The following is a 57,671-nucleotide window of genomic DNA, read 5'->3' as shown; positions in this document are numbered from 1 at the left end:
GGCTCCTTTGATGGCTAAGCTAAGGATTTCTAGACTATCGTTGAAATACTGGGAAACCTGTGAGACAAAAAATTCTAGTTTTTCAATCTTATCATTCAAATCCTGAATACCCGACTCGATTTGAAACTTGGTATTGTAGAGGATGGTCTTCTCAGAGAAGGCTTTCCCCCAATTGAGACTAAAGAGGTCTGTGATTTGATTTAGCCAGTTCTCCCTCACTTGAATCTGAGCTTCTACGATAGCTAACTGCTCTTCTCTCAGCTTTTTCAATTCCTTAAGCTGGTCTAGGTCCAAATCTCCATATCCAGAGATCTGAGCATCCGCATCTTTGTAGGAGGTCAACTCTAGTTGGATATCATCTATCGCTGCTTGTAACTTCTTGATGCTGGGGATGATAATCTCTGTAAAGAGACCTTTACCAGCTGTGTAGGCTGCTCCTGTCAACTCACCTGAGTCTAAAGAGGAAATCAGGTGATCACATCCACTAGATAAGCGGTCTGTGACTTCATTTGCGACTCGGAGGTTGTTCGTCATGGCCTGAATCAATTCTTGTGATTCTTGTGCGCTGTATTTTACTCCCATGGTAGCCGATTCCTTTCCACTATCAGTTCTTCTCTGGCCTCATCGAAAGAGCGACAAGCCTTTTTAGTTTGTTTTTCCAACGTATCCAGTTCCTCCTCTACATAAGAGTTGACCTGTCGCTGAATGGTTCTATTATCACTTTCGATTTGCTCTATTAGCTGACGAGAACTGGGTGAGAGAGATAATAGATTTATCATGCGATGGTGAATGCTCTGAATATCCGAGTAAAAGTTTGTCAACTGCTGTTCATATTGCTTTTTAGTTGCTCGGAGTCTGTCTTCCTTATCTTCTATCTTAACAATCTTACGCCAAATCTCTGTGCGCTTTTCTTCATTTCTATCTGCCATTCCTTAGTGACTCCATCTCTTAGCTTGCTCTATATCACGTTTTTCAATCCTCTGAGCAATTTCTGGAAACTTATTTGCTTGTGTCAAAACAGCTGAACTAAAATCACTGACCGCTTGAAGCATTTGATTGCAGGCCTGACGTCCCGCTTCCATTCCAGTGATTCCAGATGTATATGAAAATTCTACCTGCTGATTTTGCTTGTCGCTCGTTTCATACCCGACCAACTCATTAATAGCCGCCTCTGCTGCTATCGTGCTAGATTTTATCTTTCCACCCATACTTCAAACTCCCCTTATTAAGTATATATTGACCATATCATAACATAAAAATAGTACGATTTCAAAATAAATTATAACGAACTAAAGGGCAATCTTATCCTTAAAAAAACTTGATCCTTAAGTAAAATATATTGATAGAGATGCTACTAGGAATTTTGAAAATCCGTTTTCTGATACCTTATAATTTGTGTTTACTGGGAAGTATTCTTATTATCAAGATTTGTCCTTCTCTCATTATAAAACGAAAAAGACAAACCCTAGAAAAATTCCTAGGGCTTGTCTTATACGTCAAAATGAGCTAAATTTTTGCTGACTTTTACAACTCTGTCCGATTTTCAATAGCTCGTAAGAGTGTGACTTCGTCCGCATACTCGATATCTGCTCCCACAGCGAGGCCTCGTGCCAGACGTGTGACTTTGATACCAGCTGGTTTGAGCAAACGTGAAAGATACATGGAAGTTGCTTCTCCATCTGCTGTGGCATTGGTTGCTACGATTACCTCTGAAACTTCACTCTCCATAAGACGAGTCATAAGGCTCTTGAGATTGATATCATCTGGACTGATACCATTCATGGGAGAAATGAGTCCATGTAAGACATGATAAAGTCCATGATATTCTTGAATGTTCTCCATAGCCGCCACATCGCGACTATCCTCGAGAACTAAAATGGTTGTCTGGTCACGACTTGGATCGGTACAGATAGAGCAAGGATCGTCATCAGTCAAACGACCACAGATGGAGCAATAGGTCAGCTCTCTCTTAGCAGAAAGGAGGTTTTTAGCAAATTCATTGACATCATCATCAGACATTCCAATCGTATAAAAGGCCAGACGTGTAGCCGTCTTAATCCCGATACCCGGCAACTTGGAATAACTGTCAATTAGTTTAGCTATAGGTGTTGGATAAAGCATAAGTTCCTTTCTAATTCATTGGATGATGTTGGTTATAGAGGTTGATAATGTCGCGCGCAATGGAAGGTCCGACACCATTTGACAAATTTGTGTTATGCGGGAAGACTACTGCAACAGCGATTTGAGGATTATCTGATGGGGCATAGGCCACGGCATTGGTATTGGTTGCTTGCTGACCATCTGCTACATAACTTTCGGCTGTACCCGTTTTTCCGCTAATAGATACAGCTGCACCATTTGAAAAGGCACGGCCAGTTGTCAATCCACTAGTCCCATGGGCAACCTGATAAAAACCTTGTTGCAAAATACTCATATCGGAGTCGGATATATTGACCTTATTCATCTCTGTCGGTTGCAGTTGCTGAATCAAGTCACCCAGTCCTCCCTTATCATTATTACCATAAATGCCTTCAACAATACGAGGAGCCACACGAACACCATCATTTGCAATAGTTGCTACATACTGAGCCAACTGCATGGGCGTATAGTTATCAAACTGCCCAAAGGCATTGGTGATGTAATTAGCAAAGCTATACTCTTTGGGAACAAATCCAGTAGATTCATCTGGTAGGTCAATTCCGGTCGCAGCCCCCAAGCCATATTCGCCAAAGGTCGCACGAAGTTTTCCCATAGCTGTTTCCAAATTGCTGGTTCCAACAAACATATTTGGTTGATAGGTCTGGCCCATGATTCCAAGAGCGGTTTGAACCATGTAAGCATTGGATGAATACTCCAAGGCTTCCACAGCTGTAATAGGAAAAGATCCATATGCCAATTTATACCAAGAATAAATTGGAGCTGAACCTTGGAAAACAATAGGCTGATCTGTTAAGGTTTGGTTTCCTGATAAAACACCATTTTCCCAACCTGAGCTGATGGTAGCGGCCTTAACAACCGAACCTGGGATAAAGACATTGGTTACCGTTCCCAAGGAATCAGGAGTCAACTCTCCCGTTTTCAGGTCATGTTTGAGTCCTGACATAGACAAAACAGCACCTGTTTTGGGGTTAAGGGCGACTGCATACACACCCTCAGAATACTTGGCTCCACCATTTCCTAGCTCGGAATTGAAATAACTTTTCAGCAAAGCATCCACGCTATCTTGGAAGGCCAAATCAATGGTCAGTTTGATATTGTTTCCCTTACTACCTTCCTCAATTGTGTCCACGCTTTCCATATTGCCATATTTATCCAGATGGATTTCTTTTACCGAGCGTTTTCCTTGTAAGGTCTCTTCATATTGCTTTTCCAAATAGGAGGTTCCAACACGGTCATTTAGAGAATAGCCCTTTTTAAGATAGGCTTCTGCTTCTTCCGCTGGGAGACCGGCTTTTTCACTGGATACACTCCCTACTATAGAAGAAAGGGAAGTTTCCAAAATCTTTCGATCCCAAGAAGTAGAAATACTGATACCAGGTAAATTCTTAGAGGCCGAAGCAATCAAGGCAATCTGAGTATCTGTTAAGGAGTCTGTCGCAATGGTCCCTGTCGCAAAATTTCCAACTGCATTGAGTTGGCTAAAAAGATAAATTTCTTTCTTATCATCCTCTGTATAGTTTAATTGACTCGTTTGGACACTATCGACCGCATTGTTATAGAGTTCTGATTCGGATAGACGATTGCCATCTGAATCAAGACGTTTCTCACGTGGTAAGCTTTCCACTACTTTCTTATAGACATCTTGATCTGCTAGATAATAGTCCGCCAACTGTCGGTCAGTCAATGTTGGAGAAGTAACTCCTACATAGGCTAACAGCTTCTTGGCTGTTTCTTTTAAATCTGCAGCCGTCATTTTGTTGTTACGAGTAAATGAAACAACTTGTTTCACAGTATTTTCAACCAAGGGCTTGCCACTGGCATCATAAATTTCACCCCGAGCTGAACTAGTAGTCACCTTTGTTTTACTAGCCGATGCTAGTTTTGTCTCATAAAAACCCTTGTTCAAAACCTGCATATAAAGCAGGCGACCAATAATGGTCATAAAGAGTAAAATGATGATTGAAAACAATAAATTAAGCCGAATCGGAATCGAATGGCTGTTAAATTTCCTCATACAAATCAGTCTCATTTCTATTTAAAATCTTACTCTTCATTGTACCATAATTTAAGAAGAAATTTTGGAAAAGAAGGGAGCTTTTCCCATTTTACAGGAAAATACGATTTTATTTATCCATCCCTACATTATATGATATAATAAATGTAAAAGTTCGATGACTCAGTCTTTTTCCAATATGACTCATTTAAAGGAGCCTTCCCTATGGACAAACCAGATATAGCAACCCTCATTGATTCTCACTTCGAAGAAATGACAGACCTAGAGCAAGAAATCGCTCGCTATTTTTTGCAAGCTGAAACCATTGCAGATGATTTATCTTCTCAGCAGGTCACTCAAAAATTACATATCTCTCAAGCTGCTCTGACCCGCTTTTCTAAAAAATGTGGTTTTACAGGCTATCGAGAATTTATTTTCCAATACCTGCACCAAGCAAAGAAACAGGGCACTCATTCTCACAAACATAGTCCTTTAACCAACCGAGTTCTTAGAAGCTATAGTAATATGCGGGAACAAACACAGGACTTGATTGACGAAGAACAACTGGAACGAATCGCCCAGTTAATCGAAGATGCTGATCGTGTCTACTTCTTCGGAACAGGGAGTTCTGGCCTCGTAGCTCGTGAAATGAAATTACGCTTTATGCGTCTAGGTGTGGTCTGCGAGGCTTTGACCGATCAAGACGGTTTTGCTTGGACAACCAGTATTATGGATGAGAATTGTCTCGTACTCGGTTTTTCACTTTCTGGCTCAACTCCTTCTATTTTAGATAGTCTATTAGACGCGAAAGAGATGGGGGCACAGACTGTACTTTTTACAAGTGTTCCCAATAAAGATAGTCAGGCCTATACAGAGACTGTTCTTGTAGCTAGTCACAGCCAGTCTTCTTATATCCAACGTATATCCGCTCAACTTCCTATGCTCTTCTTTATCGATTTGATTTATGCCTACTTTTTGGAAATCAATCGAGAAAGCAAGGAAAAAATCTTTAATAGCTATTGGGAAAATAAAAAACTCAACGGCTATCGTAGACAAAAACGTGTAAGAAAATCCTAGTTTGGTCTAGCCAAACTAGGATTGTTTTGTCTTAATACTCTTCGAAAATCAAATTCAAACCACGTCAGCTTCGCCTTGTCGTACTCAAGTACTGCCTACGGCTAACTTCCTAGTTTGCTCTTTGATTTTCATTGAGTATAAAATGATAGTAGGCACCCAACATACCTCTTCTAAACTATGAATTAGTCGTATCTTGACTTAGTCTTAAATAATTTCATATAATCACTTTTTGAAGGGAGTAAATAAGCAAGTCTGACAGTATCCTCCACAATTGTATATAATACGATGTAATCCTTACTCAAGGTCAATCCTCGCGTTTGATAGTGAGGATCTAATTTCTTACCAAATTTTTCATCGGCATCAAATCCAGCTTGGGGGAAAATTTCTAGACGATTAATATCTTTTCTAATATTGGCTACTTTTCGTCTCGCAGCCTCTACAGAACCAATTTCCTCCGCTATATACTGATATATTTTATCCAGACTATCAATCACTCTAGGAGAATACAAAATCCTATATTTTTTATAATCCATAGCGTGTCACGATATCCTCATCTGTCAAGTAATTTCCAGCCTCAATCTTAGCATAACTTTCTTGAACTTCTGCTTGTAATTGCCTAAATAAATACTCCTTCTCCAATTCCTCTTCACTCAGTAAATCTACTTCATTTGTTACGGCAACATTCTTTAAAAATAATCTTAGTGCTGAAGAAAGAGAGAGATTTTTTTCTTTTAACACTTCCATGGCATCATTTACTAATTCTCTATTAGCTTGGAAGGTCACAACTTTACTTGAATTCGCTATAGCCATTTTATATAATTCCTTTATATATTTTCTTTATTATCTCACAATTATAAAGAAAGTCAAGGGAACTTGATTAGAAAATCCTAGTTTGGTTAAACCAAACTAGGATTGTTTTGTTTTAAAGTGATAATAAGCTCCCAACATTCCTGCTGTGTTTTGGTGATGGGCAAATTCTAATCGTGTTTTTTCTGCTAGGCTTGGTACCAAGGCATCTTTTAAGGCTGTGCGAATTTTTGGTTTGAGGATAGCCTCTTGTCCCATGATACCGCCACCGAGAATAACCACTTCAGGATTAGCAACGTAGCAAATATTTGCCAGACCTTTTCCAAGGTAATCTACCATGCGGTCAATGCCAGCCATACAGATTTTGTTTCCTTCGGTAGCTTCCTTAAAGATGCGTCGGCCATTCCACTGATCAACTGAATCTCCATGAGCTGCTGCTACATACTCCACCAAGGCTGTCGTAGAAGCCAAATCTTGGAAAGTTCCATCCTGCATATGCATATAACCAACTTCGCAGGCTGAATTGCTAAAACCATGGAAGACTTTCCCATCCATAATCAAGCAACCACCGATACCTGTTCCAATGGTCAAGCAAAGGGTCACACTCGCTCCCTTGCCTGAACCAGATACCGCTTCAGCAAGACCTGCACAGTTGACATCATTTTCAATTTCACAAGGAATATTAAAGCTAGACTCGATTTCCTTCTTGAACTGGGTACCTGCATAGTTAGGGATTTGAGGACCAGCGTAGAAAATCTCACCCTTATCTGGATCCACCATTCCTGCAGAAGAAATAGCAACACCTACTACTGGGCCTTTTTCTAGATAGCTGGCTACGATATCTTTAGTCTTTTGTAAGATATGGGGTCCACCTTTATACGCCTCAGTTGGCATTTCATGCGATTCAACAAGTTGTCCTTCTTGGTCGATCAAACCATATTTGATGTTGGTTCCACCGATATCAATTGCAACGTAGTGTGTCATAAATACCTCCTTATGGGTTAGAGGAAGCGCTCCTTGGTTTCACGAATCAATTGAGCAGCTGCTTCTACAACTGGGCGATCTTCTTCAGTCACTGGTGTCAATGGTGAACGAACAGAACCAATATTCAAGCCTTCATTGATCTTCAAGACTTCTTTAATCACACCGTACATATTTCCATGAGCTGCTGTGAGTTTACCAATGATTGCGTTGATAGCATACTGTAATTCACGCGCTGTTTCCAAGTCTTTATCCGCAATCAACTGATTGAGCTTCAAGAAGAGTTCTGGCATCGCACCATAAGTACCACCGATACCAGCCTTAGCACCCATGAGACGGCCACCTAGGAACTGTTCATCTGGACCGTTAAAGACGATGTGGTCTTCTCCACCAAGACTGACAAAGGTTTGGATATCTTGAACTGGCATTGAAGAGTTCTTAACACCGATGACACGTGGGTTTTTCAACATTTCTGTGTAGAGACTTGGAGTCAAAGCAACTCCTGCCAATTGAGGAATGTTATAAATCACGTAGTCTGTATTTGGAGCTGCAGAACTGATATCGTTCCAGTATTTAGCAACTGAGTATTCTGGCAGGCGGAAGTAAATTGGTGGAATCGTTGCAATGGCATCTACACCCAAGCTTTCTGCGTGGCGAGCAAGTTCCATACTATCCTTGGTATTGTTGCAAGCAACATGAGCAATGATGGTCAATTTACCTTTGGCAACTGCCATGACTTCTTCCAAAATCAACTTACGGTCTTCAACACTTTGGTAGATACATTCACCAGAAGAACCATTGACATAAAGACCTTGAACACCTTTATCAATGAAGTATTGAACCAAGGCACGCGTACGCTCTGGACTTACTTCTCCTTGATCATCATAGCATGCGTAGAAGGCTGGAATGACACCTTCGTATTTTTTTAAATCTGACATAGATTTTCTCCTAAGTTTTCTTTTTCTGCTAAAAGCAGGATTTATTCTTTATGTGTTTAGTATACACCTTGTGAAAAACGCTTTCAACATCTGGTGTACACTTAGATTTTAGTTTCGATATGAATTTTGAAATGTTTATGGTTTGAAAGTAGTTTCAGAAACAAGCCATCCTATTGATATTTTGCAAAAATTTTCTCCATCAATCCAGTCTGGATAAAGACCAATAGCCCAAATCCAAAAAGCAGGAAGGCTGAACCACCTAAAAGTAGACTGAAGGCTGACAGATAAAGAACCATCACAATGAGGATAAGAATGGCTAACATAAGAAAGAACCAAGGAAAGTTAAAACTTGCCAAGATCAGCCCTTTTTGTAGCACTTCTTTCCAAGTTAAATCATAGCGCGCAGCGATCGGATAGCTAGCAAGCATCACGATAGTGAGGAAGATAAGAATGCCTAGACAAATAGCTTTCACCATTTGGAAAGGCATAGCTGTCTGCCCCCAAAAGATATAAAGGTCTAAAAGACTCAACAAAACAATACCCAACTCAAGCAGACCTAACTGAAGACCTAGTTTCAGATTTTGCTTGAAAGCTCTTAGATAGATTTTAAAGACAGGCACACGTCTACTCTTCTTAATCTCAAACATGGTCTCGTAGAGGCTGATTTTAGCCACTCCAATCGTCACGATGGGCAAACAAGAAACGACAAAAAGAAGATTGGCTGTGACGATATCCAAAACCTTTTCACTAAAACGCATGAGAAAGTTATCTGTATCAAATGCTGCCTTAATAAGGCTTACTCCTTTTTGTGCCATATTTGCTCCTCCTGATTTTTTAATCAATCAAAATTTTAAAGAGATATTTACGAACCTTCTCTTCCATACCTGCATAGCCATTCGGCTGGTGTGGTTCTCCTGGGAAGAAAATTGCAAAATTGTGAAACCCCAACAAGAGTGGGTATTTTTCATGACAATGGACAAAACCAATGTCACTCGCTTCGTCGAATGCTACTGCTTCATCTTTGATACGTGATCCGTAGCTCGAATATTCATGTCCTTCAACCAGCAAATGCAAATCTGCATAGTTTTTATGATGCTCAAATTGATCATTTTTAGCTTGATTGAGGACATTTTCCTGAACAACTAGAAAGACCTTGTCCCCGTCAATCTCATACTTTCCTAACTCGAAAGAATCTTTACGATGTTGATAGAGATAGTCGATAGCCTTGTCTAGATTGGGATGAATCCCTTTGTAAAAGGTAATATTTTTCAAATCGTCAAAAATCATACTGTTTCCTTCGTTTCTGATAGTTAACTAAAATCATTCTTAAGTTGATAAGTGTCTAACAAAACTTCATAAAGTAACTGCATACCCTCCATTTTGTAGACACTTATAACTCTATATTTCCATGGTATGACAAGACTACTTCCGCCATCTTGACACACCAGTTTACTTTTCTTAACCTTTGACAGCTCCCATAGTAATACCTTGAGTGAAGGATTTTTGGAAGACTAAGAAGACTGTTACGATTGGAACTGCTGCAAGAGCAGCACCCGCCATAATCAAACCATAGTTGGTTGCCATTTCAGCCTGCATAGTCGCAACACCGAGTGAGATAGTCAAGTTGTTACGTGAAGTCAACATAACCAACTGCATGAAGTAGTCGTTCCAAGTGTTGATGAAGGTAAAGATTGCAAGGGCTGCAAATCCTGGTTTCACAATTGGGAAGGCTACGCTCCAGAAAGTACGAATCTCACCACAACCATCGATTTTAGCTGATTCAAGCAACTCTGTTGGGATATTTTCACTAAATTGTTTCATGAGGAAGACCCCGAATGGCCATCCAATCAAAGGCAGGATAACTGCCCAAAGAGTATCATGGATTCCCATGAAGTTGACGATACGTACCAATGGTACAAGGACAACTTGTTTTGGAAGTGCCATGGCTGCAATGAAGATTGCAAATAGAATACGTTGACCATAGAAACGTTTTTTAGCCAATACATAACCTGCTAGAGATGAGGTCGCACAGACTAAGAACATGGTTACCAATGAGATAAACACAGAGTTCCACATCCACTGCATAGCAGGGTTTTGCACCATGAGTTGTTGGAAGTTTTCCATGGTTGGCATTTTAGGGAACCATTGTGGCGGAATCATAATGGTGTCAGGCTGTGATTTGAAGGCACCTGTCAAAATCCAGTAGAATGGAAAGATGAACAGCACGGTCAACAAGAGCAAGATAATAGTTGAAATAACAGTGAAGGCTGTTAAAGGTTTCTTTTGTGTAGATTGCATAGCTGTCTCCTTTCTTTAGTATTCTACGTCATTTCCAAGTACTTTAAATTGAACAAAGCTTACGATAGCAATCATAACTGCCAAGAAGACGCCGATAGTGTTTGCATAACCGTATTCTGTCAATTGGAAGGCTTTTTCGTAAAGGTAGTACATCAGTGTACTTGTTGAGTAGTTTGGACCACCAGATGTTAACAACTGAATCAAGGCGAAACATTGGAATGAGTTAATTGTTGTAATGATTGCGATATAAAGTGTTGTTGGAAGGAGGCTAGGCCATTTAATCTTCCAGAACACTTGCAATTCAGTCGCACCATCAACACGCGCTGCTTCCACCAATGAATTGTCAATATTCCCCATGGCAGCGATATAAAGGATAATCGGCTGACCAACTGAAGTTGTCAAAAGGATAATCATAATCGCCATCAAAGCCCAGTTTTTATCTCCCAACCAAGAAATGTTTTGGCTGATGATGTGGCTTGACTTAAGGACAAAGTTTAAAATTCCTGATAGTGGGTCATAGATCCATTTCCATACAACTGTTACGGCAACACTACCTGTTACAACAGGAAGGAAGAAGACGAAACGGTAGAAGGATCTGGCAATGGCATTTTGATGATATGTCTGAGATGCTACAAAGAGTGAGAATAGAACAACAACTGGTACAGATCCAATGACCAGAATCACGGTATTGATCAAAGACTTCATAAAGACAGGGTCTTTAAACATACGAATGTAGTTGTCCAAGCCCACAAACTCAAATTTAGTCATTGAGTAGTTAAAGAAACTTGTAATGAATCCCATAATCATAGGAGCCAATACAAAGATGACAAAGAAGAATAATACTGGTGCTAGGAAAGCGTAGGAAATCACTGTTTCCCGCATACGAATTTTATTGACTTTCACAGTCGGCACCTCTCTTTCACTAATAGAATATTTTGGATTTTATTGAACTGTTTTAAAATCAAAATGAAATTTTTTAAGATTCGCTTATGTAAGAACTTCATTTTAATTTCGTGACAGTTCCTACCATTTCAAACAAAATCCTCCCTTTTCTTACATAGACTATGCACAGGGAAAAGGGAGGGATCAATCTGATTTAGTGCTTATTGTTTTGTAGCTTTTTTAATTGTTTCGTTAGCTTTTTCAGTGAAGGCTTTCAAAGCGTCCGCTGGTTTTTCGTCACCATTTGATACAGATTGCAACATTGGGAACCAAAGTGTTCTCATTTCAGCAAAACCATTGATAGTGTTGTAGTATGGTGAGTAGTATTTAGTCCAACCACTGATTGTTTCCATACGTTTGTCTTCATAAAGTTTGCCAAATGAAGTACGAACTGGGAAGGCACCTGTACGAACAACGTCTTTTGGACCCCATTCTTTGTCATCCGCGATGAATTGAACGAATTTCTTAGATGCTGCAACTTTCTTGTCGTCTTTGTTGTTGAATACCGCAAATCCGTTTACAAGGTATTCAAGAGCTGGTTTACCTGAATCTGATGGGAATGGTACTTCTACCACCTCCACTTTACTTGCCTCCAAGAGTTTAGCTTGGATACCATTTTGAGCTGGTGCCCAAAGGATTGTGTAAGATGTTTGACCGTTGGCAAAGTTTTGGATATCTGCTCCACCGTCAAATTGTGAACCGTTGTTCAACAAACCGTCTTTAATCCAGCTAGCTGCTTTTTCAAGACCTTTGACAAATTTCGGATCATCAGTTGTATATTTTGTTACATCTTTATCTGTTACAGAAGCTCCATAAAGGTTTGCAATGAAGGCACGTGTTCCTTGGTCTCCCCCTTGACCAGAACTGAACAATGAACCTGGTGTGTAGCCTTTATCTTTAAGTGCTTTCAAAACCTTTTCAAAGTCATCAGTTGTCCAACCTTCTTTAACAAGGTTTGCAACTCCAGCTTCTTCCAACATTTTCTTGTTCATAGCCATGTAGAATGGTGCTGAACTGATTGGATACATGTAAGCTTTGTCTCCAGCTTTACTTGCTTGTACGATATTTTCGTTGTTAACATCTTTGACGAATTCGTCTGTGAAGAGGTCGTTCAACTCAGCCAATTTACCGTTTTTACCGTATTGGATGATACGTCCTGGTGCGTCAAACAGTACATCTGGAGCTGTTCCTGCTTCGATAGCTGTTGTGATTTTTTCAGGACCTGACTTGAAGTCGATGGTTTCCAATTTCACTTTTACATCTGGATTTGCTTTTTCAAATGCTTCGATGATTGATTTTTCATATGTTCCAACACCGTCACCAGTTTTTTCTTGAGTGAAGACTGGAAATGCCCACCAAGTGATTTCTGTTTTTCCGCTATCGCTACCAGATTTTCCAGCATCTTTACTTCCACCAGAATTACCACAAGCAGCAAGGCCAAGAATCGCAGCACCCGCAAGTACTGTACAAGCTAGTTTTCTAAATTTCATTTGTATTCTCCTAATTGATAAGCGTATCCATATTGGATAATGAGTAAGATTGAACTTGTATACGTTTTCATTTTATCCGACGCATCCACCACTCTCCTCTTTTTTGAGATTGTGTTATTTAAGACCAGCAACGAAGCGTTCTGTAATCTCTTTTGGTCTAGTAATAGCGCCACCAACAACGATGCCTCGCACTCCATATCCAAGGATTTGTTTGGCTTGTTCTGGTGTATGAATTTTCCCTTCTGCAATGACATCTACACCGGCATCACAGAGTTTTTTAATTAATTCAAAATCGGGACCATCCACTTTTGGACTGTAAGATGTGTATCCTGATAAAGTTGTTCCGACAAAGTCAATTCCTGCTTCAACAGCTGCCAATCCTTCTTCGAAAGTACTTGTATCAGCCATCAAGAGCTGGTTAGGATATTTCTCCTTAACCTGACGAATGAAGTCTTGAATCTCTAAACCATCATAGCGTTCACGCTTGGTACAATCCAGAGCAATCACCTCTATATCAAGTTCTGCCAATTCATCAACTTCTTTCATAGTAGCAGTGATGAAGGGTTCTTGTGGTGGATAATCTCGTTTAATTATCCCAATGATTGGAAGGTTTGTGACCTCCTTGATTTCCTTGATATCGCGAACACTGTTTGCTCGGATACCGACTGCTCCACCTTGCTCAGCCGCTTTGACCAGCAAGGGAATGACTCCTCCCGCTTCTGTATAGAGCGGTTCGTGAGGAAGGGCCTGACAAGAAACGATGATTCCATCTTTGATTTGTGCAATCAAGGCTTCTTTAGTAATCTGTGGCATCCTCTTTCCTCCTTTTCTTTGTTCTTATGGGTTCATTATATATTATTTTTAAAGCGCTTTCAATAGTTTGTGGTAGAATAGATTTCAGTTTCAAAAGTATTTTATAGAACAGCAGTTTCTGAAAGTAGTTTCAGCACTGTCTTATTTTCAATTCGCTCAGTATATAAAATGATAAAAAGAGATAGCCATCTTTCAAATGGGCCATCTCTTTTATCATTAACGATGAGCAAAATTCATTTTATTCAAGACCTAGTCTTCTTTTCGTTTCTTCCCAAATGTCAAAACAGATAAGAGACCTGCCACTAATCCTAGAGAAATAAAAGTTGTATTTTCTTTGCTTCCAGTATTTGGAAGCTCATTTTGTTTAGCCGCTGGTGCTTGATAAGTAGCACCTTGTCCAAGAGATAACTTCTTAGCTGGACGTTCGTTTGCAGCTGCTAAGACTGGTTTGGTTTCTCCCTTGTACTCTGGCACTTCATGGATTGCTGCCTCAGCTCCATTGACACCTCCTTTATACTCAGGAAGAGCATTTGAAGCTGCCAAGACAAAGTTAGCACCGCCTCTATATTCCGGAACCTCATTTGAAGCTGCTAGAACTGAATTTACGCCCCCTTTGAATTCCGGTTTTTCTACTGTTGGTGCTGGCTCTTCTCCCACTGTTGCTAAGGGACCTGTGTATTCAGGAATTTCTGTTACAAGAGCTTCTACTCCATTCACTCCACCTGTAAACTCCGGGTTTTCTACTGTTGGTGCTGGTTCTTCTCCCACTGTTGCCAATGGACCTGTATATTCAGGAGCTTCTTCAGTTACTGCAGCCTCAACGCCATTAACTCCACCTGTAAATTCTGGTTTTTCTACTGTTGGTGCTTCTTCTTCTCCCACTGTTGCCAATGGACCTGTATATTCAGGAGCTTCTTCAGTTACTGCAGCCTCAACGCCATTAACTCCACCTGTAAATTCTGGAACTTCATTTATCGCAGCTTCGCTTCCATTTACACCATGAGTAATTTTAGAACCAACTACTGAAACAGGCAAATTATGCATACTTTCGATAGCTCCTTCTGCTAAGCCTGTAACTTTTTGACCAATATCCTCTGGATCTACTGTAAACAATAGAGTCTTCGTATCATACTGCGTCATAAAAGTAGCTGTTTTACCATTGGCAAGTTGTAAAGTTGGTGCTTGATTGACCAATACTTCTGAATCAAATTCCATGGCAATAATGCCTTGCCCCATATGAACTGCATGTGTAACTTTTGCTTCGGTTGGAGAAACCATATCCTTGCTTAAGAAATCCCAATTAAATTTCTTATAAGACAAGGTATATTCGTTTTGGTTGTTATCTGCATGCTCATAAAGCAATCCATATTCGCCATTCCCGAGATCTTGAATAGAATTGTAGGCAAACTTACCACTTTGAATAGGATTATGCTTAAGCCAAGTCAGCTCTCCATTTTCTTCGACACGGGCTAAGTGTACCAAACCGTTGAAACGTCCTGGTCCACCTGCATTACTAAGAACAATATACTCTTTTCCATCATGCATCGTATGAATAGCAGCCAATTGAACATAAACATCCTTGACATCCGCATAACGTTTTATATCATTTTCCCAAGTTTCTCCACCATCTTTACTAGTAGCAACTTGAAGGTCCCCTGTTAATCCACGCATGAAGAGCTTAAGATCTCCATTATTTAATTGTACAACAGAGGACTCAGTATTTTGAGCATAATAATTACTCATGGTACTTGAGTCAATCACAGTGCCATCAGTCAGCGTACGATGGTCATTCACACCACCTCCCATATGCCAAGTCTTACCATGGTCATCTGAGTAGATAATCCGAGATGATTGAGAACCGTTTAAGTGGTTGGTCTGATTAGTTGTATAAGTAGGTACAATGATTCGACCTTTATGAGGTCCGGTATGAAGAGTAATTCCTGTTCCAGGCCCAACCCCTAAGAATTTCATCCAATCAGCTTTTACCATTGGGGTAATATCCTGAGGTGCTGACCAAGTCTTACCATCATCATCACTGTAAGACATCCATAGATAAGAATCCTTAGCAACTCTAAATGGAGATGTTTTATTGCTTGTGAAATAAATATTTCCTAATAGTTGATTCCCTTGATACAAATCACCCTTATCGCTATAAGCTGGTTTAACTGGGTTTACAACAACACGATAATCGGTTGCTTTCCCATCTGGAGTATAAACTGTACCATTTTTGCGTATTGTATAGGAACCTTCTTCGCCTTCTTTATAGAGAATTTGATAAGTTTTGCCATCGATTTGTTTATAGGCTTCTTCTCTTTGAGCAGCCATTCCAAAGATTCCTTTCCCTTCTGGGAACATATCATAGATAGAAAAAATTCGTTTTGTTGCAGGATCTTGAACCAAAGCCATATCGATGTTCACTGGTGAACCGATTGATGGGTCAGAGGCTTTTGGATTGTCTCGTAAATTTGTAATCGTTACTCGATCACTCCATGTCTTCCCCTTATCCTCACTTCGTCTAACGACCATGCCGATATCACCCCAGTCACTTGAATGAAGACGGCGTTCATCTGCACCAGCAATCAGAGTGCCTTTATCTGTCTTAAGAAGAGCAGGAATACGATAACTCTTGATGCCATCTTTATTTGGTTGGTTATGCATACCACTTTCAAAGACATCTTGTTTTTCAGTAAGTTTAGCTCCCTCAGGTAGCTTTTGCTCCAAATCAGATCTTTCAAATAATTGGCTACGTTTTTGAACTTCATCAGGAGTCAGTACTCGGTCATAGACACTTAAATTACGAACCTGTAGATTTGCTCCCCAAACTGAATTTCCTGCCCGATTTGTTGCACCAATTTGAGCATGTGTAATATCTGGCATATCCTTGATAAATTTACCAGACTTCAAGCTAGTACGCGATAAAACACCGTTCACATAAAGTCTAACTTTTCCTTCTGGATTGTCTGCATTTGGTCTTTCTACAGTAAAGGTAACCGAATTCCACTGCCCAGGCTTAATTTTCAATGGAGCATCCGTATATTTATCATAAAATTGTGCTCCATTAGCATCACGCCCCTCGATTAAGGCTGTATTATTGAGAACAGCCATTGTGAAGTACTCATCTTTTTTCTTATCACTAGACACTGAGAATAGATTATAGAATGATGGAGCTTTTGCATCTGGCTTGAATTCCATATGAATGGTCGCATTTTGAAGTTTCTTCAATGTATTTAATTCACTGGCTAAGTCTACACGCTGACCATTTTTAGAATTCGTTTCAACATCTTCTTTTTCTACTACTGGAGTTGCATTTTCAATGTCTCTAGCATAATAATCTCGAGGAATCACACCCTCATCTTCTTTATCTTGCTCCTTGTTATTAGTTCCTGCCGATGCAGAATCTGCTTCTGGTTTATCCGCAGGAGCTGGTGTATTTTCAGCTGCAGGTGTATTGGTTGGAGTTGTTGTCTCTGCTTCAGCAGTCTCATTTTTCTTCAACTTATCCTGATCAACTTCCACACCATTGTCTTTTGCTGTTGCCAATTTTCCAGCTAATTCACTATCTAAATGAGCAAGACTTCCTGAAGAAGCTTCTTTTGGTAATTCTGATAAGCCTTGATTATTATTTTCAGTAGCAGTTACAGTTGAGTTTCCTTGTTCATTTGCCAATACAGGATTTACTCCAAACACTACTGCACCAATTGTTACAGATGCTACACCAACTGCAAATTTACGAATACCATATCTTTGTTTTCTGTCATAATTCTTCTGATTCATCTTTCTACCTTTCAATATCACCAAAAATAAAGCGCTTTCTTTTTGTTTTAAAATTTTTACTCCCCATCAAAGGAAAACATAAGAAAGTAATTAATAAACGAGAGTCCCTATCCTTCTCTCTTTCAAAATTTAGCTAGCTGCAATCCAAACAGTAGCTATTTCACTCCTTTCCTAGAGACTTTTTCTTTATTATACAATAAAGTCATAGGTTTATCTCGAGCTTGTCATAGAATAGATTTTACTTTCAGCAATATTTTAATATTTTAATATTTTTAAAAGTACTTTCAACATTTATAATAAAAAAGAGAGCTACTGGGCCCTCTCATCCATCATTTTACATACTTAAAAGGAATCTCACTACCACATAGCCAGTTGTAGACTTGGTCATTGACAAATACATTCATGGCTTCGTGAGCATACTCAGGCATGATACGATAGGCCTTATCGCAGATCAGACGGTTGTAAATCGCAAACTGGGTAATAGGGTAGCAAACATCGTCGTCCAAGCCCGTAATCATCTTGACCTCACCCTTGATACGATGGGCAAGATTTTTCACATCGATATAGGCAAGGGTCGCCATGATTTCCTCCTCAGTTTCGTGGAAGGGGTCGTGAAACTTGAAATAACGGAAAAGTTCGTCATAGGCTTCACTTGTATTACCAATCTCAAGCACTCGTCTGAAGTCTGACAAGAAAGGATAGATGGCTACTGTTTTCTGAATCCGAGGATTGAGCGCTGCCGCAACCAAGGCTAGAGCCCCTCCTTGTGAGGCACCATAGCTAGAAAGACGCTTCTCATCCACCTCAGGCAGACTAGCAATAATGTCAACCAACTGGTAAATGTCCAAATAAACATCCTTATAAAAGAGATGCTCCCGACCTTCCACAGCACCACGGATAATATGTCCCTTAACCGTATTTCCTAGTGGAGAACGCAAGCCGTCCTGTGAATAACCTGACTGTCCCCGCACATCCATGGAAACAACACCATAACCAGCCACGGTGAAGGCCAGCATGTCGGACCAGTCCCAGCCACGTCCCATATAACCATGGAAATGGAAGATTATCGGAACCTTCTCATCACTCTTTGGAAGAACGACTCGTGCATAGACCTTGCCTTCATTGGTTCCTTCAAACGTTAACTCATAGCACTTGACTTGAGGAATGTGGAAATTTCTTTCCTCCAACTGATAAGCTGGAAGAGTTGAAACTTTTTTCACTTCCCCATCCCAGAAAGCATCAAAGTCTTCTGGAACCTCATCTCGTCCTAGGTAGGTCTTAATTTCCTCTAACAATGCTGGATTTTTCATAGTAGCTCCTTTTATTTGTAATCGCTACCACAACTGTAGCATAACTAAGAAAGCAATGCAAGAAATAAAAGTAAATAGATCGTGATTTTTAATTTTTCTCCTTAATTCCTAACGCTTCAAAGTGATTTTAAGCAAGAAAAAAGAGCTATTTAGCTCTTTTTATTCTATTCACAATTTAGTTTTTATCTTCTTTCTTTTGGAAAGTGGTTTGGTAATTTACTTTAATCGTTACGGTCATGTGAGAGTCCTCGTTTCTTTTTGATGACTCTAGTATAAGGGCCAAACCTGAAAGCTAGCTTAAGTTTTCCTTAGAGAAAGCTTAATCTAGATGTTCTTTCTTCTCCAGATGAAGAGCAATCATGCGCCATTCTGGATCCTCTTGCCAGCCTTCAATAGAACTAATATAGCTAGCAACCTTTCTGGCTTCTTCTAAAATCGGAAAATCTTCGATAATATCAGCCACTTGGAATTCTGGAAGTCCTGACTGTCTGGTTCCAAAAATCTCACCCGAACCCCGCATTTTCAAATCTTCCTCCGCAAGGACAAATCCATTGGTCGTTTCTGTCATGATGCGCATGCGGTCTTTCCCAGAATCCGTCTTAGGATTGGCAACGAGAACTGCATAAGACTGCTTATCTCCCCGACCCACACGACCTCTAAGCTGGTGAAGCTGGCTGAGACCGAAGCGATCGGCATCCATGATGATCATAACTGTCGCATTGGGAACATTAACTCCAACCTCGATAACCGTCGTCGACACCAGAATATCCGTTTTTCTCTCTTTGAACTCCTGCATAATCTGGTCTTTTTCGTCACTCTTCATCTTACCATGTAGAAGAGCCACTTCTGCCTTACCTGCAAAATGAGCCGTCAATTCTTCTGATAAGGCAATGGCATTTTTCAAATCCAGAGCTTCTGATTCTTCAATCAAGGGAGAGATGACATAGGTTTGAGAACCTTTTTGAATTTCCCCCTCTAACCAAGTCAAGACCTGAGGCAGTTGCTCATGTTTGATCCAGCGTGTCACAATAGGCTTTCGTCCTGCTGGCATCTGGTCAATAATGGAAACATCCATATCTCCAAAGGCTGTGATAGCCAAGGTTCGTGGTATGGGAGTCGCCGTCATCATGAGGACATCTGGGTTGTCGCCTTTTTCTCTCAGAACACGCCTTTGCCCTACACCAAAGCGGTGCTGCTCATCGATGATAATCAAGCCCAGACGAGCATAATCCACCCCATCCTGTATTAGAGCGTGAGTTCCGATAATCAAATCAGCCTCACCCTTGGCAATAGTCTCCAAGACTTCTCTCTTTTCTGCAGCTTTCAAGGAACCTGTCAAAAGAGCCAGTTTCAAGTCTGGGAAGAGACTCTGTAGACTCTCAAAATGTTGCTCTGCAAGGATTTCTGTTGGTACCATGAGGGCTGATTGGTAGCCAGCTGTCACCGCCGCAAACATGGCCAAGCCAGCAACCACCGTTTTTCCGCTCCCCACATCCCCTTGTAGGAGACGATTCATGTGGTGATCCGACTTCATATCGGTTAAAATTTCCTGCAAACTCTTTTCCTGAGCTTGTGTCAGGGCAAAAGGTAGACCTTCTTTAACCGCCGACACTTTTTCCTGAGACCAATCCAGAACCAGGCCACTTCCCTGAACTCTATTTTCAGACTTGAGCGTCTGCAATTGCATTTGGAAATAAAAGAGTTCCTCAAACTTGATACGGCGAAGGGCCTGCTTGTATTCTGCCAAATCCTTAGGAAAATGCATAGCTCGGACTGCCTGACAACGGGACATGAGTTTGTATTTGTCCAACAAAGACTGGGGCAGATTCTCCTCAATCAAGAGGTCCAATCCCTGATCAAAGGCCGTCTTAATGACCTTGACCAGACTGGCCTGACTGATTCCTTGAGCCAGACGATAAACAGGCTGGAGGTCATCTTCCACCTGAGCCAAGACCTTCATCCCTGTCAAACTTGCCTTGGCGCGGTCCCATTTTCCAAAAACAGCAAGGGTTGCTCCCAACTCTATCTTATCAGCCAGATAGGGCTGGTTAAAGAAATTAACCGCAAAAACGACTTCTCCCTGCTTGAGGCTAAAGCGCAGACGATTGCGCTTGAAACCATAATACTGGACACTGGCTGGAGTCACGACTTGACCAGATAGGACTGCCTTCTCCCCGTCCTCTAGTTCCAATACTTGCTTGGTTTTGAAGTCTTCATAACGAAAAGGAAAGTAGAGCAAGAGGTCTTGCAAGTTTTCAATTCCTAGTTTGGCGTACTTCTCTGCTGACTTTGGTCCCACACCAGGTAAGACATGTAAGGGTTGGTGTAGATTCATGCTCCACTCCTTTCTTTTTTAATAATATTCTCTCGGAATGCGATCACTGAGGAGACAAACCACCTCATAATTAATGGTCCCGCGGTAGGTCGCTACCTGAGTAGCCGTGATTTCCTTGTCCCCGTTGCTACCGATCAAGGTTACTTTTGTTCCTAGCGGATAAAGTTTAGGCAGACGAATGGTAATTTGGTCCATAGAAACCCGTCCAACAATTTGGCAAGCTTGCCCATCTACCAAGACGGAGAAATTCTGCATGTCACGTGTCCAACCATCCGCATAGCCTATTGGCACAGTCGCGATGACTTGCTCGCTATCCGCCTGATAGGTCGCTCCATAGCCCATGCAAGCTCCAGCTGAAACTGTCTTGACATGAACCAGAGCAGATTCCAAGGTCAAGACTGGTTTCAAGTCATAGGGTAAGTCCAAGACCTCTCCGCTAGGATTAAGACCATACATGGCATCTCCCATACGAACCGCATTGAAAATAGTCTCTGCATGCCAAAGAGTCGTTGCAGAATTGCTGGCATGAACCAGCTCTGGAAGACCTTTCATACTGGCCAAAATAGTTTTAAACCGTTCTAACTGGACATTAAAGTAGGCATCTGATTCCTCGTCTGCAGTAGCAAAGTGGGTAAAAATCCCTTCAACACGAGCACCATGTTGTTGAAGCAAAGCTTGAGCCTGCTCAGCTTCGCTAGCCTCTATAAAACCAATACGTCCCATTCCTGAATCAATCTTGAGGTGGACTGTCAATCCAGTTAGGTTCGCTTCCTTATCTAAGAGCGCTTGAATCCACTCCAGCCCAGCCACTGTCAAGGTGATGTCGTATTCTTTAGCAAGAGAAACAGCTTCGATTTCAGAAACTCCTAAAATGAGGATTTTCTTGCTGAGTCCAGCCTGTCTGAGTTCAATAGCCTCATCAATATTGGAAACGCAAAAACCATCTACATCATCTTGAATAGCCGTCGCAACGGCAACAGCTCCATGACCATAGGCATTGGCCTTGACCACAGCCCACTTGAGCGTTCCTTCAGGGATATGAGCCCCCATTTGCTGAATATTTTGTCGAATAGCTCCCAGATGAATCAGAGCCTTGGTTGGTCTATGTGGACTAGCTTTCATGATTTTCCTCCAAAATGACACTGGCTGTCACAAACTGATCTGTGTGGCTGATAGACAGCCAAATCTTTCCTGAAAATGGTGACCGACTAAAATAAGGCGCCCCGCGTTCATTGTTCAAGACTTCCAAATCATGAAAAGCGAGTTTCCCAATACCAGTTCCCATAGCCTTGGAAAAGGCCTCCTTAGCCGACCAGCGACCTGCCAAATATTCGATTTGTCTGCGCCTTTTAAGACTGTTAAACCGTTCCATTTCCTTAGCGGTCAGCACGCGCTTAGCAAATCCTTCATGTCGTGTAACTGCGCTTTCTATCGAAGCTAATTCTTCGATGTCAATTCCGTGTCCAACTATCATTCTCATCAAAAGGAGTTGAGATCCCCCAACTCCATCCTTTTCACTTATTTTGTCAAGGTAGCGTAAATCTCTTCTACCAAGGCCTCTGTATTCTCCCAACCTAGGCAAGGATCGGTAATAGAGCAACCAAAGACCTCTGGTTGGTTTTGACGACCATCTGCTAGGTAAGATTCAATCATAAAGCCTCGAACTATCTTTTTAATCTTCTCATTCCAATCACGATTTTGCAAAGTCTGGCGAACAATTCGAATCTGTTCCATATATTGCTTGCCAGAATTATCATGGTTGGTGTCAATGAGGATAAAGGGATTTTCAAGTCCCATGGCTTCATAGCGCTCAATGGCATTTAGCAAAGTTTCATAGTAAAAGTTAGGCTCATTTTTCCCATATTCATTAACTGCGCCACGAAGGATGACGTGGGCCAAGGGATTTCCTGAAGTTTCAACTTCTTGACCATGGAAAAGGAAGGTCTGTTTATTTTGAGCAGCATAAATGCCATTAAACATGACACCAAGATTTCCAGAGGTTGGATTTTTCATCCCCACTGGTGCATCAATCCCTGAGGCCACAAAACGGTGCTCTTGGTCTTCCACAGAACGAGCCCCCACAGCATGGTAGCTGACCAAATCATCTACCAAAACCAGATTTGATGGATAAAGCATCTCATCTGCCGTTGTCAAACCTGTCTCTGTAATCACGCGGTAGTGCAACTGGCGCACAGCCTGCAAACCGTTAATCAGGCTTGGAGCCTTAGAAGTATCTGGTTGGTGAACCAAACCTTTATAGCCGTCTCCGTTGGTACGAGGTTTCGCAGTATAAACACGCATAACCATGAAAATCTTGTCCGCCACCTTCTTCTGCAAGGCGGATAAACGGTGGGCATATTCCAAGACAGCCTCTTCATTATCAGAAGAGCAGGGACCAATCACCAAAAGAATTCTGTCATCTTCTCCTGAAATAATGTCTGCCAATTCTCTATCACGACGCTCCTTTAGTCGCAAGGCTTCCGCAGACAATTGGGTTTCTGCCTTGATTGCTTCAATATCGATTTCTTGACCTTTTTCAATAAATGCCATCTTATTCTCCTAGCGTTTGGTAGATTTCTCTGACAAGGGCTTCCGTATTTTCCCAGCCAAGGCAAGGGTCTGTGATTGACTTGCCAAATACTTCCGGTTCGTTTTGACGGCCGTCTTCCAGATAAGACTCAATCATAAAGCCACGAACGTACTGCTTGATTTTTTCATTCCAATCACGATTAATCAAGGTCTGGCGGACAATTCGAATCTGATCCATGTATTGCTTACCAGAGTTGTCATGATTGGTGTCCACAATGATAAATGGATTTTCCAAGCCCATTTTCTCATATTGGGCAATGGTATCCATCAAATTATCATAGTAGTAGTTAGGAATATTCTTACCATACTCATTGATCGCTCCACGAAGAATGGCATGCGAAAGCGGGTTCCCAGTTGTTTCCACTTCTTTTCCTAGGAAGAGGAAACTTTGTTTGTTTTGAGCAGCATAAATTCCATTAAACATAACATTGAGATTTCCAGAGGTTGGATTTTTAAACCCAGTCGCAAAATCTGCCCCACTTGCCACAAAGCGGTGTTGCTGGTCTTCAACTGAACGGGCACCAACAGCCATGTAAGAAATCAAATCATCCACAAGAGGAAGATTTTCAGGATAAAGCATTTCATCAGCTGTCGTCATACCTGTTTCCGTGATGACACGATAGTGAAGATGGCGCACGGCTTTAATTCCGTTGATAAGGCTAGGCGCTTCTGTCGCATTAGGCTGGTGAATCAAGCCCTTATAGCCATCTCCGTTGGTACGAGGTTTGGCAGTATAAACACGCATAACCATAAAGATACGGTCTACCACTTCTGCTTGCAGGACTGCCAAACGCCTAGCGTACTCAAGGACAGCTTCTTCATTATCAGATGAGCATGGCCCAATTACCAAGAGAATCCTCTGGTCTTCTCCACGTATAATGGCTTCTAGCTCTTGATCACGCTGAGATTTTCTCTCCAAAGCTTGGCCTTCCAATTTTGATAAGGCACGAACTTCTTCAATATTAATTTTAGGACTTTTTGCTGTAAATACCATAACTCATCTCCTTATAAAGTAAACGGATACCAAGTAAAAATTTACTTTTCACAAGGTATCCGCCTCTAAACTATCTCATTTTATTGTCTTTTACCGTGACAGTTTTTAAACTTCTTACCAGAACCACATGGGCAAAGTTCATTCCGTCCAATCTGGCTTAAATCCAGATTTTCAGGCATATTTGCTTGGTGGGCAGCGATATTGCGAGTCGCCGTTGTACTGATATGGTGTTCTGCTTGTGGTCTTTCTTGTTCATGAATTTGTGCTTTCATCATCAAACGTGTCACATCAAACTCAATCGAACCAATCATGTCATTAAACATACGGAAACCTTCTGCCTGATACTCAACAACAGGGTTGTTCTGAGCATAGCCACGAAGTCCAACCGCGTTACGCAATTGATCAAGGGCATCGATATGATCTGTCCACTTGTTATCCACCACTCGTAGAATCAAGACTTTTTGGAATTCTTTAACTGCTTCTTCATCGCGTAGTTTTGAAACCTGACTATCGTAAACTTGCAAGGCACGTTGGAAGAGCTCTTCCTTAATTGCCTTATCAGACAAGCCTGACAAGTCTTCCATCGTAATAGAATCTTCTGGAAGCAAGTTGTACTTAGCAAAGTTCAAAATTGCTTCTAGTTTTTCATCTTGTTTTGCACGCGCATGACCATCAACGACACGACCAATCGTGCGTTTGATCATTGCCTGAATTTCAGGTGCCAAGTCACGGTCTGCAGTGATAACATCGTAACGTTGAGCGTAGATAATCTCACGTTGTTCACGCATGACATCATCGTATTGAAGGACTTGTTTACGGGTATCGTAGTTATTTCCTTCGACACGTTTTTGAGCCGCTTCAACCTGACGTGTCAACATACGAGACTCAATGGCTTCATCAGACATATTGAGACGTTCGAAGACACCTTTCAGACGTTCAGAACCAAAACGTTTCATCAAATCATCTTCAAGAGAGAGGTAGAATTGTGACTCACCTGGGTCTCCTTGACGACCTGAACGTCCACGAAGCTGGTTATCGATACGACGGCTTTCATGACGTTCTGTACCAATCACACAAAGTCCACCTAATTCGCGAACCCCTTCACCAAGCTTGATATCGGTACCACGACCGGCCATGTTGGTTGCGATGGTAACAGCACCACGTTGACCAGCATTCATAATGATTTGGGCTTCGTTATAGTGGTTTTTGGCATTCAAGACTTCGTGAGGTACGCCAGCTGCAACCAATTTCTTAGAAATGTAGTCACTGGTTTCAACTGCTACTGTACCAACCAAGACAGGTTGACCTTTTTGGTAACGAGCCTTAACGTCTTCGACAACCGCCTTAAACTTAGCTTCAATACTAGCAAAAAGTAAGTCTGGATGGTCAATACGCTGAACAGGACGGTTTGTTGGGATTGGAATAACACGAATGTTGTAAATTTCACGGAATTCTTCTTCCTCAGTCTTACCTGTACCCGTCATTCCAGACAATTTTTTGTACATACGGAAGAGGTTTTGATAAGTGATTGAGGCAGATGTCTTGGTTTCATCCTGAATTGGCACACCTTCTTTAGCTTCAATAGCTTGGTGCAAGCCATCAGAATAACGACGACCTTCCATAGTACGACCCGTAAATTGGTCAACGATCAGAATTTCTTGCTCTTCGCTCACCACATAGTCAATATCTAGAAGCATGATGTAGTTGGCACGAAGGGCGTTATCGATAAAGTGAGTCAGAGCTACGTTTTCGATGTCATAGAGATTTTCAAGTTTGAAGTAGCTTTCAGCCTTGTCAATCCCTGAATCAGACAAACCAATAGTCTTAGACTGCACATCGATGATGTAGTCGTCTTTGTCCAAAGATTTTACATAGTGGTCTGCCATGTGATACAACTGACTGGTTTCAACAGCGTTAGCACCTGATACGATCAAAGGTGTACGGGCCTCGTCAATCAAGATAGAGTCAACCTCATCGACCAAGGCATAGTTAAGCGGACGTTGTACCATGTTTTCAGCACGAACGACCATGTTATCACGTAGGTAATCAAATCCGATTTCTGAGTTAGTTGAATAAGTAATATCACACTCATAGGCTTCTTTTTTCTCCATTGGAGATTTGGCGGCCAAGTTAATCCCTACTGACAAACCAAGCCATGAGTACAATTCACCCATCTCAGTCGCGTCACGTTCTGACAGGTATTCATTGACCGTAACTACGTGAACCCCTTTGCCTGAAAGGGCATTGAGGTATACCGGCATGGTCGCAGTCAAGGTTTTTCCTTCCCCTGTACGCATCTCTGGCACGTCACCATGGTGAAGAACGATTCCACCCATGACCTGAACCTTATATGGGAAGAGACCTAGGACACGTTTGGCCCCCTCACGGACAACCGCAAATGCTTCATAAAGCAATGAATCCAGTGATTCTCCATTTTGATAACGTTCTTTAAATTCAACTGTTTTTGCTTTTAGTTGGTCATCTGTCAAAGCAGCCATTTGGTCTTCGTATTTGAAAACCTTGTCGGCCATCTTTTCCAGACGACGGATTTCTCCTTTATCATTTTCGATAATTGTTTTTAAAATATTAGCCATGTTTTTCCTTACTTTAAATTCCGAATATTTTAGAATGTTCTTTTAATTTTAGCACAATTACTGATTATTTTCAAGGAAGAATCCCCATTTCAAAATGGAAAAAGAGGCTAGTTTCCAAGCTAACCTCTCTCTATTTTTTAAGTGTTTAATTTCCAAAAATCGGCAAAAGAGCAAATAGGATAAATAGATTAATCCAAAGAGAAAGACAACAGATAAGTCCAAAAACAAAGAGACTGACTTTCTTGGACAGCAAGGCCATCAAAATGGACAGAATTCCAAAAACTAGCAAGACTTTCTGCATAATGAAGATGTCAATCGTTATCCCCAGAACCGGACTACCCTAAGGAATAAAGAAGAAAGAAAGCAAGCCAGATCAGCAGAACCAAACCAATATAGACCTTGAAATAGCGTGTAATAAATGATTTTAGACGTACCATAAGCTACCTCCTATTAAAAAACCATATAAATCAATGCCTTCCACCTTTAGACTTCCCTAATTCCCGTCTCAGGCGAAACATTTTTTTGAAACAGGAATAAGTTAACCAATTCAGACCAATAGCTAGCAGAATAAAAAGAAACCAAATGCCCCAAAACTTGATATCTGTCACATTTCTCAAGACGATATTGAAAAACAGAACTGAAACAACTGTCCAAGCAAGGCTAAAAAGAGAATAGAGGGGGATGTAAACCCAGTAAAAATAGTAAAAAATCGGGAAAAATTTACTATTTCTGTTGGCCTTTTCAATCCAGTTATCAAAATAAAAGTAAGGTGCTAAAAGTAAGAATTTAAACAAATGTTCCATCATCGACACCTCTTTTTGATAGCGCTTTCTCCAACTTCATTCTATCAAAAAATCTGGAAATGTCATTCCAGATTCTACTTTTTTATTTACGTTTTCTTGCGATGAGATGGATTGGTGTTCCTTCAAAGACAAAGGCCTTGCGGATTTGATTTTCCAAGAAACGCAGGTAAGAAAAGTGCATGAGTTCTTCTTCGTTGACAAAGATGACAAAGGTTGGTGGTTTGGTTGCCACTTGGGTCGCATAGAAAATCTTAAGACGTTTCCCTTTGTCTGTCGGTGTTGGGTTGATGGCAATGGCATCCATAATCACATCGTTCAAGACAGCTGATGGAATACGTGTATTTTGACTTTCACTGATTTGCTTGATCATCTCAGGAAGTTTGTGGAGACGTTGCTTAGTCAAGGCTGATACAAAGATAATCGGTGCGTAAGGCAGGTATTGGAACTGCTCACGAATATCTTCTTCCCAGTTTTTCATGGTGTGGTTGTCTTTTTCAAGTGTATCCCACTTGTTGACCACGATAATCATCCCTTTACCAGCTTCATGGGCAAATCCTGCGATACGCTTATCGTATTCACGAATGCCTTCTTCCGCATTGATGACCATTAAGACCACATCTGAACGGTCAATAGCACGCATGGCACGCATGACAGAATATTTCTCAGTATTTTCATAAACCTTACCAGACTTACGCATACCAGCCGTATCAATCATGGTAAACTCTTGACCATCTGTATCTGTAAAGTGGGTATCAATGGCGTCACGCGTTGTTCCAGCAACAGGACTAGCAATGACACGGTCTTCTCCCAAAATAGCATTGATTAAGCTTGATTTTCCAACATTGGGACGACCAATCAAGCTAAACTTAATGACATCTGGGTTTTCTTCTTCATATTCATTTGGAAGATTTTCTACAATAGCATCTAACACATCCCCTGTACCGATACCATGGACAGATGAGATAGGCAGCGGTTCACCCAAACCGAGAGCATAGAAATCATAGATATCATTTCTCATTTCAGGGTTGTCCACCTTGTTAACCGCAAGGATAACTGGTTTATGGGTCTTATAAAGCTTACGGGCTACGTATTCGTCTGCATCGGTAATTCCTTCCTTACCAGACACGACAAAGACGATAACATCGGCTTCTTCCATGGCAATTTCTGCCTGGTGCTTGATTTGTTCCATGAAAGGAGCATCGACATCATCGATTCCTCCTGTATCAATCATGCTAAAGGAACGATTGAGCCACTCACCCGTCGCATAGATACGGTCACGTGTCACTCCTTCGACATCTTCTACAATGGAGATTCGCTCACCAGCGATCCGATTAAATAGGGTTGATTTCCCAACATTGGGACGTCCTACAATGGCAATAGTTGGTAGGGCCATAATTTCTCACTTTCTACAATAGCTTCTTCTGTTCAAGATTTTTTCTAGTTGAGCTTGGTTCTGCTTGACCAAACTGTTCTGCTAGGCGCTGACTCCAGCTTGTGGTCGCACGCACTCCAGCATAGTCCGCCTGTACCCGGTCATAAGCCTCAATCACATCAACTGTTTGTTCCTGATATTCTTCCTCAAATACCACTTGATTCAATGGCAAGCGAGGTTTGACTTCATGTTCTTCATTTGGAAGACCCAGTGCCATCCCAAAGACAGGATAGGTATAGTCAGGCAGGTTAAAAAGCTCTGCCACCTCTTCTGACTTGTAACGCACCAAGCCAATAATAACACCACCATAGCCCAAGCTTTCAGCTGCCAGCAGGGCATTTTGACCAGCAAGAGCCGCATCGACTGAACTAATCAAGAGACCTTCTACACCTTGAGGTTGGAAGTTGTCAGTATGAAGCTGGGCTCCCTTTTCCGCTCGGTTCAAATCTCCGACAAAGAGAAGGAAAACAGCAGACTGGCGAATGGCTTCTTGAGGTACCAATTCATACAAGGCATCTTTCTTTTCTTGACTTCGTACTACAATCACAGAGTAGGATTGGAAATTCTTCCAAGACGAGGCCATCTGGGCTGCTGTCAGGATTTCGGTCAAGTCTTCCTGAGGAAGGGCTTGCTCCTTAAATCTTCGAACAGACTTATGAGCTTTCATCAGTTTAATCGTTTCTGTCATCGACGGTTTACTCCTTCTAAACGAGTCTCCTCAGCCAAATAACGGATGCGTTCCATGACCCGTCTAGCTTCCCAGGTTTCGTCATTTCCATGTTTCCCTTTAGCGAAATGCAGCTCCAATTCTTCAAAGTTGAAGTTGGAGGTGAAAAAGGTCGGTAAATTTTCCTGCATCCGATATTGGAGAATGACCTGCAGGATTTCGTCACGCACCCAAGCTGTTGACTGCTCGGCACCAATGTCATCTAAAATCAGGACTTCAGAAAGCTTAAGCTCATCCACCAAGGTCTTCACATTGCCATCACCGATTGCATTTTTGACATCAATGACAAAGCTAGGATAGTGAAGAAGGGTTGATGAAACTCCACGTTTTTCTGACAAATCATGGGCTAAGGCAGCCACCATGAAACTTTTACCCACACCAAAGTCTCCATATAAGTAAAGACCTTTTCGAATAGTTGGATATTGCTCCACGAAGGCTAATAGCTTTTCAAAAACTGGCAAGCGACCCAAATCATCCAAGTCAACTTGAGCTAAACTAGCTTTCCTGAGACTAGCTGGCAGATTTATTAACTTGAGACGGTTCTTAATAGCCGCTTCTTTTTCCGCTGCAATTAGTTCAGGAGTTTCTTCATAAGAAACGTCCGCATAACCATGATTCATAACCAAAATCGGCTTGTAGCCTTTGGCAATATAATCCGTATCACCACGGAGAAACTTGTCACGCTCGGTGATGTACTGATTAAACTTGGAGATACTGCGATTTAATTCCTCTGGAGTAAGGGATTTTTGCTGGATAAAGGCCGCAACATCAGGGTCCTTCATGATTTTCTGGACCAAATCTTGATAATGAAAACGGCTAGGTTGACGTTTGAGTACGTCTCCGACACTTTCCATCTAATCTCCTCCTTTTTCTAATCGAGCTAATAGTTCTTGTTTCTTACGTTCTAGTTCCAAACGAGTTTCCTCGCTGGTTTCATTCTTATAATCTGGATTGCTCCACTTGGGTACATTGGACTTGGTAGGACTGGGTTTACTGCTTTTTTGAGCCTGATTCTTTTGCCCACGCTCACGGATCCGCAAGACTGCCTCTTCTGCCGAATGAATCTTTTGATAGGCATAGTCATTGGCTACCTTCATGGCATATTTCTCATTGATGTTTGCAGAATCTACCTTATTAAAAGTCAACAAGAGAATGATATTAATGACTTCGTCCAGCAAGCCCAAGCCAGCCATTTGTTGCAAGAGTTCTCTTTCTGTTTGGGTAATGGTTCCCTTGCGTGTTTGCTTGATTTCTGCCAAGAACTGCAGGGCAGTTTTACTTTTGGCTTCCTTGATAATGGTTGCTTCCTTAGGACTAAAGTCAGAGGAAACAGGTTTTTGAGCGATTTTTTCCCGCATGCGTTTGGTTGAAATAACCTGGGAAACAACTGTTGACTTAGCCAATTGATAGGTCTCAAACCAAGTCCATTTCTTCTCCTCGGCAATGGCAAAGAGGTTCAAGACGTCGGACTGCTCATCCGCAAAGCGAAGCCCATCTCGAGCCATAAGCTGACGAAAATGGTCTAAGTCAAAATCGTTGGCCACTTTCTTCTTGAGGCCAAGGTCTTCTTGACTTCCCAATTCTGCCAAGTCTGGAAAGACTTGATTGAGTGAGACAGGTATTTCTTCTCCCTCAGCACTCTCAACTTTCAAATCCTCCACAGCCGAGTCGCCAATCTTTTTCTCCAAAAGTCTGCGATAAACAGGATGCTCCAAGAAATCTTGACTTGAAAGAGGAGCATGGATAACTATCTGATAGGTATCCCCATTTTGATAGAGGGTCAAGAGATTGAAAGCAGATAGGATTTTCAAGGATTTTAGCAGTCTATCCATCCCAAAGTTGAGATGGTTGAGAATACTTGAAAAGAGGTATTCCTTTCTACCATTATCCCAAAAACTGATTGTATAAAGATAAAGGCTCAGTGCCTCCTGACCGATAATCGGGAGGTAGCACTGTACCAGAGATGAGGTATCTTGTGACACCCGATTATTCTTTAGATAAGAAAAACGGTCAATTGGCTTCATTTATCTTTCCTTTTTCTTTTTAGAGGACTGGGTGATTTGTTGGAGCAGGCTCTCTAGCTCACTGACATCCTTAAAACTACGATAGACACTGGCAAAACGCACATAGGTAATCTCATCCAATTCAGCCAACTCCTCCATGACGAGTGAACCAATGTCCTCACTTTGAATTTCATTTTCATTTCGACCACGGAGTTTCTGTTCGATACGATTGACTACCATGTTGATTTCATCACTTGACACAGGACGTTTCTGGGCTGAGCGGATAATCCCATTAAAGATTTTATCTCTGGAGAATTGTTCCCGCGTGCCATCTTTTTTAACAACCACTAAGGTTCTTTCTTCTACCCGTTCGTAGGTTGTAAAACGGTGCTGGCATTCATCGCACTCACGTCTTCTACGAATGGTGTTCCCTTCTTCAGCTTGGCGACTATCGATAACACTTGACTTGGTAGCCCCACATTTTGGACAACGCATCCTTTCCCTCCTTATCGTTTTCTTTTCATTATACCATTTTTTAAACGATTCCCAAAACAATTCTTCTTTTTGCTTGACAAGTTTTTTGTTTTGTTGTATTATTTGATTAAGACAAAAGGATAAAAGAAAGGAGACCAAGATGTCCTGGACATTTGACAACAAAAAACCCATCTATTTACAGATTATGGAGAAAATCAAGCTTCAGATTGTTTCCCATACACTGGAACCCAATCAACAACTTCCAACCGTGAGAGAGTTAGCTAGCGAGGCAGGTGTCAATCCCAACACCATCCAAAGAGCCTTGTCAGACCTCGAACGAGAAGGGTTTGTCTACAGTAAGCGAACAACTGGACGATTTGTGACTGAGGATAAGGAGCTAATCGCCCAATCGCGCAAACAATTATCAGAAGAAGAATTGGAACACTTCGTTTCCTCCATGACCCATTTTGGCTATGAAAAAGAAGAACTACCAGGCGTAGTCAGTGATTATATTAAAGGAGTTTAAGCCTATGTCATTACTAGCATTTGAAAATGTATCCAAATCTTATGGAGCAACCCCAGCCCTTGAAAATGTTTCCCTTGACATCCCAGCTGGGAAAATTGTTGGTCTCCTTGGACCAAACGGCTCAGGGAAAACAACCCTGATTAAACTAATCAATGGCCTCTTACAACCAGATCAAGGACGTGTCCTCATCAACGATATGGACCCAAGCCCAGCAACCAAGGCCATTGTGGCTTATTTACCTGATACGACCTATCTCAATGAACAAATGAAGGTCAAAGAAGCCCTAACCTACTTCAAGACCTTCTATAAGGATTTCAATCTTGAACGCGCCCATCATTTACTTGCAGACCTAGGAATTGATGAAAATAGTCGTCTCAAGAAACTATCAAAAGGAAACAAGGAAAAGGTACAACTGATTTTGGTTATGAGCCGTGATGCTCGTCTCTATGTTCTGGACGAACCCATTGGTGGAGTGGATCCAGCAGCCCGTGAGTATATCCTCAATACTATTATCAACAACTACTCCCCAACTTCTACTGTTTTGATTTCTACCCACTTGATTTCTGATATCGAGCCAATCTTGGATGAAATTGTCTTCCTCAAAGACGGAAAAGTCGTCCGTCAAGGAAATGTAGATGATATTCGCTATGAGTCAGGTGAATCCATTGACCAACTCTTCCGTCAGGAATTTAAGGCCTAAGCAAAGGAGATTATTATGTTTTGGAATTTAGTTCGCTACGAATTTAAAAATGTTAACAAGTGGTATTTAGCCCTCTACGCTGCTGTTCTCTTCCTCTCTGTTCTTATTGGAATTCAGACACAATCCTTAATAAAATTACCTGAAAAAAATCTATCTGTTCTACTTGTTTTTCTATCTACTGTCTTTGGGGGTTTGATGGTTACACTTGTGATTTCAACTATCTTCTTGATTATTAAACGATTCAAAGGAAGTGTCTATGACCGACAAGGCTATCTGACTTTAACCTTGCCAGTTTCTGAACACCATATCATCACAGCCAAACTAGTCGGTGCCTTTATCTGGTCTATTGTCAGCACTACTGTACTAGCAATCAGTGCTTTCATTGTTCTGACCCTTACGGCTCCAGATTGGTTTGCAACTTCTGACTTGATTCCATTTATAGAAACACACCTTCCTCAACTCTCTCTTATGGGAGTATCCTTCCTACTAAATACCATTTCTGGAATCCTCTGCATCTACTTGGCTATTTCCATTGGACAACTTTTCAATGAATACCGTACCGCACTGTCAATTGTAGCCTACATTGGTATCCAAATCGTCGTTGGCTTTATTGAACTCTTCTATCGTTCTAACCCTGGTTTCTACTTCCCATCAACCACAGGAGGAGCTGATCAGTTCCAGATGGGTATTATCATGACTATTCTGGAAGAAGTTATTCTTATAGCCATCTACTATCTAGGAACTTATCACATCTTGAAAAACAAGGTTAATTTGCAATAAAAAAGGCCCAGCTAAACAGCTGGGTTTTGATTTAACTCAATATCAAACTGGCTACAATAGGGCTGACAAAGACATAGAGAATACCGGTGACACCGATAGCCAAACCACCCATGGCTCCTGCTACAGAGCCGTATCGGAAGGCTGTTCCCGTTCCAACTGCGTGGCCTGTCCCTCCAAGGGAAAGACCAACAGCTACTGGATCATCTATTTTCAACCACTTCAAAAGGGTTGGTCCGATCACACTGGTTAAAATACCAGTTGCGACTACAACGACCAAGGTCACAGTCGTCAAACCTTGCAATTTTTCTGTGATTCCCACTGCCATGGCGGTTGTTACTGACTTAGGAAAGAGAGAAATGGCTAGGAAAAAGTCCATTCCAAAAATCTTAGCTACAAGGGCTGTGAAAGAGGTATTGACAACTACTGCTAACAGACTACCAAAGAGAATACTCCGTGCATGGTGCTTCATCAAGTGAAAACTCTTATAAAGCGGAATCCCTAGAGCCACGGTCGATGGAACAATCAAGTTGTTCAAATAAACCCCACCTTGGTAGTAATCTTGGTAAGAAATACCCGTCACCTTTAGAAAGATAATAATGAAAACAGCTGACAAAAGCAAGGGCGTTGTCAATGGATGGGGAAAACGTCTGTAAATCAGCATTCCCACTAGATAAGCTAGGATAGACAGGGCAAGCCCAAACAGGGGATTGGAAACAAATTCACTCATTTGGCATCTCCTTTCTCATAATCTCCCTCAAACCGTCTCTTGATGAACTGAACTACCAAGGCTATGAGGATAATATTGATGACTGCTGCAAAAAAGACAATCAAAACAATGGGCAAAAGATAGGGAGCAATCACATCAAACTTCTCCATGATTCCCACTGCTGGCGGCAAAAAGAGAATGGTCATATTGGCCAGCAAGAAATTCCCCACCATGTTGACATGCCTGGTTCTCAACCACTTGAATTGTAGGGCTAGAAAAAGAATAATCAAACCGATAATACTGCCTGGGATGGGCAAATGAAAGAAACTAGAGATCCCCTCTCCGATTAGAGAAATCACAAAGAGAATCATTAATTGAACATATAATTTCATCCTAAACTCCACGAAATAGACTTCTTGCATACCAGTTTACTCTTTTTTCAGAAAATTTCAAGGAAATGCACAAGAGATGATGAAAATTAGAGATGAAAGTGGATACAGACAATTCTTGACTTGTGAAAACAGGTATGATTTAGGATAAGAGATGCCAGCGTCCTTCTTGCCAGCATTCTTGAAAAGTAGTATAATTATTGCATGCGCAATCATCTTGTGATGCAGAAACTGTCCGTGAATGGACATTCTTCTATTTTATAACTCTAAAAAGAAAGGAGATACTATGACCTATTTGGAAAAATGGTTTGACTTCAATCGTCGTCAGAAAGAAATTGAAAGTCTCTTGGAAGAGACTATTGCCCAGCAGAGCGAGCAAAGTCTGACCTTGAAAGAGTTTTACCTGCTCTACTATCTGGACTTGGCTCAAGAAAAATCTCTACGCCAGATTGACCTGCCAGATAAACTTCATCTGAGTCCGAGCGCTGTTTCTCGGATGGTGGCTCGCTTGGAAGCCAAAAATTGCGGTCTACTCAGTCGCAGGTGTTGTGATCAAGATAGGCGCTCTAGCTTTATCTGCCTGACAAATGATGGGCAAAAGACACTGGCCTCGCTACAAAAGGCTGTCGAAGAAAGCTTGGAAACTGGTTTGGATTTCTTGCTTTAAGATGATTTTAGAAAAAAGTTGCGTGCGCAATCATTTTTCTTGACATTCTCTTTTACAAGGAGTAAAATAAAGTCATCATTAAACAAAGGAGTTTTTTAAATGATTGAAATTACCTATCTAGATGCCAGCAAGAACGAAAGAACTGTGACTTTCGAGTCTTATGAAGATTTTGATCGTTCACAACAAGCTTGCCTTATCGGCGTCGCAGACTACTACCCTGTCCAAAAATTAACCTACAACGGTCATGATTTGGACTACCATGGGACTTACGGAGATGTCTTCTTCTATCTCATGAAACAAGATTTAAGCCAATATAACTAAAAAAGGAGAAATACAATGGCAAAAGCAATTACAGATGCAACATTCGAACAAGAAACAAAAGACGGTTTGGTCTTGGTAGACTTCTGGGCAACTTGGTGTGGTCCATGTCGCATGCAAGGTCCAATCTTGGATAAATTGTCTGAAGAACTTTCAGAAGATGTCTTGAAAATCGTTAAAATGGACGTTGATGAAAATCCAAACACAGCTCGTGCCTTTGGAATCATGTCTATCCCAACTCTTCTCTTCAAAAAAGACGGCCAAGTGGTGAAACAAGTTGCTGGTGTTCACACAGCAGAACAAATCAAGGCCATCGTTGCTGAATTGAGCTAATCAAACGAGAGACCAAGTACTTTATTTGGTCTCTTTTTTCTTGCCCTTTGCCATTTTTCAAAAAATATGCTAGACTGTAGGTAGAATATTACGATGTTTGGGACATGCCATCGCTAAAAAAAACCTCTACTTGGTATTTTTTAGCTCCCTCATGGGAGCTTTTTGCGTGCTCTGAACATTTCCCATTTTGGAAGGAGTACTATGAAACGTCAATCAGCCTTGGTCGTCTTTAGTGGCGGTCAAGATTCCACAACCTGCCTCTTCTGGGCCAAAGAACACTATGAAACAGTCGAAGCTGTCACCTTTGCCTACGGCCAACGTCATCATCTCGAAATTCAAGTTGCCCAAGAAATCGCTAAGGAACAAGGCATTCGTCATCACATCCTCGATATGTCTCTGCTGGGACAAATCACTGAAAATGCCTTGACATCAGATTTAGAAATTGAGCAAAAAGAGGGAGAGGTTCCCAATACCTTTGTTGATGGTCGCAACCACCTCTTTCTGTCCTTTGCGGCTGTTCTTGCTAAGCAACGTGGCATTAAAGACATCGTGACAGGTGTCTGTGAGACCGACTTCTCTGGCTACCCCGATTGTCGGGATGTCTTTGTCAAATCTCTTAATGTCACCCTCAACCTTGCCATGGATTACGACTTTGTTATCCAAACGCCTCTCATGTGGCTGGACAAGGCTGAAACTTGGGAGTTAGCTGACCAACTCGGTGCCTTTGACTATGTTCGTGAAAAGACCTTAACCTGCTACAACGGGATTATCGGAAGTGGCTGTGGAGATTGCCCAGCCTGCCACCTACGACAACATGGTCTAGATGTTTATCTCTCACAGAAAGGAGAGGCCTAATGTTTTTTGCACCCAAAGAAATCAAACAGGAAACTGGGGAGTCTCTTGTCTACAATCCTCACAGAACCTTAGTATCAAAAGAGTTTACCTTCGATGCTGCCCACCACCTCTTTCACTATGAGGGAAAATGCAAATCCCTGCACGGTCACACCTATCATCTGCAGATTGCTGTCAGTGGATTTTTAGATGAACGTGGCATGACCTACGATTTCGGAGACATCAAAGCGATCTACAAGAACTACTTAGAACCCCACTTGGATCATCGCTATCTCAATGAAACCCTTCCCTATATGAACACGACTGCTGAAAATATGGTTTACTGGATTTTCCAAACCATGAGTCAAGAGTTGCCAGACGAACGCGGTCTCCGTTTGGAATACGTTCGCCTCTATGAAACTCCGACTTCCTTTGCAGAGTTTAGACGGGAGTGGTTAGATGACTAGGGAACGTGTCCTCAAACTACCAGTTCTGGAAATCTTTGGCCCAACCTTTCAAGGTGAAGGCCGTGCTATCGGGCAGAAAACCATGTTTGTCCGCACTGCCGGTTGTGACTACCACTGCGACTGGTGCGACTCTGCCTTTACTTGGGATGGTTCTGAAAAACCAACTCGTATGACGGCTGACGAGGTCATTGCTGCCTTGGATAAACTAGGTAGCTACGACTATGTAACCCTTTCTGGCGGAAATCCCGCTATCCTAGCAGCCAACATGGCTGAGCTAGTCACCAAGCTCAAGAAACGTGGTGTCACTCTGGCAGTTGAGACTCAAGGCTCCCGCTGGCAAAATTGGTTAAAAGATATCGACCAGGTTACTCTCAGTCCCAAACCTCCTTCATCCAAGATGGAGGTCAACTTCGAGACCTTAGACTTTATCGTTTCCCAATTGGATCCAGACAAGGTCACCTTTAAAATCCCTGTCTTTGACGATGCAGATTTGGCCTTTGCCAGAGGCATACAAGAACGCTACCAACCAGATGTCCTCTTCTTATCGGCTGGAAATCCTGAGCCCAAGGCCACAGTCAATATTGTCCAAGACCAACTGGACCGCCTCAAAGAACTCTGGGAACGCGTCGCTACTGACGATAGCTGGGGCAATGTCCGCGTCCTTCCTCAACTGCATACCCTCCTCTACGACAACCAACGTGGTGTTTAAGATTAGAAAGAAAAAATCATGTCACAACAAGAAGAAATGAAAAACCTTAGCCTCCTTGGCAACAAAGAAACCAACTATATTTTTGACTATCAACCAGAAATCCTCGAATCCTTTGACAACCGTCATGTGGAAAATGACTATTTCATCAAATTCAACTGCCCTGAATTTACCTCCCTGTGCCCAATCACTGCTCAGCCAGACTTTGCGACCATTTATATTTCCTACATTCCTGACAAGCTCTGTGTCGAGTCAAAATCCCTCAAACTCTACCTCTTTAGTTACCGAAATCATGGGGATTTTCACGAAAACTGTATCAACACCATTGGTAAAGACTTGGTCAACTTGCTAAAACCTCGCTATTTAGAGGTCTGGGGGAAATTCACTCCGCGCGGTGGAATCTCAATCGACCCCTACTACAACTACGGTAAGCCTGGAACTAAGTATGAAGGCTTGGCAGAACAACGCCTCTTCCAACACGACCTTTATCCAGAGAAAATTGACAACCGTTAAACTCATACTCAATGAAAAAGCCCTGTTCCTCAAGTTGAGGAGCAAGGCTTTTTGAGTTTCAATTATTCTTCTGTTCCAAGGAAGTTTTTAGCAACAAGGGCTGCTAGAACTCCACCAACGATTGGGGCAAGGATGAAAATCCATACTTGTTGAAGGGCTTCACCACCTACCAAGACAGCTGGTGCCAAGCTACGAGCTGGGTTAACTGAAAGGCCAGTGATGTTCAAGCCCACAAGGATCATGGCCATCAAGGACAAACCGATTACCAAACCAGCAATCGCTCCATTTCCCTTGCTTTCTGAAGTCACGGTCATGATAACCAAGACAAACAAGAAAGTTGCGATGACTTCAAACAAGAAACCACCAAAGACAGTGACCCCGTTTGCCAAGGCATTTTCACCAAGGCTAGCAGTTGACATGCCTGAGTTAGACAAGAGGAAGAATACTGCAGCTGACGCAAGGAAAGCGCCAACTACTTGTCCAAGGATGTAGTTGACAAGGTCTTTTGATGACAAACGTTTGTTCACAAACATAGCGATCGAAACAGCTGGATTCAAGTGAGCACCTGAAACAGTTCCGATTGAGTAAGCTGCAACCACGATTGCCAGACCAAAGGCAAAGGCGATTCCAAGGTGACCTAGGCCATCAAGACCATTTCCAAAAACAACAGCTCCTGTCCCAATGAACACAAGCATGAAAGTACCGATTAATTCAGCGACAAATTTTTTCATTTTATTTCTCCTTTTTTCGAAAACTAGATACTAGTCTATCAAAAGAAGGAAAGGGTTTCAAGAAAATTGATTGGAAATTTCGTATCAGTTGCAATATTGTTTTCAAAATTTGTATATTTTTAATGTATTGCAATTAGTTATAATTCTCTATATTTGATGGTTATACTATACTGAATAAAATAGGAGTTTGTATTAATCTTTTTAAAAAGCACAAAACTCTCTATTTAATCCATTCCCCATTGTAATTGACATGATATCCATCAGGGGTAGTTGTATTGACTGCTAACGCGCCAGAACTGTAAGCATAATACCATTTCCCTGAAACAGTGAACCATCCAGTTTGCATAGAGCCTGAGCTATTCAAATAGTACCATGAGCCACTTGATTTGACCCATCCTGTTTGCATATCCCCTGAACCACTGAGATAATACCACGAACTACCTGATTGAACCCATCCAGTCTGCATCCAACCCGAGCGATCAAAATGATACCATTTTCCATTGATTAGTTCCCATCCATTAGATGTATAGGAACCATTGTTATGTCTATACCACCAACGACCAGATGATTGAATCCAACTTCCTTTGGAAGCAAGTCTTACTTTTAATGCTTCAGATACTTTGATGTATTCTTTCTTAGCATTTTCCTTTTTAACTTTTGCATTTTTTAGTTTAGCATTTGCATTTTCAAGTGCTTTTTTAGATTCCTCAAGCTTCTGTTTAGCGATCATCAAACTTTTTTTAGCTTCCTCGAGTTTTCTTGGAGCATTTTTGAGAGCAAGGACATGTTGTTTCGCCTTCAACAAATCATTTTTAGCACTGACTAATGACTGTGCCTCATTCTTACTAGCATGAGATTTATTATTGTTGATTGCTTTCAATCGATTTAGTTCAGATTCTTGCTTCGAAAGTTCAGATTTAGCAAGATTTAACTTTGTTTGTTGTTTACTCAACTCAGATTTAGCAGATTTTAAAACGTTGAACTTGGACTGATTTTGTTTTGTTAAGTCTGCAAGACGTTTTTTAGTTTTATCCAGATTTTTTTGATCTGTATTCAATGTTGTTTTAGCAATTGTAAGATTTTTGTTTAGTGATGAAATTTTATCCCTCATTAAAGTTTCTTCGTTTTTTTGTTTTCGATTGAAACTATCCAGAGCCTCTTTAGCTTTTGTATAAGCTGGATTTTTAGGATGTGTGATTTCATTCCAAACATAACGGAAAGTTGTCTTCGGTAAGAATTTTACACGTTTACCGTTAAAATAAAATTCACTATGGTCTGGATCACCATCTTTATTTTCTGCTCTTGCTAAAAAATATGAACTGCTTGGATTATAATAATAGGTCTTACCATTATAAACATAGCTTCTTTTTTCAGATGGGCTAATCACTGTTGGTAATGTATCATAAACACCTTTTGCTTCACTAATAAAAGTCATTACCCCATAATTTCCAAAAGTTGTTTTTTTACTTGACGATGCTCCAAGAGCAAATCCAGTCCCTGATGCAGCAAGCAAGGGAATTCTATGACCATAGTTAAATGTATTTGCTTCTTTCGGAGTTGATGCGCCATATAATGATGCATTACTATAATCATTAAAGTAAGATAGAAGCTCTTTATAAGCAAGTTCTTTTTCACTCAATACACTTTTTTCTGGAACTGAACCAGCTGTAGCATTTTCTGTTGCATCCTTAAAACCAAAATCTTGATTTTTAAGTTTTGTATCATGTGACAGTTTGTCATTTGCCACCATTTCGTCGGCCCTAGCTTTTCCATATCTCAAAGCCTTATCAGTCACAGGTGGAACTGGAATATCAATGCCATTTATTCTCCGCAACTCGATTAAGTAGTTACGAACGTATTCAGAAACTTTCTTATAATCAACTACATGAGGGGTATGGATATAATCCTTAGATTTTACAACAATTGTTTCTGTTCTTTCACCACTAAAATTCACATCTTCGTTCGCAGCAACATAATTGGTCTTACCATCATTTCCTACGAAAGTTTTTTCATCAAGTGGAGGAGTTTTAGACTCACTTTCACTAACAGAATTTGATTTAATCTCATGAGAAACCGTTACTGTGTGGAACTCATCCCCAGCAGATTTTAAATTCTTTTCAAGAGTAGAACGTGTCTTATTTCCTCTTTCTACAAGCGCTTTTCGTTCTTGCTCTGCTTTTGATACTGAATTAGTTAAAGAACTTACTTTATTTTGGTTGGCTTTCACTTTCGCATCCAATTTCTCAGTTTCTTGTTGAATCTCACGTAGTGTATTCCAATCAAAAGCTTTCTCTGCTTCTGTTACTTTATTTTGTGCTTGTTTTACATCAACTGCTCTTTGATTAACTTGAGTTTTTGCCTCATTAACAACTGTTTCTTGTTTCTCAACACTTGCTTGGGATTGTTTCTCATCTTGTTTTGCCCCTGCCAACCGATCTTCAGTTATCTTGGCAGTTACTTGTTTGGCTACAAGATCCTTTTCTGCATTTTTTATTTTTTCAGGACTAGCTTGTTTAGCAAATTCTTGTGCTTGTTTCAAAGCATCATCTGCCTTGTTCTTATTTGTCACAGTAGATGCATGCTCTTGTTGCATTTTATCAACAAGCTTCTGAGCATTTTTTTCTTCCTCAATTGTTTGATTCAGTTTTATTTCCGCATTTTTTACATCAGATTCTGAAACGTCAGCATCCTTTTTAGTTTCTGATTGGTTAACCGTTGACTTAGTCGACTGTTTATTTACAACCTCATCAGCTTGTACCTGACCGTTAAAAGCAGTTACCATTGCAGTCGCAACACCCAAACCGATCAACACTTGTTCCTTTTTCATAAAATTACCCTTTCTTTAAAATATTTACCTTATCTATACGAATCATACTATTTATATTTTTCAAAGAATCTTCTCTAGCCATAAATAGATTCAATTTTCTTTATAGCTTGCTCTCTCAATTAAATACAATCTGATAAAAAATGAAGTAAATAAGGATCAATATCAACTCTACAGCAAGTTCAAATTTAACATCACGACCTTCAACGGCATTTTTGAAAATAGCTATAGTTAAGCTAAATAGAATGACGCTTAACAAATCCATAAACATCATTCTAGAACAACCTTTCTATTCCCCTACTCTCCCAACTGGGCACTGTAGGCGATAATCTGGTCAACTGTGTCTGACAAGAACTGGATGGTATCACGGAGTGGTTTATCTGTTGAGATATCAGCACCGATAATCATGGCTGACTCAATCGGTGTCTTGCTGCCACCTGATTTGAGGAGGTTGAGCCAGTCTTCAGCTCCAGTTTCGGAATGTTTCAGATGAAGGTAACCAGCAGTCGAGATGACAAGTCCTGCTGAGTAAGTATAGCTATACAAGCCCATATAGTAGTGAGCTTGGCGCATCCAAGTCAAGGCCGCATCGTCGTCAATTTCAATGGCATCTCCCCAGAAGTCTGTCAAGACTTCCTTCATAATGCTGTTAAGTTTGCTTGCTCCAAAGGTCTCCCCTTCTTCAATCAGTGTATAAACCTTACGCTGGAAGGCTGCTTCCAAGAGGTGGGTGATGAAATTATGGAAGTAGGTATCTGTCAAGCGATGAGCAAGAGCGAAACGTTTTTGACGTGGGTCGTCAGACTGCTGTTCCAAGTAATCACTGAGAAGCAATTCATTGAAAGTTGACGGTGCTTCGACATAGTAGGTCGACATGTGGGCATTGAAGTAGCTTTGGTGGTTGTCAGAAAAGATAAACTGACCAGAATGCCCAATCTCATGAATCAAGGTATAGACATCACTCAAACGACCTGTCCAGCTCATAAGGACATAAGGGTGGACACGATATGGATCCGCCGCATAACCGCCAGAATCCTTGCCACCATTAACAGCAAAGTCCACCCAGCGCTCTTCTTGATAGCGAGCAACTTCCTGACAATATTCCTGCCCCAAAGGTTCTACCGACTTCATGACCAAATCATAGGCGTCGTCAATAGTCACTTCAGGATTAAGAGCGCTATCCAAGTCCAATTTCCAGTCTGCAAAAGTCATCTTTTCAAGACCATTTACCTTAGCAACATGCTTGAGGTATCTCTGAGCGACTGGCGAAAATTCCTGCATAATGAGATCAATCTGGCGATCAAACATGGCACGGTCCACTTCTTGCTCAGCCAAAAGATAATCAAAGACAGAGTCGTAACCCTTCATATCTGCCAAGAGTTTTTCAGACTTAACCTGAGCTAGATAGGCTGCAGCAGCCGTATTTTGGTGCTTACGAAGTCCTTCTGAGAAGAAACGGAAGGATTTATCACGAACCTCAGCATCCTCATGATTTTGGTAGAAATTCTCATAAGTAACAAAGCTGTTTTTGTAGGTCTTACCATGAGCTTCAAAGTCAGCCATTTCGAAATCCCCAGCTCGCATCTTAGTGTAAATGTCCTGCGGACTGTAGAAAACTTCACCGAGATTGGTCAAGGCCTTCTCCACATCAGCCCCTAGATAGTGGGCTTTTTTGATTTTGGCCTGACGAATAGCTGCTGTCAAATGTGGCAACTCACCCAATCGGTCCAAGACTTCCTCATCAGCTTCCACCAAGGCATCGTCAAAGAAGGTCAAGGCTACACTAGCATCTGTTTCAAATTCCATCCCAGCTTGGGCAATATTGGCAAATTCTTCATTGCTATAGTCTGTCGTCTGAGGCATAAAGCCATAGTTGCCAATATGGCTCATCTGGATGTAGATTTGCTCCAATTCTGCAAAGGCCTTCTCGAAATCCTCAAAAGCATGAAGATTACCCTTGTAGTCACGGCTAAATTGGTTGATGTCTTCGCGAGCTTTCTCGATTGCACGCAAGAAATCCTCACGGTCTTGGTATAGGGCTGTTAAATCCCAAAGTTCCTTTTCTGGAAATTCTGAACGGTGTTTTTGTTCCATTTTCTTCCTCTTATTTCTCTAATTCTAATAAAACACTAAGGGCTGTTAAGGCGTAAAGTGGGGCTGTTTCTGCTCGCAAAATGCGAGGGCCAAGTCCTGCCAAAACGGCTCCTTTAGCTTCAAAACTCTCGATTTCTGCAGGTGAGAGACCGCCTTCTGGACCAAAGATAAAGAGCAGTTTGGCTCCTTTTTTAAGACCAGCAACTGCTTGCAAGAGAGCAGCTGCTTCTCCTTCTTTTGCTGATTCTTCATAGGCCACTACGATAGAGTCAAACTGGTCCAGTTGTGCTAGAAAGTCTGCCTTTTTCTCAAACAGCTTGATGCTTGGAACGAAGTTACGCTTGCTTTGCTCGGCTGCTCCAAGGGCAATTTTTTCTAGTTTTTCAACTTTTTTGCCCAATTTCTTGCAATCCCATTTGGCGACCGACCAGTCTGCAGGAAAGGCCCAGATTTGGCTGGCACCCAGTTCAGTTACTTTCTGAGTAATAAACTCCAGCTTGTCTCCCTTAGGAAAGCCTGATGCGATAGTCACATGAACTGGTAGTTCTACATTGTCAGTCAATTCTTGGACCAACTCAAACTGACGTGCTTCCACATCCAGCACGCGCGCCAAGCGCTTAATGCCATCATCAAAGACCAAAGTAACCTCATCCTCTTCTTTCAAGCGCATGACCTGAAACATATGCTTGCTGGTTTCCTTGTCCTCAATGGTGACAGGAGAGACTGCATTGCCCTTGACAAAATACTGTTGCATGCTAGCCTCCAATCACACCTGAAATATCCTTGGTTTTCTTAAAGACACAGGCATTCCACTCCCCTTGAATCATGTGGGTTTCAAGGAAAAATCCAGCTGACTCAGCCGACTCGCGCACCATGTCCCACTTGTCCTTGATAATCCCACTCATGATCAGGTAGCCTTCATCCTTGACCAAGCTATAAGCATCATCCGTCAGATGAACGAGGATATCCGCCAAGATATTAGCTACAATCACATCTGCCTCAATCTCAACTCCCTTAAGCAAATCACCTGCAGCTACATGGATATTTTCCATGCCAGGGTTGAGCTCAATATTTTCCTGAGCCACACGAACCGCCACATCATCCAGGTCATAGGCGAAAATTTCCTTAGCACCAAGTAGCGAGCTAGCAATAGAGAGAACGCCTGATCCAGTCCCCACATCTAGCACCGTTTCGCCACCACGAAGAACCTGTTCCAAGGCAAAAAGGCTCATCTTAGTGGTTGGATGGGTACCAGTCCCAAAAGCCATACCAGGATCCAGCTTGATAATCTTTTCTCCAGCAGTCGCCTCATAGTCTGTCCAAGACGGCACGATGGTCAAGTCATGGGTGATGCGAGCTGGTTCATAGTATTTCTTCCAGTTGTCTGCCCAGTCTTCCTCAGCCAAGGCAGTCGTCCCCATTTTGACCTCTCCCAAGTCCATAAAATCCGTTAATTCTGCTAAACGAACCTGCAAGTCTGCCTCAACCACTGCCACATCAACCGTATCAGGATAGTAGGCTGTTACAACGATTTCTTCTTGCTGCTCGACCTCTGGGAAAATTTCGCCAAAGCGATCCACATTCCCCACATAATCCATACTGTCTTCAATCGCAACACCTTGCGCTCCCAGCTCAATCAAGAGATTAGAGACTAGCTCCTCTCCCTCACGCTTCACTGTAACTTTTAACTCTTGCCATGTTTCCATTATTAAGATACCAAGCCCGTAAAACACAAAGCCAAAATAGGAAATTCTCTGAAGACGCTTGTGTCTAAGAGAAGTTTATCTTTTTGGCACAGTGTTTAGGGCGGGTTCAGTTTAGAAATCTAACCGAACCATCCTTTCTAATCACTTACTTTTAAATAATCTTTTACTCTCTCTTGCAACTGAGGGACAACTTGACTGGAACTAAGAAATTCCTCAATGTTCATCAGTTTATAGGCCTGTCCTTCATCTCCAAAGACAATACTGTCAAACTGATCCTGACTTAACTGACCAACCATAAAGACAGACTGCCGACCTTCAAAGAGCATACTGGGATAAACCTTGCTCCAGAGCAGGCAGTTTTCATTTAAATAAATTCCCAGTTCCTCATAAACTTCACGCGCCGCGCATTCAAATGGGCTTTCGTCCCCTTCACGACCACCACCCGGCAACTCCCACATATTGGGCCAAGGGATATTTTCCTTGTCATCACGCAAAATAGTTAGGACGCTTTCTCCACAAATCAAGGCAATTTTAGAACCTGTAAAATCAGTAAGTTCTATTTCCATGCTAGACTCCTAGTATCTCGGATAAGGGTAAAATTCTCCCTCTTCCAAGCCGACTTTTCCTTCTTCAAAGACTTCTTGGTTCCATTCCATGACGAATTCTTCTGCTTCTGGGTCTTCCAAAAAGTCCATAAGGGCATCTAGTCCAACCTCGGCAGTATCTTTGAGGAATAGCGCAAAATAAGCTAAAAACTCACGAGAAAAACCTTTTTTAGGTAGGTAAGGGATAACCGTCAAATAGTCTTCCTCATTGACTGTTGATTTAGCAGGATTGTAGAAAAGAACTGCTTCTTCAAAGAGAATGTCATCTGACGAAACCTCCCCATCTTCATCCACCATCTCCACACCTGCAGTGTTTTGCGCTTCCAATAGAAAACTCACTTCAACCGCGTGATTGCGCTTGTCCCAACTAATCTCAAAGTCAAAGGGAAAGTTCTTCTCCAACTCTTCCTCTAAAACATCTAAAAATCCATATGTTGCCATTTTGTCCTCTTTCTATGCGACTCTTTAATCGCCCCGATTGCTCGGAAATATGCTAAAATAGATACTACCATCTTACCACATATACATCAGAAAATCCACGTTAGAAAGGACTGTTATGCCAGACAATCTCGCGCTTCGCATGCGCCCTAAAACCATCGACCAGGTCATTGGTCAGGAGCATCTGGTTGGACCTGGAAAAATTATCCGCCGCATGGTGGAAGCCAACCGCCTGTCCTCCATGATTCTCTATGGCCCTCCGGGAATCGGCAAGACCAGTATTGCCTCTGCCATCGCTGGAACGACCAAGTATGCCTTTCGAACTTTCAATGCGACAGTAGATAGTAAAAAGCGACTGCAAGAAATCGCGGAAGAGGCTAAATTCTCTGGTGGTCTCGTCCTATTACTAGACGAGATTCATAGACTAGATAAAACCAAGCAAGACTTCCTTTTGCCTCTCTTGGAAAGTGGACTAGTCATCATGATTGGGGCTACAACTGAAAATCCTTTCTTCTCTGTCACTCCTGCCATTCGCAGTCGTGTTCAAATTTTTGAGTTGGAACCTCTGTCTAACCAAGACGTCAAAGAGGCACTTCAGATAGCTCTAAATAACCCTGAACGTGGTTTTGATTTTCCAGTAGAACTAGATGAGGATGCGCTGGATTTCATTGCTACCTCTACAAACGGAGACCTTCGCTCTGCCTTCAACTCACTGGACTTGGCGGTTCTTTCTACCCCTGAGAATGACGAGGGCATCCGTCATATCACCCTTGATATCATGGAAAATAGCCTGCAGCAGAGCTACATCACTATGGATAAGGATGGAGATGGCCACTACGACGTCCTCTCAGCCCTGCAAAAATCCATCCGTGGCTCAGATGTTGATGCCAGTCTTCACTATGCTGCTCGCTTGATTGAGGCTGGTGATTTGCCAAGTCTCGCTCGTCGCTTGACCGTTATCGCCTATGAAGATATCGGTTTGGCCAACCCTGAAGCCCAGATTCATACCGTGACTGCTCTGAATGCCGCCCAAAAGATTGGTTTCCCAGAAGCCCGCATTCTCATTGCCAATGTCGTGATTGATTTGGCCCTTTCTCCAAAATCAAACTCAGCCTATATAGCTATGGATAAGGCACTTGCTGACCTCAAAACATCAGGGTACTTGCCTATTCCGCGACACCTGCGTGATGGACACTACAGTGGAAGCAAGGAACTGGGGAATGCCCAAGACTATCTCTATCCACACAACTATCCTGGAAATTGGGTCAAGCAAGACTATCTGCCAGAAAAAATTCGTAATCATCACTATTTCCAAGCAGAAGATACTGGTAAATATGAACGGGCTTTGGCTCAAAGAAAGGAAGCTATCGACCGTTTGCGAAAAATCTGAAATCCTTTTCAAAAAATTGCACTTTCCTCTTGATTTTTTTTGAAAAAGTGGTATCATATAAACATAGAAACGCTGTGGTGTACGACTTCACACTTAAGTGTTGACCGACTATTTTTTGTATTATTAGGGAAACAAAAGTCTTCTAACAGCATGTAGGCCGTCTCACACGGAAACAGCTTCAGTTAGAGCGAGTTGCCCACCTGCTTAATTGCGCGGGTTCAATACAAACCGTGAAGTTTCGGCACCAATACAGCTTTTTTCTTTGCCTCCTTAGCTCAGCTGGCAGAGCAGCGGACTCTTAATCCGTGGGTCACAGGTTCGATCCCTGTAGGGGGCATCTACATACAACAGGAAAAGCCTTGAGTTACAAGGCTTTTTTGCTTGTCTATAACTGATTTGCCCCATCATTTGCCCCACATTTTTTTATGAGCAATCTTTCCAGACATCTCTGATTTGATTAAATTCTTCAAAAATTTTCTCTTCTAAAGTGTGTCCATATACTTCTACTAACATTGAAATATCTCTATGCCCTAAAATTTTTGCAATAACTCCAAGGTCAAATCCTTTGTGCCAGAGGTAGCTTCCATAGGTATGACGTGCTCCTTTTGTCGTGATAATTGGATAAATATCTAATTCATTTAAAAGAACACTTAAAGCTTTATTGACACTTGCAATATCTGGTACCAAGTGAATATATCCATAATGCTGAAAAATCATTTTATACCTATTCTTGATTCCTAGCTCTTTATTAGCTTTCTCCTGTTCAATTTTTAGGACTTGTAATATCTTAATACATTCTTCGTCTATCGGTACCATCCGAATAGACGTTTTGTTTTTTGGAGGGACAAATTTATGAGAAAGGGTATTAAACCTCCTATAATACTGAATAAAATATTTCAGGCTCTTGATAATAATGTCGCGGTCTTGAAGATTGTATTTTACAATACCAACAAATTCATTCTTTCCAAAGTAGCAATATCTCCAAAGGATGTTACCAACAGCGGAAAAAGAAGTAAGGAACTATTCATAGTAATAGCCGTAGCAAATCTTTGCATTTTTGCCTTATCTTTTTTAAGATGGTACTATTAAAAAAGAAAAGGTGAAAATCATGGAAACATATACACTTGCAAATGGGGTTGCTATTCCTAAAATTGGTTTTGGAACTTGGCAAATTGCTGAAGGCGAAGAAGCCTATAACAGTGTTAGCTTCGCACTTAAGGCGGGTTACACACATATTGATACCGCACAAATTTACGGTAACGAGGTTTCTGTAGGTAAGGCGATTGCTGATAGTGATTTGGCACGTGAGGATATTTTCCTAACTACCAAACTTTGGAATGATAAGCACGATTACGAGTTGGCTAAGACTTCTATCGATGAGTCTCTCGAAAGACTTGGTGTGGATTATTTGGATCTTTTGCTTATCCATTGGCCTAATCCAAAGGCGCTTCGTGAGAATGATGCTTGGAAGGCTGGCAATGCGGGTGCATGGAAGGCTATGGAAGAAGCTTACAAAGAAGGTAAGGTGCGCGCTATCGGTGTGTCTAACTTTATGCAACATCACCTAGAAGCTCTTATTGAAACAGCTGAAATTGTTCCACATGTCAATCAAATCCTCTTGGCTCCAGGTTGTGACCAAGAAGACTTAGTTGCCTATTGCCAAGAGCGCGATATCCTTATTGAAGCCTATAGTCCACTAGGTACAGGTGGTATTTTTGGAAATGAAGATGTTGAAGCAGTGGCTGAACGTAACGGTAAATCTGTGGCACAAGTTGCTCTGCGTTGGAGCCTTCAAAAAGGTTTCTTGCCACTACCTAAGTCTGTGACACCTAAAAATATAAAAGCTAACTTGGATATCTTCGGCTTCGACTTATCAGAGGAAGATATGGCGGTCTTGGATAAGATTCAAGGCATCAAAACTCAGGATGATCCTGACAAAGTTAATTTTTAATAGGATTTTAATCAACTCGTCAGGGTTGCTTTTTCAAGTAAATGACAAAAGAAGTCAAGGTTTTGACAATTCGCGCCACATAAAGTTATTTAAGCATCTCCTTTTCTCTCATTACCATTTTCTGTTATAATAAATTGTACTTCTAAAATAGAAAGGTCTTAAGATGACAACTCTTATTAAACATAAACGTGTAGAATTTTCAGAACTTTTTTATGACTTAGTTTTTGTTTTTGCAATTTCAAAAGTAACTACTTTAATCGACCATCTTCATAACGGTATTTTGACTTGGAATTCTTTCCTTGATTTTTTCATTGCTATTTTGGTTCTCATCGATTCCTGGATGATTCAAACCGATTATACCAATCGCTATGGAAAGAACTCTTTATTTAACATGGTAATCATGTTTATCAAAATGGGACTTTTACTCTTTATAGCCAATATGATTGGACCTGATTGGCAACAATATTTTCATTATCTCTGTTGGGCTATTGGTACATTAACCCTTACCTTATTTTTTCAATATTTGGTTGAATTTTTTAGAAAATCAACCGATGATGTTGAACGGGAAAGTATCAAAGGTTTTCTATGGATAACAGGTCTAGGAAGTTTAGGAGTCTATCTAGCAGCTCTTCTTCCTATTTACGTTAGAGTCTATATCTTCTTTGCTAGTATTCTGTTTATCTTTATTATGCCAAGTATCTTGCTTAATAAAGATAAGCATTACCAGGTAAATCTCCCCCATTTAATCGAGCGCATCTCCCTTCTTGTCATTATTACGTTTGGAGAGATGATTACGAATCTAGCTAACTTCTTTACAATCGAGAATTTCTCGATTTATTCGGTTCTTTATCTCATTATTATGATTTCTCTGTTCTTGTTTTATTTTGGTCAATTCGACCATGCTATTGATGAAAAATCTAATCAAAAGGGACTATTTCTAATTTACAGTCACTATCCTATTTTCATTGGACTTATGATGATGACTGTATCGATGAGTTTTCTTCAGAATCCTGAAGCTAATCGTCTCTTTGCAACCAGCTTCTCTTATATCGGATTTGGCCTCTTTCAAGCTGCTGTCCTAGTAAATGGGCCCTATAACAAACACTATCTTCGCTATTCGAAAAGTTACTACTGTGTCCAAGCGACACTCTATCTGGCTGCCTTTATTCTCTCTTTAATCTTTGCTTCTAATCCTATAATAGTAGTGAGTATAACAACCATTTTAGCTCTAGCTATAGCCATTCATTTTATTTATTTTTATTTGACACAGAATAAAAAATATTCCAAATCTAACTGGGAGTTATTTTAATGAGTTTATAACATTAAAAAGCTTTGGGAACCAAGGCTTTTTTTCATTAATTTGTTTTTCCATTTTATCCTCCGATTTGAACTCGCACTGACATTTATTTATAACAAAACTATATATCTAGAATAGCATAATCATTAGGTATTATAGGTTTTCAAACCAAATACGAGTCATTCGTTTTTGCCCCACTTTTGCCCCATTTTTAAATCCTGACATTGAAAACACCTAAAAGTATTTCCCTAAAATCAGCTATATTTCAACATTTTTGTTTATTTTCAATATGAAAAGTTCTTACAAATCCATGTAGGGGGCATCTACATACAACAGGAAAAGCCTTGAGTAAAGGCTTTTTTTCGTATCTGTTCTACTTTTGGTCAACCAATGGATATTAAAGATATAATTTTGTAAACACCCTTTCCAGACATCTTTAATCTGATTACACTTGAAATTTTAAAAAATTTAATACAAAAGTCTTGCTTTTCTTTTAATTCATGCTACACTTATTCTTGTATCTGATACATGTTTATTAAAAAGGAGTTCAGATGGATACAAAATTCTCAGTTGCTTTACATATCTTAACAATGATTAGTGAAAGCAAGAAAACCCTAAGTTCTCAAGCACTAGCTATCAGTGTTGGGACTAACGCTAGTTACATTCGAAAGGTGATTGCCTTGTTGAAAAATGCAGATTTGATTCTTTCCCAGCAAGGAAAAACAGGCTATCAACTCAGTAAATCTCCAAAGAAAATGACTTTACTAGAGATCTACTATGCTACTCAAGAAATCAATCACATTACTTTATTCCCTGTTCATCAAAATAGTAATCCCGATTGTCCCGTTGGAAAACATATCCAAGGAGCAGTTTCACCGCTTTTCGCTAGTGCCGAATCTCAATTAGAAAAGGAATTAGCAAATCAAACTTTAGAAGATGTCATTGACAATCTATATAAACAAGCCAAACAAGTCCGAAACTGATTTGATAACAAGTCAGTTTTTACTGGAAACAACATAAACTTGTATCAAATACAAGTATATTGCATTATATTAAAAAAGAAAAGAGAAGACAATGAAAGCCGCACAACACACTACTTATAACAAAAAGAATATCACACTGAACATCACAGAAATCGCTAAACCAGGTATTACAGACAAACAAGTCTTGGTGAAAGTTTCCGCTGCCGGGGTCAATCCTCTTGATAACATGATCTCTCGTGGTGAGGTTAAGATAATTGTTCCCTACAAACTTCCTCAAACTGCAGGTAACGAAGTGGTTGGAATCGTTGAGGCGACAGGTAGACAAGTTAAAAATCTCAAAGTCGGAGACCGTGTCTTTGGCCGTCTGCCACTTGATCATATCGGCGCCTTTGCAGAATACGTAGCTGTCGATAGCCAAGCCTTAGCCAAGGTTCCAGACTATCTATCAGACGAGGAAGCTGCTGCTGTTCCGCTTACTGCCTTGACTATCATGCAGGCTCTTGACCTCATGAGCGCTCAAGCTGGGAAAACGATCTTTATTTCTGGTGGTACTGGAGGTGTCGGTGGAATGGCCATTCCTATTGCCAAGGCCAAAGGATTGAAAGTCATTACCAACGGTTCTGGAGATAGCGCTGAGCGTGTGTTGAAACTAGGAGCAGATAGATTTATCGATTACAAAACAGAGGATTATATAAAAACTGTTAGCCAGGTTGACTATGTTCTCGATACTCTCGGTGGAGCTGAAACTGAAAAACAAATGTCTATCATGAAAAAAGGTGGTCATCTTGTTTCACTTCGTGCCATGCCAAACGGCGCCTTTGCCAAACGCATGAATCTGCCAAAATGGAAACAGATTATTCTTGGCATAGCAGGTCGCAAAGTTGATAAGATGGCGGAAAAATATGGTGTCCACTACCATTTTATCTTTGTAGAAAGCAATGGCGCTCAATTACAAGAGGTAGCTGACCTCTTTAGTAAATTAGAAATCAAACCCTCTATCGATACAGTTTATCCTTTTGAAGAGGTAAATAGCGCCTTAGACAAAGTCGCTAATGGTCGCTCTCGTGGTAAAACAGTCCTCAGCTTTCAAAAATAAAAAGGAAAAAATCATGTCATATATTACAACAAAAAATCAATTCGTCACTTTGCAATAAATGAGTGGTCCGGAAGAGGTCTAACCAAACGTCAGCAAGGCTTGCCAGGCCTAGCCTACTATCTCATTGAGGTTACAAGTAAAGAGGAGCTCCTCATCATTGACCATAGTACACTTGAAGTTGAGGCACCAATCACATAGCTAAACTCAAGAGAGTTAGAATTTAGTGATCCATATGGTATCGTAACCCGTGTTCGAATATCCAACAAGTGATAGGATTGGGTTTCGATTCAATCTGTGATACATCCTGTTTCAAGTATTTTGATAAAGGATTAAAAGATCTTTCTTTTTCTACTTCAGATACTTAGCTCTGGGCATATACTATTTAAAACAGGTCCCAAAATGAATGTAACTAGGAGCTCTGCTAATGATAGATATGAAATTTTTTAATATTCAAAAAGACTCCACCTATCTATAGGAAATCTACCCTAGAGATGGATGGAGTCTTCTTTCACTCACTAATCTAATCGAATAAACATCATGGCATTTAACAAAGATATGAGTGAGACCGTGTTTATATTATTTGAATAGATCAGTCTCTTATTTTCAATCGGAGGAATAATAAAATTAGAAATGATGATATCATAAGGCGATTCTTCTAAAGATTCCTTTGATAATTCTAATTCAGTCCAAACTTCAAGTTCAAAATTGTTGCTGCAATAATAAGAAAGTGTCTCTGCAACGGATTTTGCATGATACTGATCAAAATTACTCATAACCAGAACCTTCAGCTTTGGCTGATTTTGTAGTAAATTAAGCACCAAATGTTTGGTATGAGTGATGAAGGTATAAGATAGATGATTTACCATCATTGAACTAGAACAAACCTCAAGAGTCTCTAAATAATGAGAAAGCTCTTTTTTTATATCTGAAACAAATTTAGGGAAAATATTTTGAAAATTCCTGATTGTATTCCCTTTTTGATCAAATAAAATAAACTCAGTGGACAACTCTTGACGATACAGATGTGCGGTATTATGCAAATGCCAAATCAGATTATCCTTATTCTCAATCTCAATCTGATACTTGACTGAAATCTGATCAATAAAATCACTCAATAGATGGTAAGATTTTTCAACATAGCTATCCTTTTTTACGCATTTCATAAAGAGACTTTCATCTATGAAAAACATTTTTTGAAAGTAAGACACAAATAATTGGCAAACAACTTCTTCATCTAAAGAGATATTGTATTCTAATTCAAAATTCTTAGCAACACCTTCTATTCCTTCTGCCTGCATTAAAAAATCCAAACTTTGATCGTTAAAAGAGTCTTTCTCTACTTCCATGAAATGACCAAACTTTATTCTATATAGGTTCGTAACTAGGAGCAACTTTAGCATTCTATGAGTTGACAAATTCATTGGAAAGCTTGTTTCCTTATAAACCAATTCTAACAATTGAGATAGGGGCTCTGATGAAAAATTTTCAAATGGCCATTCTAGGAAATAATATTTTTCTGAAAAATATTGTGCAAAAAAGTAACGAATATCTCTCTCATTTCCAATGATTTGAACAGGGGTCAGACTGATTTCAAATTGAAATTGCCTTTTAATCACTTTATTGATTTGGCTAATAATACGATAGAGCGAAGATGAACTGATATAAAATTCTTTACAAATACTCTCAGCTTGACAGCCTTCATTAAAAAAGATAAATTCTAAAATCGAAAAATGAGTTGAATGCTTAAAGAAATGATGGTAAACCATTTCAATATCACTATCATCGGTATTAATAATGCGTATACCATTAGTAGAAGAATGAAAAATCAAGTCAGGAAAAGCAGATTTAACATGGGATAGATCATCTTTGACTGCACGTTCTGTACAATTTAATAACTCTGCTAGTTCAGAACGATGAAACCAACGTTTATGTTCAAATAATAATTCTAATAATTCTAATTGCCTATGACTTTTTTTAGATAATAAATCTCTCATGAATGTCTTTCTCTTTTTATAAATTATCGGATTTCACCTCTTGCAATTATACCACAATGAATAGGTAGAACATGCTATAACGACTTTTACTAAGATCCTTTATCTCGTATAATAACACTACGGAGGCAATATATAAACAATTTTCTTATTTTACCGTCTATTAAGTGCGTGAATACAGAATCAAATTCAAGTCGAAAGATTATATTTTTAATTTTAAAAATTATATAATAGCAACAATCAAAGAATTTGATTTTTTTATATTAAAATTATATAATAATCAAAATAATTGATTATTTTATATTAAAATTATATAATAGCGATAATCAAAGGAATTGATTTATTTTTTGATATTAAAATAGAAAAGGAGGGTAAGCAATATTGTGGTCAATCATTGCTGGAGGTCTTATTGGACTTGTAGCAGGTAGAATCACTAAAAAAGGTAGTTCTATGGGAATCGTCGCAAATGTATTCGCTGGTTTAGTCGGGTCATCTGTAGAACAATCCCTTTTAGGTAGTTGGGCCCATCCATCGCTGGAATGGCTTTGATCCCATCTATTGCAGGAGCAGCAATTGTTGTTACTGTAGTATCATTCTTTACAGGTAAAAAATAATTACTTGTAGTAATAAACTATTTTTAAATAGATTAGACGGGTAAAAATAGTTTAATGTTAAATCGAAAGGATTGTATATGTCAAAAGCAAAGAAAATATGTTTCATTATTTTCTGTATTTTAATCTTGACAATTTTCCTTCCTGTTTTGATAGATTATCATCAAGTTAGTGATCTAGGCATTCAGCTATTTAGCTGGAGACAGAATCATTTCGTTGAATTCTATCTCTCTAGATATATATTCTGGGGGATAGTGGCTCTATCAACTTTAGTTTTGTTATCGATGTTAGTTGTGTTGTTTTATCCTAAACGTTATTTGGAAATTCAACTTAAAACTAAAAACGATACACTAAAATTAAAGAATTCTGCAATCGAAGGTTTTGTTAGAAGTTTGGTGAGTGATCATGGATTGATCAAGAACCCAACTGTTCATGTAAATTTACGAAAAAATAAATGTTTCGTTCATGTAGAAGGTAAAATTCT

General features: G+C 40.6%; 55 protein-coding genes, 1 tRNA gene and 4 pseudogenes (2 of these 60 running past the window's edge). 19 read left to right on the top strand and 41 right to left on the bottom strand.

The genetic code is table 11. From position 1 onward, the window contains the following. The 5 genes from JJN14_RS02885 to pbp2b form a co-directional block, all read right to left on the bottom strand. A protein-coding gene (locus JJN14_RS02885) for a virulence protein (RefSeq protein ID WP_201058854.1) crosses the window boundary here: on the bottom strand, nucleotides 1-582 show its beginning. It extends 1,020 nt beyond the left edge of the window; only the first 582 of its 1,602 coding nucleotides appear in the window; it begins with the start codon at nucleotides 580-582; the stop codon falls past the left edge of the window. Next, nucleotides 573-929 (bottom strand): hypothetical protein, encoded by a 357-nt coding sequence (locus JJN14_RS02880; protein ID WP_201058853.1) that lies wholly within the window; start codon nucleotides 927-929, stop codon nucleotides 573-575. The genes JJN14_RS02885 and JJN14_RS02880 overlap by 10 nt, the downstream gene beginning before the upstream one ends. 3 nt (nucleotides 930-932) lie before the next feature. Beyond that, nucleotides 933-1,208, bottom strand: a complete 276-nt coding sequence (locus tag JJN14_RS02875) for a TIGR04197 family type VII secretion effector (RefSeq protein WP_201058852.1) — start codon at nucleotides 1,206-1,208, stop codon at nucleotides 933-935. Between the two features lie 316 nt (nucleotides 1,209-1,524). Beyond that, entirely contained in the window at nucleotides 1,525-2,121 is a 597-nt protein-coding gene (gene recR / locus JJN14_RS02870; protein ID WP_049487334.1) for a recombination mediator RecR, read from the bottom strand. A 10-nt stretch (nucleotides 2,122-2,131) separates the two neighbouring features. Then, the gene (pbp2b, locus tag JJN14_RS02865; protein WP_201058851.1) at nucleotides 2,132-4,189 is read right to left on the bottom strand and encodes a penicillin-binding protein PBP2B; all 2,058 of its coding nucleotides are present in this window, start codon (nucleotides 4,187-4,189) and stop codon (nucleotides 2,132-2,134) included. Nucleotides 4,190-4,378: 189 nt separating this feature from the next. Between pbp2b and JJN14_RS02860 the strand changes: the two genes are divergently transcribed. Then, nucleotides 4,379-5,230: a MurR/RpiR family transcriptional regulator gene (locus JJN14_RS02860; RefSeq protein ID WP_201058850.1), complete on the top strand. Its 852-nt coding sequence runs from the start codon at nucleotides 4,379-4,381 to the stop codon at nucleotides 5,228-5,230. Between the two features lie 182 nt (nucleotides 5,231-5,412). Here JJN14_RS02860 and JJN14_RS02855 read toward each other — a convergent pair whose 3' ends face one another. The 25 genes and pseudogenes from JJN14_RS02855 to nrdR all read right to left on the bottom strand — a co-directional run bounded on the left by JJN14_RS02855 (nucleotide 5,413) and on the right by nrdR (nucleotide 32,555). Further along, nucleotides 5,413-5,763: a type II toxin-antitoxin system RelE/ParE family toxin gene (locus JJN14_RS02855; protein WP_033676577.1), complete on the bottom strand. Its 351-nt coding sequence runs from the start codon at nucleotides 5,761-5,763 to the stop codon at nucleotides 5,413-5,415. Next, nucleotides 5,753-6,040, bottom strand: coding sequence for a hypothetical protein (locus tag JJN14_RS02850; protein WP_201058849.1), 288 nt, complete (start codon nucleotides 6,038-6,040; stop codon nucleotides 5,753-5,755). Before JJN14_RS02850 ends, JJN14_RS02855 begins: the two co-directional genes overlap by 11 nt. A 96-nt stretch (nucleotides 6,041-6,136) precedes the next feature. Beyond that, nucleotides 6,137-7,021 (bottom strand): ROK family protein, encoded by an 885-nt coding sequence (locus JJN14_RS02845; RefSeq protein ID WP_201058848.1) that lies wholly within the window; start codon nucleotides 7,019-7,021, stop codon nucleotides 6,137-6,139. Nucleotides 7,022-7,038: 17 nt separating this feature from the next. Beyond that, nucleotides 7,039-7,956, bottom strand: a complete 918-nt coding sequence (locus tag JJN14_RS02840; protein ID WP_078238169.1) for a dihydrodipicolinate synthase family protein — start codon at nucleotides 7,954-7,956, stop codon at nucleotides 7,039-7,041. A gap of 170 nt (nucleotides 7,957-8,126) precedes the next feature. Further along, nucleotides 8,127-8,771 carry a YesL family protein gene (locus JJN14_RS02835; protein WP_004261828.1) on the bottom strand — a complete coding sequence of 215 codons (645 nt, stop codon included), beginning with the start codon at nucleotides 8,769-8,771 and terminating at the stop codon, nucleotides 8,127-8,129. A gap of 19 nt (nucleotides 8,772-8,790) precedes the next feature. Continuing rightward, complete coding sequence (locus tag JJN14_RS02830) at nucleotides 8,791-9,243, bottom strand: YhcH/YjgK/YiaL family protein (protein WP_201058847.1); 453 nt, start codon at nucleotides 9,241-9,243, stop codon at nucleotides 8,791-8,793. A gap of 171 nt (nucleotides 9,244-9,414) precedes the next feature. After that, nucleotides 9,415-10,254, bottom strand: coding sequence for a carbohydrate ABC transporter permease (locus JJN14_RS02825; protein ID WP_001192119.1), 840 nt, complete (start codon nucleotides 10,252-10,254; stop codon nucleotides 9,415-9,417). A 15-nt stretch (nucleotides 10,255-10,269) separates the two neighbouring features. Beyond that, nucleotides 10,270-11,136, bottom strand: coding sequence for a carbohydrate ABC transporter permease (locus tag JJN14_RS02820; protein ID WP_161683542.1), 867 nt, complete (start codon nucleotides 11,134-11,136; stop codon nucleotides 10,270-10,272). 221 nt (nucleotides 11,137-11,357) lie between these two features. Then, nucleotides 11,358-12,686 carry an ABC transporter substrate-binding protein gene (locus JJN14_RS02815; RefSeq protein ID WP_201058846.1) on the bottom strand — a complete coding sequence of 443 codons (1,329 nt, stop codon included), beginning with the start codon at nucleotides 12,684-12,686 and terminating at the stop codon, nucleotides 11,358-11,360. Between the two features lie 114 nt (nucleotides 12,687-12,800). Then, complete coding sequence (locus JJN14_RS02810) at nucleotides 12,801-13,499, bottom strand: N-acetylmannosamine-6-phosphate 2-epimerase (protein ID WP_004258578.1); 699 nt, start codon at nucleotides 13,497-13,499, stop codon at nucleotides 12,801-12,803. 249 nt (nucleotides 13,500-13,748) lie between these two features. Continuing rightward, nucleotides 13,749-17,273 carry an SIALI-17 repeat-containing surface protein gene (locus tag JJN14_RS02805; protein ID WP_201058845.1) on the bottom strand — a complete coding sequence of 1,175 codons (3,525 nt, stop codon included), beginning with the start codon at nucleotides 17,271-17,273 and terminating at the stop codon, nucleotides 13,749-13,751. A 329-nt stretch (nucleotides 17,274-17,602) separates the two neighbouring features. Further along, the gene (locus tag JJN14_RS02800) at nucleotides 17,603-18,583 is read right to left on the bottom strand and encodes an acetylxylan esterase (RefSeq protein WP_201058844.1); all 981 of its coding nucleotides are present in this window, start codon (nucleotides 18,581-18,583) and stop codon (nucleotides 17,603-17,605) included. Nucleotides 18,584-18,902: 319 nt separating this feature from the next. Beyond that, the gene (gene recG / locus JJN14_RS02795; RefSeq protein ID WP_201058843.1) at nucleotides 18,903-20,918 is read right to left on the bottom strand and encodes an ATP-dependent DNA helicase RecG; all 2,016 of its coding nucleotides are present in this window, start codon (nucleotides 20,916-20,918) and stop codon (nucleotides 18,903-18,905) included. A gap of 18 nt (nucleotides 20,919-20,936) precedes the next feature. Continuing rightward, the gene (gene alr / locus JJN14_RS02790; protein ID WP_201058842.1) at nucleotides 20,937-22,040 is read right to left on the bottom strand and encodes an alanine racemase; all 1,104 of its coding nucleotides are present in this window, start codon (nucleotides 22,038-22,040) and stop codon (nucleotides 20,937-20,939) included. Continuing rightward, nucleotides 22,030-22,392, bottom strand: coding sequence for a holo-ACP synthase (acpS, locus tag JJN14_RS02785; RefSeq protein ID WP_169435188.1), 363 nt, complete (start codon nucleotides 22,390-22,392; stop codon nucleotides 22,030-22,032). The genes alr and acpS overlap by 11 nt, the downstream gene beginning before the upstream one ends. 44 nt (nucleotides 22,393-22,436) lie before the next feature. Beyond that, nucleotides 22,437-23,468 carry a 3-deoxy-7-phosphoheptulonate synthase gene (locus JJN14_RS02780; protein WP_201058841.1) on the bottom strand — a complete coding sequence of 344 codons (1,032 nt, stop codon included), beginning with the start codon at nucleotides 23,466-23,468 and terminating at the stop codon, nucleotides 22,437-22,439. Nucleotide 23,469: 1 nt separating this feature from the next. Further along, nucleotides 23,470-24,501 carry a 3-deoxy-7-phosphoheptulonate synthase gene (locus tag JJN14_RS02775; RefSeq protein ID WP_201058840.1) on the bottom strand — a complete coding sequence of 344 codons (1,032 nt, stop codon included), beginning with the start codon at nucleotides 24,499-24,501 and terminating at the stop codon, nucleotides 23,470-23,472. An 80-nt stretch (nucleotides 24,502-24,581) separates the two neighbouring features. Continuing rightward, nucleotides 24,582-27,095 carry a preprotein translocase subunit SecA gene (gene secA, locus JJN14_RS02770; protein ID WP_201058839.1) on the bottom strand — a complete coding sequence of 838 codons (2,514 nt, stop codon included), beginning with the start codon at nucleotides 27,093-27,095 and terminating at the stop codon, nucleotides 24,582-24,584. A 145-nt stretch (nucleotides 27,096-27,240) separates the two neighbouring features. Next, nucleotides 27,241-27,532, bottom strand: a pseudogene (locus tag JJN14_RS10060) (hypothetical protein). A 30-nt stretch (nucleotides 27,533-27,562) separates the two neighbouring features. Further along, entirely contained in the window at nucleotides 27,563-27,898 is a 336-nt protein-coding gene (locus JJN14_RS02765; RefSeq protein WP_201059127.1) for a hypothetical protein, read from the bottom strand. 82 nt (nucleotides 27,899-27,980) lie between these two features. Beyond that, nucleotides 27,981-29,291: a ribosome biogenesis GTPase Der gene (der, locus tag JJN14_RS02760; protein WP_001207696.1), complete on the bottom strand. Its 1,311-nt coding sequence runs from the start codon at nucleotides 29,289-29,291 to the stop codon at nucleotides 27,981-27,983. Between the two features lie 13 nt (nucleotides 29,292-29,304). Next, nucleotides 29,305-30,018: an NADPH-dependent oxidoreductase gene (locus JJN14_RS02755; RefSeq protein WP_201058838.1), complete on the bottom strand. Its 714-nt coding sequence runs from the start codon at nucleotides 30,016-30,018 to the stop codon at nucleotides 29,305-29,307. Next, nucleotides 30,015-30,911, bottom strand: coding sequence for a primosomal protein DnaI (gene dnaI / locus JJN14_RS02750; RefSeq protein ID WP_201058837.1), 897 nt, complete (start codon nucleotides 30,909-30,911; stop codon nucleotides 30,015-30,017). The genes JJN14_RS02755 and dnaI overlap by 4 nt, the downstream gene beginning before the upstream one ends. Beyond that, nucleotides 30,912-32,081 carry a replication initiation and membrane attachment family protein gene (locus JJN14_RS02745; RefSeq protein ID WP_201058836.1) on the bottom strand — a complete coding sequence of 390 codons (1,170 nt, stop codon included), beginning with the start codon at nucleotides 32,079-32,081 and terminating at the stop codon, nucleotides 30,912-30,914. Then, on the bottom strand, nucleotides 32,082-32,555 hold the full coding sequence (gene nrdR, locus JJN14_RS02740) for a transcriptional regulator NrdR (protein WP_001203672.1): 474 nt from the start codon (nucleotides 32,553-32,555) through the stop codon (nucleotides 32,082-32,084). 139 nt (nucleotides 32,556-32,694) lie between these two features. Between nrdR and JJN14_RS02735 the strand changes: the two genes are divergently transcribed. From JJN14_RS02735 to JJN14_RS02725, 3 genes are read left to right on the top strand one after another with little or no spacing between them, the layout of a single operon-like run. Continuing rightward, on the top strand, nucleotides 32,695-33,060 hold the full coding sequence (locus JJN14_RS02735; RefSeq protein ID WP_000119150.1) for a GntR family transcriptional regulator: 366 nt from the start codon (nucleotides 32,695-32,697) through the stop codon (nucleotides 33,058-33,060). A 4-nt stretch (nucleotides 33,061-33,064) separates the two neighbouring features. Continuing rightward, a complete protein-coding gene (locus JJN14_RS02730) occupies nucleotides 33,065-33,760 on the top strand; it encodes an ABC transporter ATP-binding protein (RefSeq protein ID WP_000054197.1) in 696 nt (231 codons plus the stop codon). 15 nt (nucleotides 33,761-33,775) lie between these two features. Next, nucleotides 33,776-34,540 (top strand): hypothetical protein, encoded by a 765-nt coding sequence (locus JJN14_RS02725; protein ID WP_201058835.1) that lies wholly within the window; start codon nucleotides 33,776-33,778, stop codon nucleotides 34,538-34,540. Between the two features lie 31 nt (nucleotides 34,541-34,571). Here the strand turns inward: JJN14_RS02725 and JJN14_RS02720 are convergent, their stop codons facing one another. Continuing rightward, nucleotides 34,572-35,267, bottom strand: coding sequence for an LrgB family protein (locus JJN14_RS02720; RefSeq protein WP_001288952.1), 696 nt, complete (start codon nucleotides 35,265-35,267; stop codon nucleotides 34,572-34,574). Next, complete coding sequence (locus JJN14_RS02715) at nucleotides 35,264-35,638, bottom strand: CidA/LrgA family protein (RefSeq protein ID WP_000781325.1); 375 nt, start codon at nucleotides 35,636-35,638, stop codon at nucleotides 35,264-35,266. Before JJN14_RS02715 ends, JJN14_RS02720 begins: the two co-directional genes overlap by 4 nt. A gap of 283 nt (nucleotides 35,639-35,921) precedes the next feature. On the opposite strand from JJN14_RS02715, the gene JJN14_RS02710 reads away from it, so the two are divergent. From JJN14_RS02710 to queF, 7 genes are all read left to right on the top strand, one after another. Further along, nucleotides 35,922-36,302: a MarR family winged helix-turn-helix transcriptional regulator gene (locus tag JJN14_RS02710; RefSeq protein ID WP_201058834.1), complete on the top strand. Its 381-nt coding sequence runs from the start codon at nucleotides 35,922-35,924 to the stop codon at nucleotides 36,300-36,302. A 99-nt stretch (nucleotides 36,303-36,401) separates the two neighbouring features. Next, nucleotides 36,402-36,623, top strand: coding sequence for a DUF4649 family protein (locus JJN14_RS02705; protein WP_000570256.1), 222 nt, complete (start codon nucleotides 36,402-36,404; stop codon nucleotides 36,621-36,623). Between the two features lie 15 nt (nucleotides 36,624-36,638). Continuing rightward, the gene (gene trxA / locus JJN14_RS02700) at nucleotides 36,639-36,953 is read left to right on the top strand and encodes a thioredoxin (RefSeq protein ID WP_001029581.1); all 315 of its coding nucleotides are present in this window, start codon (nucleotides 36,639-36,641) and stop codon (nucleotides 36,951-36,953) included. A gap of 201 nt (nucleotides 36,954-37,154) precedes the next feature. After that, nucleotides 37,155-37,808 (top strand): 7-cyano-7-deazaguanine synthase QueC, encoded by a 654-nt coding sequence (gene queC, locus JJN14_RS02695; protein WP_050241900.1) that lies wholly within the window; start codon nucleotides 37,155-37,157, stop codon nucleotides 37,806-37,808. Beyond that, nucleotides 37,808-38,251, top strand: coding sequence for a 6-carboxytetrahydropterin synthase QueD (gene queD / locus JJN14_RS02690; RefSeq protein ID WP_000464576.1), 444 nt, complete (start codon nucleotides 37,808-37,810; stop codon nucleotides 38,249-38,251). The genes queC and queD overlap by 1 nt, the downstream gene beginning before the upstream one ends. After that, the gene (gene queE / locus JJN14_RS02685; protein WP_201058833.1) at nucleotides 38,244-38,960 is read left to right on the top strand and encodes a 7-carboxy-7-deazaguanine synthase QueE; all 717 of its coding nucleotides are present in this window, start codon (nucleotides 38,244-38,246) and stop codon (nucleotides 38,958-38,960) included. Before queD ends, queE begins: the two co-directional genes overlap by 8 nt. Before the next feature lie 18 nt (nucleotides 38,961-38,978). Next, the gene (gene queF, locus JJN14_RS02680; protein WP_201058832.1) at nucleotides 38,979-39,470 is read left to right on the top strand and encodes a preQ(1) synthase; all 492 of its coding nucleotides are present in this window, start codon (nucleotides 38,979-38,981) and stop codon (nucleotides 39,468-39,470) included. A 62-nt stretch (nucleotides 39,471-39,532) separates the two neighbouring features. Here the strand turns inward: queF and JJN14_RS02675 are convergent, their stop codons facing one another. The 7 genes and pseudogenes from JJN14_RS02675 to JJN14_RS02645 form a co-directional block, all read right to left on the bottom strand. Further along, the gene (locus tag JJN14_RS02675; RefSeq protein WP_201058831.1) at nucleotides 39,533-40,201 is read right to left on the bottom strand and encodes an MIP/aquaporin family protein; all 669 of its coding nucleotides are present in this window, start codon (nucleotides 40,199-40,201) and stop codon (nucleotides 39,533-39,535) included. A 220-nt stretch (nucleotides 40,202-40,421) separates the two neighbouring features. Next, nucleotides 40,422-40,784, bottom strand: a pseudogene (locus JJN14_RS02670) (choline-binding protein C); the annotation flags it as partial. Between the two features lie 2,538 nt (nucleotides 40,785-43,322). Beyond that, nucleotides 43,323-45,119 (bottom strand): oligoendopeptidase F, encoded by a 1,797-nt coding sequence (gene pepF, locus JJN14_RS02665; RefSeq protein ID WP_201058830.1) that lies wholly within the window; start codon nucleotides 45,117-45,119, stop codon nucleotides 43,323-43,325. A 10-nt stretch (nucleotides 45,120-45,129) separates the two neighbouring features. After that, a complete protein-coding gene (locus JJN14_RS02660; RefSeq protein ID WP_201058829.1) occupies nucleotides 45,130-45,873 on the bottom strand; it encodes a 16S rRNA (uracil(1498)-N(3))-methyltransferase in 744 nt (247 codons plus the stop codon). 1 nt (nucleotide 45,874) lies between these two features. Beyond that, nucleotides 45,875-46,825 (bottom strand): 50S ribosomal protein L11 methyltransferase, encoded by a 951-nt coding sequence (gene prmA, locus JJN14_RS02655; protein ID WP_201058828.1) that lies wholly within the window; start codon nucleotides 46,823-46,825, stop codon nucleotides 45,875-45,877. 137 nt (nucleotides 46,826-46,962) lie between these two features. Further along, nucleotides 46,963-47,391: an NUDIX hydrolase gene (locus JJN14_RS02650; protein WP_125409675.1), complete on the bottom strand. Its 429-nt coding sequence runs from the start codon at nucleotides 47,389-47,391 to the stop codon at nucleotides 46,963-46,965. Between the two features lie 9 nt (nucleotides 47,392-47,400). Then, nucleotides 47,401-47,871 (bottom strand): DUF3013 family protein, encoded by a 471-nt coding sequence (locus JJN14_RS02645; RefSeq protein WP_070480334.1) that lies wholly within the window; start codon nucleotides 47,869-47,871, stop codon nucleotides 47,401-47,403. Between the two features lie 115 nt (nucleotides 47,872-47,986). Here JJN14_RS02645 and JJN14_RS02640 point away from each other — a divergent pair, with 115 nt between their 5' ends. Next, nucleotides 47,987-49,258 carry a replication-associated recombination protein A gene (locus JJN14_RS02640; protein ID WP_201058827.1) on the top strand — a complete coding sequence of 424 codons (1,272 nt, stop codon included), beginning with the start codon at nucleotides 47,987-47,989 and terminating at the stop codon, nucleotides 49,256-49,258. Between the two features lie 264 nt (nucleotides 49,259-49,522). Then, a tRNA-Lys gene (locus JJN14_RS02635) sits at nucleotides 49,523-49,595 on the top strand. An 86-nt stretch (nucleotides 49,596-49,681) separates the two neighbouring features. Here the strand turns inward: JJN14_RS02635 and JJN14_RS02630 are convergent. Further along, nucleotides 49,682-50,146: pseudogene (locus JJN14_RS02630) on the bottom strand (tyrosine-type recombinase/integrase); the annotation flags it as partial. 220 nt (nucleotides 50,147-50,366) lie between these two features. On the opposite strand from JJN14_RS02630, the gene JJN14_RS02625 reads away from it, so the two are divergent. The 4 genes from JJN14_RS02625 (at nucleotide 50,367) to JJN14_RS02610 (ending at nucleotide 54,585) form a co-directional block, all read left to right on the top strand. Continuing rightward, entirely contained in the window at nucleotides 50,367-51,209 is an 843-nt protein-coding gene (locus JJN14_RS02625; protein WP_049486464.1) for an aldo/keto reductase, read from the top strand. Between the two features lie 163 nt (nucleotides 51,210-51,372). After that, nucleotides 51,373-52,518: a low temperature requirement protein A gene (locus JJN14_RS02620; RefSeq protein WP_201058825.1), complete on the top strand. Its 1,146-nt coding sequence runs from the start codon at nucleotides 51,373-51,375 to the stop codon at nucleotides 52,516-52,518. A gap of 539 nt (nucleotides 52,519-53,057) precedes the next feature. Continuing rightward, the gene (locus tag JJN14_RS02615; protein WP_201058824.1) at nucleotides 53,058-53,489 is read left to right on the top strand and encodes an Rrf2 family transcriptional regulator; all 432 of its coding nucleotides are present in this window, start codon (nucleotides 53,058-53,060) and stop codon (nucleotides 53,487-53,489) included. Between the two features lie 91 nt (nucleotides 53,490-53,580). After that, nucleotides 53,581-54,585, top strand: coding sequence for an NADP-dependent oxidoreductase (locus JJN14_RS02610; protein WP_201058823.1), 1,005 nt, complete (start codon nucleotides 53,581-53,583; stop codon nucleotides 54,583-54,585). 515 nt (nucleotides 54,586-55,100) lie between these two features. On the opposite strand, the gene mgaSpn is transcribed toward JJN14_RS02610, so the two are convergent. Beyond that, complete coding sequence (gene mgaSpn, locus JJN14_RS02605) at nucleotides 55,101-56,579, bottom strand: virulence factor transcriptional regulator MgaSpn (protein ID WP_201058822.1); 1,479 nt, start codon at nucleotides 56,577-56,579, stop codon at nucleotides 55,101-55,103. A gap of 375 nt (nucleotides 56,580-56,954) precedes the next feature. Between mgaSpn and JJN14_RS02600 the strand changes: the two are divergent. Next, nucleotides 56,955-57,190, top strand: a pseudogene (locus JJN14_RS02600) (GlsB/YeaQ/YmgE family stress response membrane protein). A 77-nt stretch (nucleotides 57,191-57,267) separates the two neighbouring features. Beyond that, nucleotides 57,268-57,671 carry the 5' portion of an alkaline shock response membrane anchor protein AmaP gene (amaP, locus tag JJN14_RS02595; RefSeq protein ID WP_201058820.1) on the top strand. It continues 169 nt past the right edge of the window, so only the first 404 of its 573 coding nucleotides appear in the window; its start codon is at nucleotides 57,268-57,270; its stop codon lies off the right edge, out of view.

The organism is Streptococcus mitis (assembly GCF_016658865.1).
In the GTDB taxonomy this organism is placed as follows: Bacteria; Bacillota; Bacilli; order Lactobacillales; family Streptococcaceae; genus Streptococcus; species Streptococcus mitis_BT.
The sequence above is the reverse complement of the archived record's forward strand: the minus strand, read 5'-3'. Positions and strand labels throughout refer to the sequence as shown.

Coding starts and splice junctions, on each gene's coding strand:
- JJN14_RS02880 (WP_201058853.1), bottom strand. CDS start 929: ATGGCAGATAGAAATGAAGAAAAGCGCACAGAGATTTGGCGTAAGATT.
- JJN14_RS02875 (WP_201058852.1), bottom strand. CDS start 1,208: ATGGGTGGAAAGATAAAATCTAGCACGATAGCAGCAGAGGCGGCTATT.
- recR (WP_049487334.1), bottom strand. CDS start 2,121: ATGCTTTATCCAACACCTATAGCTAAACTAATTGACAGTTATTCCAAG.
- pbp2b (WP_201058851.1), bottom strand. CDS start 4,189: ATGAGACTGATTTGTATGAGGAAATTTAACAGCCATTCGATTCCGATT.
- JJN14_RS02860 (WP_201058850.1), top strand. CDS start 4,379: ATGGACAAACCAGATATAGCAACCCTCATTGATTCTCACTTCGAAGAA.
- JJN14_RS02855 (WP_033676577.1), bottom strand. CDS start 5,763: ATGGATTATAAAAAATATAGGATTTTGTATTCTCCTAGAGTGATTGAT.
- JJN14_RS02850 (WP_201058849.1), bottom strand. CDS start 6,040: ATGGCTATAGCGAATTCAAGTAAAGTTGTGACCTTCCAAGCTAATAGA.
- JJN14_RS02845 (WP_201058848.1), bottom strand. CDS start 7,021: ATGACACACTACGTTGCAATTGATATCGGTGGAACCAACATCAAATAT.
- JJN14_RS02840 (WP_078238169.1), bottom strand. CDS start 7,956: ATGTCAGATTTAAAAAAATACGAAGGTGTCATTCCAGCCTTCTACGCA.
- JJN14_RS02835 (WP_004261828.1), bottom strand. CDS start 8,771: ATGGCACAAAAAGGAGTAAGCCTTATTAAGGCAGCATTTGATACAGAT.
- JJN14_RS02830 (WP_201058847.1), bottom strand. CDS start 9,243: ATGATTTTTGACGATTTGAAAAATATTACCTTTTACAAAGGGATTCAT.
- JJN14_RS02825 (WP_001192119.1), bottom strand. CDS start 10,254: ATGCAATCTACACAAAAGAAACCTTTAACAGCCTTCACTGTTATTTCA.
- JJN14_RS02820 (WP_161683542.1), bottom strand. CDS start 11,136: ATGCGGGAAACAGTGATTTCCTACGCTTTCCTAGCACCAGTATTATTC.
- JJN14_RS02815 (WP_201058846.1), bottom strand. CDS start 12,686: ATGAAATTTAGAAAACTAGCTTGTACAGTACTTGCGGGTGCTGCGATT.
- JJN14_RS02810 (WP_004258578.1), bottom strand. CDS start 13,499: ATGCCACAGATTACTAAAGAAGCCTTGATTGCACAAATCAAAGATGGA.
- JJN14_RS02805 (WP_201058845.1), bottom strand. CDS start 17,273: ATGAATCAGAAGAATTATGACAGAAAACAAAGATATGGTATTCGTAAA.
- JJN14_RS02800 (WP_201058844.1), bottom strand. CDS start 18,583: ATGAAAAATCCAGCATTGTTAGAGGAAATTAAGACCTACCTAGGACGA.
- recG (WP_201058843.1), bottom strand. CDS start 20,918: ATGAATCTACACCAACCCTTACATGTCTTACCTGGTGTGGGACCAAAG.
- alr (WP_201058842.1), bottom strand. CDS start 22,040: ATGAAAGCTAGTCCACATAGACCAACCAAGGCTCTGATTCATCTGGGA.
- acpS (WP_169435188.1), bottom strand. CDS start 22,392: ATGATAGTTGGACACGGAATTGACATCGAAGAATTAGCTTCGATAGAA.
- JJN14_RS02780 (WP_201058841.1), bottom strand. CDS start 23,468: ATGGCATTTATTGAAAAAGGTCAAGAAATCGATATTGAAGCAATCAAG.
- JJN14_RS02775 (WP_201058840.1), bottom strand. CDS start 24,501: ATGGTATTTACAGCAAAAAGTCCTAAAATTAATATTGAAGAAGTTCGT.
- secA (WP_201058839.1), bottom strand. CDS start 27,095: ATGGCTAATATTTTAAAAACAATTATCGAAAATGATAAAGGAGAAATC.
- JJN14_RS02765 (WP_201059127.1), bottom strand. CDS start 27,898: ATGGAACATTTGTTTAAATTCTTACTTTTAGCACCTTACTTTTATTTT.
- der (WP_001207696.1), bottom strand. CDS start 29,291: ATGGCCCTACCAACTATTGCCATTGTAGGACGTCCCAATGTTGGGAAA.
- JJN14_RS02755 (WP_201058838.1), bottom strand. CDS start 30,018: ATGACAGAAACGATTAAACTGATGAAAGCTCATAAGTCTGTTCGAAGA.
- dnaI (WP_201058837.1), bottom strand. CDS start 30,911: ATGGAAAGTGTCGGAGACGTACTCAAACGTCAACCTAGCCGTTTTCAT.
- JJN14_RS02745 (WP_201058836.1), bottom strand. CDS start 32,081: ATGAAGCCAATTGACCGTTTTTCTTATCTAAAGAATAATCGGGTGTCA.
- nrdR (WP_001203672.1), bottom strand. CDS start 32,555: ATGCGTTGTCCAAAATGTGGGGCTACCAAGTCAAGTGTTATCGATAGT.
- JJN14_RS02735 (WP_000119150.1), top strand. CDS start 32,695: ATGTCCTGGACATTTGACAACAAAAAACCCATCTATTTACAGATTATG.
- JJN14_RS02730 (WP_000054197.1), top strand. CDS start 33,065: ATGTCATTACTAGCATTTGAAAATGTATCCAAATCTTATGGAGCAACC.
- JJN14_RS02725 (WP_201058835.1), top strand. CDS start 33,776: ATGTTTTGGAATTTAGTTCGCTACGAATTTAAAAATGTTAACAAGTGG.
- JJN14_RS02720 (WP_001288952.1), bottom strand. CDS start 35,267: ATGAGTGAATTTGTTTCCAATCCCCTGTTTGGGCTTGCCCTGTCTATC.
- JJN14_RS02715 (WP_000781325.1), bottom strand. CDS start 35,638: ATGAAATTATATGTTCAATTAATGATTCTCTTTGTGATTTCTCTAATC.
- JJN14_RS02710 (WP_201058834.1), top strand. CDS start 35,922: ATGACCTATTTGGAAAAATGGTTTGACTTCAATCGTCGTCAGAAAGAA.
- JJN14_RS02705 (WP_000570256.1), top strand. CDS start 36,402: ATGATTGAAATTACCTATCTAGATGCCAGCAAGAACGAAAGAACTGTG.
- trxA (WP_001029581.1), top strand. CDS start 36,639: ATGGCAAAAGCAATTACAGATGCAACATTCGAACAAGAAACAAAAGAC.
- queC (WP_050241900.1), top strand. CDS start 37,155: ATGAAACGTCAATCAGCCTTGGTCGTCTTTAGTGGCGGTCAAGATTCC.
- queD (WP_000464576.1), top strand. CDS start 37,808: ATGTTTTTTGCACCCAAAGAAATCAAACAGGAAACTGGGGAGTCTCTT.
- queE (WP_201058833.1), top strand. CDS start 38,244: ATGACTAGGGAACGTGTCCTCAAACTACCAGTTCTGGAAATCTTTGGC.
- queF (WP_201058832.1), top strand. CDS start 38,979: ATGTCACAACAAGAAGAAATGAAAAACCTTAGCCTCCTTGGCAACAAA.
- JJN14_RS02675 (WP_201058831.1), bottom strand. CDS start 40,201: ATGAAAAAATTTGTCGCTGAATTAATCGGTACTTTCATGCTTGTGTTC.
- pepF (WP_201058830.1), bottom strand. CDS start 45,119: ATGGAACAAAAACACCGTTCAGAATTTCCAGAAAAGGAACTTTGGGAT.
- JJN14_RS02660 (WP_201058829.1), bottom strand. CDS start 45,873: ATGCAACAGTATTTTGTCAAGGGCAATGCAGTCTCTCCTGTCACCATT.
- prmA (WP_201058828.1), bottom strand. CDS start 46,825: ATGGAAACATGGCAAGAGTTAAAAGTTACAGTGAAGCGTGAGGGAGAG.
- JJN14_RS02650 (WP_125409675.1), bottom strand. CDS start 47,391: ATGGAAATAGAACTTACTGATTTTACAGGTTCTAAAATTGCCTTGATT.
- JJN14_RS02645 (WP_070480334.1), bottom strand. CDS start 47,871: ATGGCAACATATGGATTTTTAGATGTTTTAGAGGAAGAGTTGGAGAAG.
- JJN14_RS02640 (WP_201058827.1), top strand. CDS start 47,987: ATGCCAGACAATCTCGCGCTTCGCATGCGCCCTAAAACCATCGACCAG.
- JJN14_RS02625 (WP_049486464.1), top strand. CDS start 50,367: ATGGAAACATATACACTTGCAAATGGGGTTGCTATTCCTAAAATTGGT.
- JJN14_RS02620 (WP_201058825.1), top strand. CDS start 51,373: ATGACAACTCTTATTAAACATAAACGTGTAGAATTTTCAGAACTTTTT.
- JJN14_RS02615 (WP_201058824.1), top strand. CDS start 53,058: ATGGATACAAAATTCTCAGTTGCTTTACATATCTTAACAATGATTAGT.
- JJN14_RS02610 (WP_201058823.1), top strand. CDS start 53,581: ATGAAAGCCGCACAACACACTACTTATAACAAAAAGAATATCACACTG.
- mgaSpn (WP_201058822.1), bottom strand. CDS start 56,579: ATGAGAGATTTATTATCTAAAAAAAGTCATAGGCAATTAGAATTATTA.